The 50573-nt window shown below is 71.3% G+C and carries 31 protein-coding genes, 2 pseudogenes and 1 riboswitch; of the genes and pseudogenes, 21 read left to right on the forward strand and 12 right to left on the reverse strand.

Annotated elements, in window-relative coordinates; all coding sequences use genetic code 11:
* Nucleotides 1-265: 265 nt before the first annotated feature.
* The gene (locus tag ABZU75_RS21800) at nucleotides 266-1270 is read right to left on the reverse strand and encodes an LLM class flavin-dependent oxidoreductase (RefSeq protein WP_355557012.1); all 1005 of its coding nucleotides are present in this window, start codon (nucleotides 1268-1270) and stop codon (nucleotides 266-268) included.
* A gap of 189 nt (nucleotides 1271-1459) precedes the next feature.
* Entirely contained in the window at nucleotides 1460-1606 is a 147-nt protein-coding gene (locus ABZU75_RS21805) for a hypothetical protein (protein ID WP_355557015.1), read from the reverse strand.
* A 326-nt stretch (nucleotides 1607-1932) separates the two neighbouring features.
* On the opposite strand from ABZU75_RS21805, the gene ABZU75_RS21810 reads away from it, so the two are divergent.
* The 5 genes and pseudogenes from ABZU75_RS21810 (at nucleotide 1933) to ABZU75_RS21830 (ending at nucleotide 9086) form a co-directional block, all read left to right on the forward strand.
* On the forward strand, nucleotides 1933-2607 hold the full coding sequence (locus ABZU75_RS21810) for a TetR/AcrR family transcriptional regulator (RefSeq protein WP_355557018.1): 675 nt from the start codon (nucleotides 1933-1935) through the stop codon (nucleotides 2605-2607).
* A 342-nt stretch (nucleotides 2608-2949) separates the two neighbouring features.
* The gene (locus ABZU75_RS21815; RefSeq protein WP_355557021.1) at nucleotides 2950-4032 is read left to right on the forward strand and encodes a hypothetical protein; all 1083 of its coding nucleotides are present in this window, start codon (nucleotides 2950-2952) and stop codon (nucleotides 4030-4032) included.
* A gap of 34 nt (nucleotides 4033-4066) precedes the next feature.
* Nucleotides 4067-4732 (forward strand): annotated as a pseudogene (locus tag ABZU75_RS21820) (SDR family oxidoreductase); the annotation flags it as partial.
* 261 nt (nucleotides 4733-4993) lie between these two features.
* A complete protein-coding gene (locus tag ABZU75_RS21825) occupies nucleotides 4994-5437 on the forward strand; it encodes a hypothetical protein (RefSeq protein WP_355557023.1) in 444 nt (147 codons plus the stop codon).
* 475 nt (nucleotides 5438-5912) lie between these two features.
* Nucleotides 5913-9086, forward strand: coding sequence for a BTAD domain-containing putative transcriptional regulator (locus tag ABZU75_RS21830; protein ID WP_355557026.1), 3174 nt, complete (start codon nucleotides 5913-5915; stop codon nucleotides 9084-9086).
* Between the two features lie 190 nt (nucleotides 9087-9276).
* Here the strand turns inward: ABZU75_RS21830 and ABZU75_RS21835 are convergent, their stop codons facing one another.
* The 6 genes from ABZU75_RS21835 to ABZU75_RS21860 all read right to left on the reverse strand — a co-directional run bounded on the left by ABZU75_RS21835 (nucleotide 9277) and on the right by ABZU75_RS21860 (nucleotide 17374).
* The gene (locus tag ABZU75_RS21835) at nucleotides 9277-10548 is read right to left on the reverse strand and encodes a Zn-dependent hydrolase (protein ID WP_355557029.1); all 1272 of its coding nucleotides are present in this window, start codon (nucleotides 10546-10548) and stop codon (nucleotides 9277-9279) included.
* Nucleotides 10545-10721 (reverse strand): MbtH family NRPS accessory protein, encoded by a 177-nt coding sequence (locus tag ABZU75_RS21840; protein ID WP_355557032.1) that lies wholly within the window; start codon nucleotides 10719-10721, stop codon nucleotides 10545-10547. The genes ABZU75_RS21835 and ABZU75_RS21840 overlap by 4 nt, the downstream gene beginning before the upstream one ends.
* A gap of 87 nt (nucleotides 10722-10808) precedes the next feature.
* A complete protein-coding gene (locus ABZU75_RS21845; RefSeq protein ID WP_355557035.1) occupies nucleotides 10809-13901 on the reverse strand; it encodes a condensation domain-containing protein in 3093 nt (1030 codons plus the stop codon).
* A 20-nt stretch (nucleotides 13902-13921) separates the two neighbouring features.
* Nucleotides 13922-14530: a TIGR00730 family Rossman fold protein gene (locus tag ABZU75_RS21850; protein WP_350925206.1), complete on the reverse strand. Its 609-nt coding sequence runs from the start codon at nucleotides 14528-14530 to the stop codon at nucleotides 13922-13924.
* 10 nt (nucleotides 14531-14540) lie between these two features.
* Nucleotides 14541-15881, reverse strand: a complete 1341-nt coding sequence (gene ccrA, locus ABZU75_RS21855; RefSeq protein ID WP_355557039.1) for a crotonyl-CoA carboxylase/reductase — start codon at nucleotides 15879-15881, stop codon at nucleotides 14541-14543.
* On the reverse strand, nucleotides 15878-17374 hold the full coding sequence (locus tag ABZU75_RS21860; RefSeq protein ID WP_355557042.1) for an amino acid adenylation domain-containing protein: 1497 nt from the start codon (nucleotides 17372-17374) through the stop codon (nucleotides 15878-15880). Before ABZU75_RS21860 ends, ccrA begins: the two co-directional genes overlap by 4 nt.
* Before the next feature lie 143 nt (nucleotides 17375-17517).
* Between ABZU75_RS21860 and ABZU75_RS21865 the strand changes: the two genes are divergently transcribed.
* From ABZU75_RS21865 to ABZU75_RS21910, 10 genes are all read left to right on the forward strand, one after another.
* Nucleotides 17518-21894: an SDR family NAD(P)-dependent oxidoreductase gene (locus ABZU75_RS21865; protein ID WP_355557045.1), complete on the forward strand. Its 4377-nt coding sequence runs from the start codon at nucleotides 17518-17520 to the stop codon at nucleotides 21892-21894.
* Nucleotides 21891-23588, forward strand: a complete 1698-nt coding sequence (locus tag ABZU75_RS21870; protein WP_355557048.1) for a fatty acyl-AMP ligase — start codon at nucleotides 21891-21893, stop codon at nucleotides 23586-23588. Before ABZU75_RS21865 ends, ABZU75_RS21870 begins: the two co-directional genes overlap by 4 nt.
* Nucleotides 23585-26404 carry a beta-ketoacyl synthase N-terminal-like domain-containing protein gene (locus ABZU75_RS21875; protein ID WP_355557051.1) on the forward strand — a complete coding sequence of 940 codons (2820 nt, stop codon included), beginning with the start codon at nucleotides 23585-23587 and terminating at the stop codon, nucleotides 26402-26404. The genes ABZU75_RS21870 and ABZU75_RS21875 overlap by 4 nt, the downstream gene beginning before the upstream one ends.
* Nucleotides 26401-27813, forward strand: a complete 1413-nt coding sequence (locus tag ABZU75_RS21880; protein ID WP_355557054.1) for an amino acid adenylation domain-containing protein — start codon at nucleotides 26401-26403, stop codon at nucleotides 27811-27813. The genes ABZU75_RS21875 and ABZU75_RS21880 overlap by 4 nt, the downstream gene beginning before the upstream one ends.
* A gap of 8 nt (nucleotides 27814-27821) precedes the next feature.
* Nucleotides 27822-30947, forward strand: coding sequence for an amino acid adenylation domain-containing protein (locus ABZU75_RS21885; RefSeq protein ID WP_355557057.1), 3126 nt, complete (start codon nucleotides 27822-27824; stop codon nucleotides 30945-30947).
* A gap of 13 nt (nucleotides 30948-30960) precedes the next feature.
* Nucleotides 30961-31389 carry an aspartate 1-decarboxylase gene (gene panD, locus ABZU75_RS21890; RefSeq protein ID WP_355557090.1) on the forward strand — a complete coding sequence of 143 codons (429 nt, stop codon included), beginning with the start codon at nucleotides 30961-30963 and terminating at the stop codon, nucleotides 31387-31389.
* On the forward strand, nucleotides 31386-31691 hold the full coding sequence (locus ABZU75_RS21895; protein WP_350925224.1) for a phosphopantetheine-binding protein: 306 nt from the start codon (nucleotides 31386-31388) through the stop codon (nucleotides 31689-31691). Before panD ends, ABZU75_RS21895 begins: the two co-directional genes overlap by 4 nt.
* 73 nt (nucleotides 31692-31764) lie before the next feature.
* Nucleotides 31765-35943, forward strand: a complete 4179-nt coding sequence (locus ABZU75_RS21900; RefSeq protein WP_355557061.1) for an amino acid adenylation domain-containing protein — start codon at nucleotides 31765-31767, stop codon at nucleotides 35941-35943.
* Between the two features lie 80 nt (nucleotides 35944-36023).
* Nucleotides 36024-36099, forward strand: a riboswitch (S-adenosyl-L-homocysteine riboswitch).
* An 80-nt stretch (nucleotides 36100-36179) separates the two neighbouring features.
* Entirely contained in the window at nucleotides 36180-39791 is a 3612-nt protein-coding gene (gene metH, locus ABZU75_RS21905; RefSeq protein ID WP_355557093.1) for a methionine synthase, read from the forward strand.
* 472 nt (nucleotides 39792-40263) lie between these two features.
* Nucleotides 40264-40911, forward strand: coding sequence for a leucine-rich repeat domain-containing protein (locus ABZU75_RS21910; RefSeq protein WP_355557064.1), 648 nt, complete (start codon nucleotides 40264-40266; stop codon nucleotides 40909-40911).
* 139 nt (nucleotides 40912-41050) lie between these two features.
* Here the strand turns inward: ABZU75_RS21910 and ABZU75_RS21915 are convergent, their stop codons facing one another.
* A complete protein-coding gene (locus ABZU75_RS21915; protein WP_355557067.1) occupies nucleotides 41051-41191 on the reverse strand; it encodes an ATP-binding protein in 141 nt (46 codons plus the stop codon).
* A 126-nt stretch (nucleotides 41192-41317) separates the two neighbouring features.
* On the opposite strand from ABZU75_RS21915, the gene ABZU75_RS21920 reads away from it, so the two are divergent.
* Both ABZU75_RS21920 and ABZU75_RS21925 read left to right on the forward strand, forming a co-directional pair.
* Nucleotides 41318-41536 carry a hypothetical protein gene (locus tag ABZU75_RS21920; RefSeq protein WP_355557070.1) on the forward strand — a complete coding sequence of 73 codons (219 nt, stop codon included), beginning with the start codon at nucleotides 41318-41320 and terminating at the stop codon, nucleotides 41534-41536.
* A gap of 133 nt (nucleotides 41537-41669) precedes the next feature.
* Entirely contained in the window at nucleotides 41670-42185 is a 516-nt protein-coding gene (locus ABZU75_RS21925) for a hypothetical protein (RefSeq protein WP_355557073.1), read from the forward strand.
* A 283-nt stretch (nucleotides 42186-42468) separates the two neighbouring features.
* Here ABZU75_RS21925 and ABZU75_RS21930 read toward each other — a convergent pair whose 3' ends face one another.
* The gene (locus tag ABZU75_RS21930; RefSeq protein WP_355557076.1) at nucleotides 42469-43362 is read right to left on the reverse strand and encodes an NYN domain-containing protein; all 894 of its coding nucleotides are present in this window, start codon (nucleotides 43360-43362) and stop codon (nucleotides 42469-42471) included.
* A gap of 800 nt (nucleotides 43363-44162) precedes the next feature.
* Here ABZU75_RS21930 and ABZU75_RS21935 point away from each other — a divergent pair.
* Nucleotides 44163-44867: a restriction endonuclease gene (locus ABZU75_RS21935; RefSeq protein WP_355557079.1), complete on the forward strand. Its 705-nt coding sequence runs from the start codon at nucleotides 44163-44165 to the stop codon at nucleotides 44865-44867.
* 454 nt (nucleotides 44868-45321) lie between these two features.
* A pseudogene (locus ABZU75_RS21940) lies at nucleotides 45322-45375 on the forward strand (hypothetical protein); the annotation flags it as partial.
* 324 nt (nucleotides 45376-45699) lie between these two features.
* On the opposite strand, the gene ABZU75_RS21945 reads toward ABZU75_RS21940, so the two are convergent.
* Nucleotides 45700-47007, reverse strand: coding sequence for an MFS transporter (locus ABZU75_RS21945; RefSeq protein ID WP_355557082.1), 1308 nt, complete (start codon nucleotides 47005-47007; stop codon nucleotides 45700-45702).
* 290 nt (nucleotides 47008-47297) lie between these two features.
* On the reverse strand, nucleotides 47298-47780 hold the full coding sequence (locus tag ABZU75_RS21950; protein WP_355557096.1) for an IS5 family transposase: 483 nt from the start codon (nucleotides 47778-47780) through the stop codon (nucleotides 47298-47300).
* A gap of 31 nt (nucleotides 47781-47811) precedes the next feature.
* On the opposite strand from ABZU75_RS21950, the gene ABZU75_RS21955 reads away from it, so the two are divergent.
* Together ABZU75_RS21955 and ABZU75_RS21960 are read left to right on the forward strand one after the other, a co-directional pair.
* Nucleotides 47812-48327 carry an alpha/beta hydrolase gene (locus tag ABZU75_RS21955; RefSeq protein WP_355557085.1) on the forward strand — a complete coding sequence of 172 codons (516 nt, stop codon included), beginning with the start codon at nucleotides 47812-47814 and terminating at the stop codon, nucleotides 48325-48327.
* A gap of 1003 nt (nucleotides 48328-49330) precedes the next feature.
* The gene (locus tag ABZU75_RS21960) at nucleotides 49331-50494 is read left to right on the forward strand and encodes a hypothetical protein (RefSeq protein ID WP_355557088.1); all 1164 of its coding nucleotides are present in this window, start codon (nucleotides 49331-49333) and stop codon (nucleotides 50492-50494) included.
* Nucleotides 50495-50573: the final 79 nt, after the last annotated feature.

Consider the following 50573-nt stretch of genomic DNA (forward strand, 5'->3'; position numbering starts at 1 on the left):
GGGCAGTCGGCCCGCCGGCCGCCAACCCCGGCCGCCGCCGGGGGGCCGCCGGGGCCCCGCCCCCGGGGGGGGGGGGGGGGGGGGGGGGGGGGCCCGCCCCCCCCCCCACGACAGCACGTACCGGCGGGAAGGTCACGCCGGGGATTTTTATAAATCTACATTGTAAAGGGCGAGGGGCGTCGCGGGAAACGGTGACGACCCGCACCGTCCCCCGCGGCCCGCGCGATCCTTCGACGGGGATGCGAAGGGCCGGGAGCGGCGCTGCTCAGGAGCGTGCCAGCTCGGCCAGCAGCTCGTAGGAGCGCACCCGCGCCTCATGGTCCGAGACCATGGTCAGGGCCATCAGTTCGTCGGCTCCGCTGTGTTTGACGAGCTCGGTGAGCCGGTCGCGTACGGTGCCGGGGCCGCCGATGATCTGCGGGTCGAGGTGTTCGCGGACGAACCGCTCGCCCGAGGGGGTGAGCGAGTGGCGCTCGGCCTCCTCGGCGGTGGGAAAGAGCGTGAAGCGGTCCTCGGTGCGGAGCAGGAGCCGGCCCACGGCATAGCCCCGCGCCAGCCACCGGGCGCGCTCGTCGGAGTCGGCGGCGATCACGGTGGGGGCGACGATCGTGTACGGGTGGTCCAGCCACGCCGACGGCTCGAAGGCGTTGCGGTAGGCCTGCAGCGCGGCCACCGTACCGGCCGGGTTGATCTGGTGGGCGTAGGCGTACGGCAGGCCGAGCGCTCCGGCGAAGCGGGCGCTGGAGGTGCTGGTGCCCAGCAGGTACACGGGCGGGCGGGTCTCCGGTCGTGGGACGGCACGCACGTCGGAGGACGGTTCCCCGGGGGCGAGGTAGCCCAGCAGTTCGCCGAGTTGGCCGGGGAAGTCCTCCTCGGCGGATGGCAGGCCCCGTCGCAGCAGGTGGGCGGCGGCCGGGTCGGTGCCCGACGCCCGGCCGATGCCGAGGTCGATGCGGCCGGGGTGGAACGCCTCCAGTGTCCCGAACTGTTCGGCCACCGTCAGTGGCGCGTGGTTGGGCAGCAGCACCCCGCCGGAGCCGACCCGGATCGTGCTGGTGGCGGAGGCGATCTGCGCGATCAGCACGGGCGGGACCGACGTGGCCAGACACGGCGTGTTGTGGTGTTCGGCGACCCAGTAGCGCGTGTAGCCGAGCCGCTCCACCCGGCGGGCGAGGTCCGTCGAGTTACGCAGGGACTGGGTCGCCGACGACCCTCGCCAGACGGGGACGGTGTCGAGCACCGACAGGCGGACGCCGGACAGATCTGTCATCGGGATGTTCTCCGTTCGTGGGGTCAACGTCGCTTGCCCGGGCCCGGCGCCGGCAGGCGTGTTGGGGGCCTGAGCGGGTCTGGTCTTCCGTGCCGCCCAGGGGGCGCCGGACGCGTGCGGGCCCGGGGGAGCGTGGCCGATGGCCATGTCATGCCGCGATCACAAAATTATTGAACTCATGCGTTCAATCTAACCGGCTGCCTTGTTCTGGGACGGCAGGAACCAGGCCACCAGGCTGACGACGATCGCCAGCCCGGCGACGCCGGCGGAGGCGGTGGAGGCCCGGGACATCCCGGCCGCGACGTCGTCCCCGCCGGCGAACACGGTGAGCAGCACGGCCAGTCCGAACGAGCCGCCCAGCGCCAGTGACGCCTGTAGGACACCAGAGGTGATCTCCGTGTCCTCGGCCGAGATCGTGCTGAAGGTCCCGACAGGGCGACGGTCACGATGGTGCCGTCGAGTTGCAGCGTGAACTCGCAGCCGACGATCGCGGCCAGGACCAGGCCCAGGCCCCGTGCGGGCGAGACCTGGCCCGGGGAGTCGCCGGTGTTGACCTCGGTGGCCATCTGGGCCTCCAATTCTTACTTGGGTGAACGTTATTTTGAACTCATACGTTCAAATTGGCAAGCCGGATGTGGCCATGACTGGAGTAACCTCGAAAAGTGACCACCATCGAACGCGCGCGGTCGGGCCGGGGACGGATCGACAAGCGGACGGCGATCCTGGACGCCGCCGTGAAGGTCTTCTCCCAGGAGGGCTACGCCCAGGCGAACATCGACGCGATCGCGAGCCTCGCGGGGGTCGCCAAGCCCACCGTCTACAACCACTTCCACGACAAGGAGACCCTGTTCCGCACGGTCATGCGGGACAGCGCCGACCGGTCGACGGCCAGGATCATCGCCGCGTTCGCCACCCTCCCCGACGACGGCGCCGACCTCGCCGGTGAGCTGGAGAGGGTCGGCCACCTCATGGTCGAGTGCCAGCTCAGCGAGGAGGGCTGGGCGCTGCAGCGGCTGCTGTACGCCGAGGCCGCGCGCCTGCCCGACCTCTACGACGAGGTGGTCGCCCGCGGCGGCATCCCCGCGCTGAACGTGCTCGCCGGCCGGCTGGCCGGCCTGGCGAACCGGGGCCATCTGGAGATCGACGATCCGGCGGTCGCGGCCGGCCAGTTCATGGCGCTCGTCGCGGGCAACCTTCCGGCGCTGTCCGCGCTGGGCACCCGTCCGGTCAGTCCTGACGACCTCGCCGACGCGGTCCGCGACGGCGTGCGCACGTTCCTGCGCGCCTTCGCCGCTCCGGCCAGACGCCGCTCGTCCCGCCGCCCCCGCGAGTCCTGAGCCTCCCGTCGCGCGGCACATCCGGGGGAGGGGCGGTATGGGGCTTCATGTCCGCTACCGGCCGACATTCTCCTACAGCCAAAATTCCCTAGGTCGGGGGTGCCGGCGCCGCGTCACCTGGAACCTTGATCGCCCGAGTACGGGCTTCCGGCCGCTGAATCCGGGTCCTGCCGGAGCGTGGGCGGTTCTCGTCTTTACCGGCGAGGCCGGTCTTTCAGCGTATTTCTTTATCTTTGCGGCCTGCTGCTGATAACAGATCGGTAAGACCGTACTGTCATGGGCCGCATACAGTGTGTGATTTTTGCCAGGCTGGGGGAGGTCGGACGCGATACGGGAGGCGAGATGTACGGTGAGCATGATCGGACTCACGGCCACGGCCTCAACGCCAGACCGCGAGGGCGCATGCCGTACAGCGACTCGTGGCTCCGGCCACCTGATCCTCCTCGCTCCGCCGGACCCGCGACCCTCCCCGAGCCCGATGGGCAGTGGCAGGAGGAAGCGCCGGCACCCCACAGGACAGCGCGGCACCGGAAGGACGAGGAGGCGGGTGACGACGCCGTCCGGTCACCGGCCCACCGCTCCTGGACATACCTCGACAGCAGGCCGTTCTCCATGCCCCCGCCACCCAGCCCCTGGCGGCGGCCGTGGTCGAGGCTCTCGCGCGACCAGCTCCTGGGGCCGGCGCTGGTCGCCGGGTTCCTCGTCGCCGCAGGGGTCGGCGTCTGGTCGTCCGGCTGGTCCCCGTGGGCCGGGACGCCCACCGCGAGCACGGTGCCCGCGCCTCCCGCGGAGCGCCTCCTCGCGGATCACGACATGGTGTTCACGCCACCGCGAGCCCCGGCGGCGGCCGGGGCGGAGGCCTCCGGGGAGGAGCGGAAGACCTCGGCGGGCAAGGGGAGGGCGGCCGGGCGGAGGAAGGCGCCGCGCCGAGACCCGGTGCGGGTCATGCCGGCGGAGCGGGCCATTTCCGGCCCTGCCGGAAGGTCCGGCAACGAATGGGTCAAGCGGGTGGAGCGGCACCGCGAGAGCGGGGAGGGGCGAGGTTCCGCGCGGACCGGCACCAGGTCGGGAGAGGCCGGAAACGCCGCACCGGTGACCGGAAGCACCGGCCGGGGAGCGGGCAATGCCGCAGGAGGCGCCACCGGCACCCGGGAGAACGCCGGAAGCGCCGCATCGGGGCGGTCGCGCTCCGGGGTACGGAAGGCCCGGTCACAGCCACGTACGGCCAGGACGGGTGCCCCGGACACCAGGTCGCCTTCGCCCTCGGCGTCCAGGAGCAGGCCGTCGGATCCAAGTGCCGGGGGCGGGAGCGCCGCCGGCATCAGCGCCGCCTACGCCTGCCGCCACCTGCCCTCCGGCGACTGGCGCTACGCCTACTGCGTACGGGTCTGGAACGACTACAAGAGCAGGAACGGCCTGCCCTGATCGGGCTCGAAGGCCGGGAGAGCGCGACGGTTCCCCCGTCGTGGTGGCCGGGCGTAGTGCCGACGAGCTTGCCCGGACCGTCAAGCTGATCGAGCAGGAGGGCGGGCGGGCGAGTTTCGTCACCGCCGACGTCACCGTGGAAGACGATGTCGCCCGTATGGTCGCGACCACCGTGGAGCGCCACGGCGGCCTCCACGTCGCCCACAACAACGCCGGGATCTTCGGCCAGGCCGCCCCGGTCGCCGACCTCGACACCGAGACCTGGCGGCGGGTCCTGGATGTCAACCTGACCGGCGTCTTCCTCTCGATGAAGTACGAGATCCAGCACATGCGCGCCCACGGCGGCGGCGCGATCGTCAACACCGCCTCCAACATCGGTGCGCACGGCCGGCTCCCCTGGCTGGGCTCCCATGCCACCTCCAAGGCCGGCGTGAGCACCCTGACCCGTGCCGCCGCTCGCGATCACATCGGCGACGGCATCCGTATCAACGCCGTCAGCCCCGGCGCCTCCGACGGGCCGATGTCCTACCTGCCCGGTGAGACCCGTGAGCGGCGCGACGCCCGGATCACGCCGTCGATCCCCCTCGGACGGGTCGGCACGCTCGACGAGGTCGCCGCCACCGTGCTCTGGCTGGCCTGTGACGAGGCGGGTTTCGCCGTCGGCCACGACCTCGTCGTCGATGGCGGGGCCACCGCCTGACCGGGTGACGCGCGCGTGGTCTCTCCCTCTCGGACGTGGGCCGACAGGGGGAGACCGTCCCATCATGTCGCCGGTGGCGGTCCGGTTCGTGATCTGGGTGAGCGAGGTGGCGGATTGCGGCCGATGTCCCAGCTGGGGCCGGGGGAGTGCGCGGTGCTCACGATCCTTGGCGTGAACTTGGGGTATCCCGGCGATTACTCATGGTCATCGCGGCGCATGAGGTCACGTGCAGATCAACCCTCAGTACCAACGGGAGTACCCATGCACATCCGCATCGCCGCGACGGGGCTCGTCGCCGTCGGCCTTCTCGCCACCCTGGCCACCGCCGGCGTCGCCACCGCCGCCACCGACGTCGCGGTCGTCCCCGCCCCGGCCGCGTGTGCCCAGGAGCATCTCGCGCTGCTGGACGCCGAGGACGCCATCGCAGGCGTCGAGGCCGTCCCGGAGGTCAAGGCCGCCCACGACGCCTTGGTGAAGGCCGGCGCCGCCGCGGACGTGGAGAAGCTCTCTCGGCAGACGCCCCCGAAACCGCTCGGGGCAGGCGTGCCGGAGGCGGATCCCGCCACCGCGAAGGCAATGGAGGCGTACAACGCCGCCGGGGCCAAGTATCTGCAGGCGCGCGACGCGGCGCTTTCGAAGGTCACGCCACTGCACCAGAGCTCCAGGGACGCGCTCAAGAAGTGCCTCCAGGTCGGCTCCGCCTGAACCCGATCGGATGACACGGGCCGGAGTCTCCCAAGCCGTGACCAGGGTGGACGGTCAGTGGCGGCCGGGGACTCCGGCAGGAGGCGACACAGGCTGCTACCGGGATGCGGGCCAGCGCTCCGGCCTTCAGGCCGAAGAGCGCGTCGAAGAACTTCTGCCTCAGGGGCGGATCGTCCTGCCGCGTGACCACTTCGCACCGGAGGGCGGAGTTCTGAGGAGGCGCCGGTATCGCCCAGGTCTGTCGTGCCTCTCCGTGTTCTTCCAGTGCCCCTCGTGGTTCCGGTTGCGTCGTTCGGCGTGAATACGGATGTCCGGTCGCTGCAATCTCCAAAAATCCCGCAAGTGGCGCCGTGTTCGGCTGCGCCTGCAAAATAAGACTGGACATCTCATGATAAATACTGCTGAAATGGTGTTTTTCGTGAATAAGTAATTCACCCTAAGCAAGGGGCAGTCGGACACTCCCTGATGGTGGCGCATGGACACTGCTCTGTCGTTTCGCGTTCTCGGTCCACTTGAAGTCCTGGTAGGTGAGCGACGGGTCTCGATCGGAGGGTCACGCCAGCGAATTATTCTCGCCACGCTCATCCTGCGCGCGGGGCGGGTCGCCCCCGTCGACCTGCTGGCCGGGGCGATATGGGGCGAGCACCCGCCGCCCACCGCCCGCAGCCAGGTGGTCATCTGTGTCTCCGGGCTCCGCCGGGCCTTCCTGGAGGCGGGCGCCCCGGCGAACCTGCTCGGTACCTCCTCGCCCGGGTACATCCTGCAGGCCGATCCCTCCCAGGTCGACGTCCTGCTCGCCGAGCGCCTCGCCGCCAAGGCGAGGGCCGCGGAGAGCGCCGGCGACCTCTCCGGCGCCGCCCGGCTGTTCGCCGAGGCGTGCGGTCTGTGGCGCGGTCCGGTTCTGGCGGGCATCGAGAGCGCGTTCGTCGAGTCCGAGGCACGACGGCTGGACGATCGCCAGCTGACGCTGACCGAGGAGCGCGTCCAGCTGGAGCTCGCCCTCGGCCGGCACCGGGAGCTGATCGACGACCTCGCCGTCTTCGTCGACGCCAACCCCCTGCGCGAGCGGCTGCGCGCCCAGCTGATGCTGGCCAGATACCGGTGCGGGCGCCGGGCGGAGGCGCTCGACACCTACCGGATCGGGCGGATGCAACTCGTCGAGGAGCTCGGCATCGAGCCGGGCACCGAGCTGCAGGCCCTGCACGACGCCATCCTGCGCGACGCCCCCGAGCTGACCCCGGCACCCGTCCGGGTGAGCGTGCCCGTCTCCGAGGCCGCCACCGGACCGGAACCCGTGCCCGCTGAGCCCGTTGCGGTGATCCCGGTCGAGCACGGGGTGGTGCCCGCGCAGCTGCCCGCGGACGCGCCCTGCTTCGTCGGCAGGACCACCGAGATCGCCGAGTTGGACGCCCTGCTGGACAAACGGATCGGCCAGGGGCTGCTCACCATCGCGCTCATCACCGGGGTGGGCGGGGTCGGCAAGTCGGGGCTCGCCGTGCACTGGGCGCACCGGGTCGCCTCCCGCTTCCCCGACGGCCAGCTCTTCGTGAACCTGCGCGGCTACGACCTCAACGCCCAGCCGTTGACCCCCGGCGCGGTCATGGACCGCTTCCTGCGGGCCTTCGGCATCGCCGGCGAGCGCATCCCCGAGGACCTGGACGAGCGCGCCGGCCTGCTGCGCACCGTCATCGGCAGGCGTCAGGTGCTGCTGCTGCTGGACAACGCCCGGTTCATCGACCAGGTCAGGCCGCTGCTGCCCGGCTCCGGCACCTGCTGTGTGATCGTGACCAGCAGGGACCCGCTGGGCGACCTGGCCGCCAGGGAGGGCGCCAGCGTGATCCATCTGGAGGTGCTGGGCGCGGCGGACTCCGCCGCGCTGCTCGCCGGGGTCGCCGACTCCGTGGTCATGGACGAGGACCCCAAGGCCGCCGCGCTGCTCGGCGAGCTGTGTGACGGGCTGCCACTGGCACTGCGGATCGTGGGCGCCCGCCTCACCGCCCGCTCGTACTGGACCCCGGCCCGCCTGGCCAAGCGTCTCGCCGACGAGCGGCGCCGGTTGGACGAGCTGAGTTACGGCCAGCTGACCGTACGGGCCAGCTTCGCCCTCAGCTACCGCGACCTGAGCCCCGAGGCGGCGCTGATGTTCCGCAGGCTGGGGCTGCTCGAGGCGCCCGACTTCGCCTCCTGGGCGGGTGCGGCGTTGCTCGACATCGACGGCCTCGACGCCGAGGACCTGATCGACCAGCTGGTGGACGCCCAGCTCGTCGAGGTGCTCGGCCCCGACGGCGCCGACCAGATCCGCTACCGCTTCCACGACCTGGTCCGGTTGTACGCCAGGGAGCGGGCCGATGAGGAGGAGCCGCCCGAGGACCGGCTCGCCGCCGTCACCCGCTCCCTGAGCTGCTGGCTCGTGCTGGCCGAGGAGGCACACCAGCGGGAGTACGGCGGAGCTTTCACCCAGCTGCACGGCGCGGTGCCCCGGTGGCGGCCGGCCGACGCGGACGAGCTCCTGGAGCGGCCACTCGACTGGCTGGACGCCGAACGCGGCGCTCTGGTCGCCGCCGTCTCCCAGGCCGCCCACCTCGGCGCGTCCGAGCTGTGCTGGGACCTCGCCGTCACCGCCACCACCCTGTTCGAGGCCCGGAGCCACTTCGACGACTGGCGCACCACCCATGAGACGGCCCTCGCCGCCGCTCGCCGGGCCGGCGATCTGCGCGGTGAGGCGGCCGTTCTCTGCTCGACGGGAAGCATGTATCTCTTCCAGCAGGTGCCGGAGCGGGCGGGCGAGTGCCTGTGGGCGGCGCGCGAGCTGTTCGAGCGGCTTGAGGACTCGTACGGGATGGCGCTGGCGCTGCGCAACATCTCACTGCTGGACCGGCTAGCGGGCCGCTTCGACACGGCGCTCGACGGGTTCCTCACCGCGAAGAGGATCTTCGCCGCGGTCGGGGACCGCTTCGCCGAGGCCCACGTGCTCGGCGGCATCGCCCAGGTCCACGTCGACCAGGGGAGGGTGGAGCTCGCCGAACCCCTGTTGAGACAGGCCCTGGAGGTCTTCCGGCAGCTGGGCAGTGAGCGGGGTCAGGCGCAGATACTCAACAGGCTGGGGGAGACACTGCTGCGCCAGGATCGGCTGGGGGAGGCGGAGGCGACCTCCCGGGCCGCGCTCGCCCTGGTCAGGGAGCGGCAGGACGACATCGGGCAGGCGTACATCCTGTGTGGGCTGGGGGAGATACAGGTCCGCCAGAACCGGCTGGAGGCCGCCGTGGAGAGTCTCGACGAGGCGCTGGCCATCGCCCAGGGGGTGCGCGAGCGTTTCGTGGAGGCGCGGATCCACCTGGCCTTCGGTCAGTTGCACGCCCGGCGCGGCCGGTTCGACGAGGCGGTGGCCTATCTGCTTGAGACCTTCGAGATATCCACCGAGCTGGATACCCGGCTGTGGCAGTTCAGGGCACTGTCCGCGCTGGGGGAGGTGTTCATCCTCAAAGGGGACGAGGCCGCCGCCTCCGATGCGCTGAATCGCGCCCTGGATTGTTGCACCGATACCGATTCCGAGGATTACCGGCGAATCAGGGCGCGACTGGCTACTTTATCGGGAATTTCCGCTGAATCATCAGGTCCATGTGCTGTCGCCGGTGATGTGAGCGACTGACGAGGCTGCGGTGATCGTACCCTGAACGACGGCCACAGGCAGGGTGAAGAGCGCGGCAGTGGCGGTGACCTTCGCGACCCAGGTAATCCACCGAGACATTTTCAACCTCATTCATCCGTGGTGTTTTCTTTCCTTCTTTCGTTCTGCGACAAACGTAGAATGGGGCGCGATCGAGTCGATATCACATCGGCTACCGCTTGATATCCGGGGTCGCGTCGCGCATCAGCACCGCCGTGAGCAGCACGTCCGCTCCCCACGCCAGGTGCTCGGGGGCGGTGTACTCCCCGGGGGCGTGGCTCACCCCGTCTCTGCTCGGCACGAATATCATCCCGACGGGCGCGATCCGCGCCACGATCTGGGCGTCGTGGCCGGCGCCGCTGGGCAGGCGGTGGTAGGGCAGGCCCTGCTCGGCCGAGGCGCGGGCGATGAGCTCCCGCAGGCCCGCGTCACAGTCGACCGGAGAGGTGCGCGCACCGGGGACGACCGTGACGCGGGTGCCGGTCGCGCCGGCCACTTCGGCGGCGACCTCGGCCAGCCGCGCCAGTGCCGCGTCCAGCGCCCCGGCCGAGGTGTCGCGGAACTCCACCCCCAGCCGGACCCTGCCGGGGACGACGTTCCACATGCCGGGCTCGACGGCGCATGTCCCGGTGGTGGCGCGCAGCACCAGCCGCTCGTCGGCGGCGATGGCCCGCACGGCCAGTACCAGCCGGGCGGCGCCGTCCAGCGCGTCCGCCCGGTGCTCCATGGGCGTGGTGCCCGCGTGCCCGGCCACGCCGTCGACCGTGACCGAGACGTTCACCCGCCCGGTGATCGTCTCCACCACCCCGATCGGTACGTCCAGGCGTTCCAGCACCGCTCCCTGCTCGATGTGCAGCTCCAGGTAGGCGGCGATGTCGCGGGGTGGCCAGGCCGCCTCGGCCAGCCGCTCGGCGTCGCCCCCGACCGCGGCCAGCAGGTCGGCGACCGGGATGCCGCGATCGTCCAGGGCGCGCGCCGCGCCGGGCGGCAGCACCCCGGCGAAGCCGTGCGAGCCCAGCATGCCCATCGTCCCGTGGGCGCCCTCCTCGTCGCAGAAGGCCACCACCGCGAGCGGGTGGTTCAGCCGCACGCCCTCCTCGTGCAGGGTCCTGGCCACCTCGATGCCGGCCAGCACCCCGTAGGCCCCGTCGTAGGCGCCGCCGTCCGGCACCGTGTCGATGTGCGAGCCCAGGACCAGCGCGGGCGCCCCCGGCGCGGCGCCGGGGCGGCGGCCGATCAGGTTGCCGGCGGCGTCGATCCGTACGGCCAGCGCGGCCTCCTCCATGAGCCGCGCGACGTAGGCGCGGCCCTCCACATCCGCGGGGGTGAACGCCAGCCGGGTCACCCCGCCGCCGGGCACCGCGCCGATGGCGCCGAGCCCGGCCACCTGCTCCACCAGACGCCCGGCGTTGACACGGGGCCGGGTCCCCTGCAGGACGGTCATGGCGTACGCAGGGATTTAGGGCGCATGTCTGTCCAGACCCGCTCGATGTGCGCCAGGCAGTCGTCCCGGCCGCCGAGGGTTCCGGTGGCGGTCCACCCGGCGGGCAGGGCCCGGTCGTGCGGCCAGATGGAGTACTGCTCCTCGTGGTTGACCACCACTACGTAGGTGCTCACGTCAGACCTCCAGGTCACCGATCGTGGTCGAGTCGTCCCGCACGGCGCTCGTCCGGGAGGAGCGCGCCGCCCGCGCGGTACGCGGTGTCATCTCGTAAGGGGAAGGCCGGGGCCGGACACCAGGGCGGTGATCGACCGCTCCAGCTCGCCGGCCATCGCGGCGACCGTCTCCGGAAGGAACAGTGCCGTGTCGTACTCCAGGACCGCTCGCGCGTGGCCGCCCAGGTCGGTGACCTCCAGGGCCAGGTCGAACTGCGAGGTGCCCAGCGGCATGACCAGCCGGTCGGCCGTCACCCCGGGCAGCCGGTCGTCGGCCGACTCCAGCAGGCGCCGGTCGTGCAGGGTGAACAGCACGTCGAACGGGGTCCTGCGGTCCCTGCCCAGCTCCGCGGTCAGCTTCGACAGCGGCAGTTCCTGGTGCTCGTAGGCGCCCAGCAGGCTCTGCCGGACCCGGCCGACGACCTCGGTGAAGGTGTGCGCCTCGGCCAGCGGGGTGCGGACCGCCACCGTGTTGACGAAGTGACCGATCAGGTCGGCGACCTCGCTCCTGGAGCGGCCGGACACCACCGAGCCGACCGTCACGTCCCAGACGCCGGTGCGGCGGGCCAGCCAGACCTTGAAGGCGGCCAGGTAGACCATGTGCGGTGTGGTGTCGGTGGCGCGGCACAGCCCGCGTACGTCGACGGGCAGTTCGAAGGCGTGCTGGGCGCCCTGGAACAGCGGCCGTCTGGGGCGGGGCAGGTCGGTGCGGAGCGCGGTGCGCGGTGCGCCCGCCAGTTGCCTTCGCCAGTAGTCCACCAGGCCGGACAACCGCTCACCGGTCAGCGACTCGCGTTCCCAGACGGCGAAGTCGACGTAATGGGTGCCGGGCGGCGCCGGTTCGGCCGAGCCCTCGACCCGGTTGCGGTAGAGGGCGCACAGCTCCCGCCAGAAGATCGCGGTCGACCAGCCGTCGAAGACGATGTGGTGCGCCAGGACGAGCAGCACGTGCTCGGTGGGGGAGACCCGGTACAGGACGGGCCGCAGCAGCGGGCCGCCGGCGAGGTCGAACGGTCTGCGGTACTCCTGGAGGATGAGCCCGGCGGCGTCGGCCGTCTCCACCACCGGCAGCGGCACCGGCGCCGGGTCCGCCACCCGCTGCACTGGCCCCTGCCTGGTCATCGTGAACGTGGTGCGCAGCGACTCGTGCCGGGCGACCACCCGCCCGATCGCCCACTCCAGCGCCTCGACGTCCAGGGGGCCACGGAGCCGGAACGCGTGCGGCGCGTTGTAGGCGAGGCTCGCCGGGGCCAGGTGGTTCAGCACCCACAGGCTCTCCTGGGCGTAGGAGAGCGGGTATCCGGCGCCGGGCGTCCTGGGCAGCGGGCGGGGCCCGGTCCCAGCGGGACCGGCCAGCCAGGCGGCCAGCTGGGCGGCGGTCAGGTGGTGGAAGACGTCGGAGATCGACACCTGCACGCCCAGCCGGTCCTGGATCCGCATCGCCACCTGGACCGCGGCCAGCGAGTGGCCGCCCAGGCCGAAGAAGTCGTCGTCCGGGCCGATCTCGCCGGGTTCCAGATCGAGCACCTCACTCCAGACGGCGGTGACGACATCCAGCAACTCGGCCGGAACCCGGCCGGTCGTGTCCGTGTTCCCGGCCGGGGCGCCCGCGCGCGGGGCCGGGCCGTGCGGGATCGCCGGGGGACTCACCGCCGCGGCGGCAGGGTCCCCGCTCCCTATTCCGGCATCGGGACGGGGCTCCCACGCAAAGGCCGCCACCGGACGGCCGGGGTCGCCGGCCGCGAAGTCCAGTACCCGTAGGTAGCCCTGGGCGAGCCAGGCGATCGTGTCCGCGTCGAACAGGTCGGTGTTGTAGCGCAGCAGGCCGGAGATCTCGCCGTCCGCGGCGACCAGCTCCAGCTCCACGTCGAAGCGGACGGTCCGCTGGTCGAGGGGGTACGTCGACAGGGTCAGCTCGCCCAACCGCAGCAGCATGCCCCGCTCGCCCGCCGAGGAGGCGCCCAGCGGCGACGCCGCCTCGGGGGACTCGGTCCGGACGATCTCCCCCCGGTGCGAGGCGCGCAGCGTGAACGCCACGTCGAACAGCGGGGAGCGGCTGGGGTCGCGGTGCGCGCCCAGCCGCTCCACCAGCAGCGGGAACGGGTAGTCCTGATTGTCCAGGGCGCCGAGCACCGCCCGCCGGGTGCGGTCGAGCAGCTGCGAGAACCCGGGGTTCCCCGACAGGTCGGCGCGGAGTACGACCGGGTTGACGAAGTAGCCGGCGACGTCGGAGAACTCTGGGCGGCTGCGCCCGGAGGTCCAGGTGCCGAGCAGGAAGTCCCGCTGGCCGGAGGCCTGGCCCAGCAGCACCTGGAAGGCGGCCAGCAGCGTCGTGTACAGGGTGGCCCCGCCGCCCGCGGCCAGCTCCCCGACCGCCGCCGACCGTTCGGCACCCAGTCGGAAGGCGTGCGAGGCGCCCCGGAAGGTCTGGTCGGCAGGGCGCGGCCGGTCGGCGGGCAGTGCGAGCACCGGCGGCGGGTCGGCCAGCAGACGCGTCCAGTAGGCCGCCATCCTGGCCCCCTCCGGCCGGGCCAGCATCGCCGCCTGCCAGGCCACGAAGTCGGCGTAGGTCGCGGCGGGTGGCGCGCAGGCGGGCTCGGAGCCGCCGCGCAGCGCCGTGTACGCCTGCCCCAGCTCCTCCAGCAGCGTGAACAGCGACCAGCCGTCGATCGCGATGTGATGGGTGACCCAGAGCAGCACGGGTGCCGCCGCCGGGCGCCGTACCAGCACGACCCGCAGCACCGGGCCGCGCTCCAGGTCGAACGGGCGGGCCGCCTCGGCGCCGAGCAGGGCCGCGAGGTCCTCCTCGGGCGCGAGGGCGACGACGCGGAAGTCCAGCTCCCCCTGCGGGGCGACCCGCTGCACCGGCGTGCCCTTGACGTGACCGTACGTGGTGCGGAAGATCGGGTGCCGCGCCACCAGCCAGGCGAACGCGCCGCGCAGCGCCTCCGGGTCGGCCTCGCCGTGCACCGTCCAGGCGAACGGCATGTTGTAGGCGACGCTGGCCTCCCCGCGCATCCGGTCCATGAACCACAGGGACTGCTGGCCGTAGGAGAGCGGAAAGGGCGCGGCGCCCGATTTCATCAGCTTGGCGAGCAGGGCGCGCTTGTCCGCCTGGGACAGCGGCGCTCGGGTCTCCATCGAAGTCCTCCAGTGGGGGGTCAGGTCGCCGGGACGGTCAGACGCTCGACGAGGGAGACGGCCTCCTCTGGGGAGGCGACGGAGTGGAACATCGACTGCCCGGCCAGGGAGATCAGCTCGAACCGCCGCAGGGTCTCGACCAGGCTGATGAAGCCGTCCCAGACGCCCTCGGCGTTCACGATGACCAGCGGTTTCTCGGACATGCCCAGGTAGGTGGCGGAGATCACCTCAAGGATCTCGTCCAGCGTCCCGTAGCCTCCGGGCAGCGCGATGAAGGCGTCCGCGCCGCGCAGCATGTGCTCCTTGCGCCGGTGCAGGCTGTCGGTCAGGTGCGTCTCCTGCGCCGGCGCGGCGATCGCCCGCTCCCGCTCGTACAGGAACCGGGGGATGATCCCGCGGATGGTCGCGCCGGTCTCCGAGGCGGCCCACGCCACCTCGCCCATCAGGCCGGAGCCGCCACCGCCGTAGATCAGGCGGTGGCCCCGCTGCCCGATGAGCCTGCCGGTCGCCCTGGCCATGTCGACGATGATCTGTGAGTTGCTCCGTCCCGCGCCGCAGAAGACGCAGATCTCCAGTGGTTTGCCGCCCCCGCGCACACCCGCGCCGGGTTGGAGGATCGTCGAGGTCATCGCTGTCTCCCTAGGAGGACCGGTAGCGCGTGATCGCCGGCAGGTGCCGTTCGCGGAGTTCGTGGTCGCGCACGCCGAGACCCTCGGCGGGGGCGAGGCAGAGCACGCCGATCTTGCCCTGGTGGGTGTTGCGGCGGACGTCGTGCACGGCCTCGGCGCTCTGCTCCAGGGCGTAGGTGCGCGACAGGGTCGGATGGACGCGTCCCTGGGCGACGAGCCGGTTGGCCTGCCAGGCCTCGTGGTAGTTGGCGAAGTGCGTGCCGACGACGCGCTTGAGGCTCATCCACAGGTACCGGTTGTCGAAGGAGTGCATGAACCCGGTGGTGGAGGCGCAGGTCACGACCGTCCCGCCGCGCCGGCAGACGTAGACGCTCGCGCCGAAGGTCTCCCTGCCGGGGTGCTCGAACACGATGTCGGGGTCGTTGCCGCCGGTCAGCTCGCGGATACGGCTGCCGAAGCGCCGCCATTCGGCGACGTCGGGGGTGTGCTCGTCGAGCCAGAAGGAGAAACCCTCCGCGGACCGGTCGATGATCAGGGAGGCGCCCGCCTTCCTGGCCAGCTCCGCCTTCTCGGGGGAGGAGACGACGCAGATCGGGGTGGCGCCGCCGTTCAGCGCGTACTGGGTGGCGTAGGAGCCGAGCCCGCCGGAGGCGCCCCAGATCAGCACGGTGTCGCCCTGCTTCATGGCCGCGCCGTTGCGCGAGACCAGCTGCCGGTAGGCGGTGGAGTTGACCAGGCCGGAGCAGGCGGCCTCCTCCCAGGTCAGGTGGGCGGGCATCGGCATCAGCTGGTTGGCCTTGACCAGCGCCAGCTCCGCTAGGCCACCGAAGTTGGTCTCGAATCCCCAGATCCGCTGCTGCGGGTCGAGCATGGTGTCGTCGTGCCCCTCGGGGTCCTCCAGCTCCACCGACAGGCAGTGCGCGACGACGCGGTCACCGGGCTTCCACTTGGTGACGCCGGGGCCCACCCGCAGTACGACGCCGCTGACGTCCGAGCCGAGCACGTGGTAGGGGAGGTCGTGGCGGCGGGCCAGCTCGCTGCGGCGGCCGTAGCGGCGCAGGAACCCGAAGGTGGGCACCGGTTCGAAGATCGCTGACCAGACGGTGTTGTAGTTGACCGAGCTGGCCATCACCGCCAGCAGTGCCTCGCCGGGACCGACCTCGGGGGTGGCGACCTCCTCGACGTGCAGTGATTTGCGCGGGTCCTTGTCCTCGCTGCGCATCCCGGCGAACATGTCGACCTCGTCGGCGTGCACGGTGACGCCCCAGTAGGACTCCGGTACGGCCAGCGCTTCGAAGTGGCCGGGGTCGCGCTCGCCGGACAGGATCGCGTCTCGGATCGCGGTGGTCATCGCGCTGCCTCCAGGGCGAGTCGGTCGAGCTTGCCGTTGGGGTTCAGGGGGAGGAGGGGAACGGTGCGGAACCGGGCGGGGACCATGTGCGCGGGCAGCCGCTCGCCGCACAGGGAGCGCAGCTCGCGGGGGGAGAGCGGGGTGCCGACCAGGTAGGCGACGATCAGCGGCTCGCCGCCGGGCGGGGTCCGCACGATCACGGCCGCGTCGCTCACGCCGGGCGTGCGCCGCAGCACGGCCTCGATCTCGCCCAGCTCGACGCGGAAGCCGCGGATCTTGACCTGGGAGTCGATACGGCCCAGATACTCGAAGGACCCCGACTCCAGCTGCCGTACCAGGTCGCCGGTGCGGTACCAGCGCCGCCGGCCGTCGCCCAGGTCGGCCACCGGGAACTTCTCGGCGTTGAGCGCCGGGCGGCCGACGTAGCCGGTGGCCAGGGCGGTGCCGCCCACCCACAGCTCGCCCTCGGCACCGGTGGGCACCGCGTGGCCGTCCGTGCCGACGACGGCGGTGCGGACGTGGCGCAGCGCCCGGCCGATGTTCGTGGGCCCCGAGGTGTCCTCCACCATCGCGCGGTCCACGACCGTGCAGGTGGAGAAGACCGTCGTCTCGGTGGGACCGTAGATGTTGACGATCTGTTCACGCCCGCCGGTCAGGTCCATCCAGGCGCGGATGGTGTCGCGGTCGATGGCCTCGCCGCCGAAGATCAGGTAGCGCAGCGCGAGCGGCCGGGGGCTCTGCTCCATGGCCCAGGCCAGATACCTGAACATGCTGGGCACCTGGCAGAGTACGGTCACCCGCTCGGCGTCCAGTGTCGTCAGCAGCAGCCGTGGGTCGCGCCCGGCGGCGACCGGGACGGCGACCACGCGCCCGCCGTGCAGCAGCGCCCCCCACATCTCCCAGACCGAGAAGTCGAAGCAGTGGCTGTGAAACCAGCTCCACACGTCGCCGGATCCGAAGGAGAACCGCTCGCGGGCGGAGCGGAACAGCTCCAGCACCGCGCCCTCGGGGGTGGCGACGCCCTTGGGGGTCCCGGTCGAGCCGGAGGTGTAGATGATGTGGGTGGGGATCTCAGCGGAGCGCTCGACGGGCGGCAGCACGTCTCCGGTCGCCCCGGTGACCTCGACCCTCGGCACCCCGGCGAACGGCCATGGCCCGTCCGGGTCGGCGCAGATCGCACGCAGCTCGCTGTCGCCGGCCATGAACCGCACCCGCTCGGCGGGGTAGTCGGGGTCGAGGGGGACGTAGGTGCAGCCGTGGCCGATCACCGCCACGATGGCGGCGACGACCCGCCAGGAGCGCCGCATGAAGATGCCGACCCGGTCGCCGGGGACCAGCCCCAGCTCGTCGAGCGAGCGGCGGATCTCGGAGGCGGCGCCCGCCAGTTCCGCGTAGCTCACGGATCGGTGTTCGTCGGTGACGGCGAGCGCGTCGGGCCGCCGCCGCACGTGCTCGTAGAAGGCCGAGGCCAGGGAGCCGAATTCTTCGTCCACAGATCAGGACGATCTCCAATAGCACGACATATGGGTATTCGTCGGCGGGCTAGGCTTCCCCCGGCGACCCGGCCGGGAGGCTAGGTGCCGTCCGCGTCCCGCGACGGAAGACGCCGGAGCCGCGCCTGGCGATGCTTCTCGGCATGAACGGTGTCGTTTTCGTCTTTCCCGGCCAGGGTGCCCAGTGGCGTGGCATGGGAAGTGCCCTGCTGGAGCAGGAACCGGTCTTCGCCGCGGCGATCCGGGAGTGCGAGCTCGCGCTCGAACCGTACACGGACCGATCCGTCACCGACGTGCTGGCGGGCAGGGCCGACGCCGACCGGATCGACGTGGTCCAGCCCGCTCTCTTCGCCCTCCAGATCGGGCTGGCCAGGCTCTGGGCGGCCAACGGCGTCGTACCCGCCGCGGTGGTCGGGCACAGCCTGGGCGAGCTCGCCGCCGCCCACGTGGCGGGCGCCCTGACCCTGGCGGAGGCGGCCAGGATCGTCGGCGTCCGCAGCCGGCTCTACCGCAGGCTCAGCGGGGCGGGCGCCATGGCGCTGGTCGGCCTCGGCTGGGAGGAGACCGCCGCCCTGGTCGCCGAGCAGAACGGCCACCGTAGGGCCGCACCCCAGATCCCCGGCGTTCCCGGCGACGGTGGAACCGGCGCCGGCCGGATCTGCCTGGCCGCCACCAACGCGCCCGGCTCGACGGTGGTGGCGGGCGACCACGACGCGGTCCACGCGCTCGTCGAGCAGCTCCGCTGGGAGGACGTCTTCTGCCGCCTGGTCGGCGCCGACGTCGCCGGCCACAGCCACCACGTCGACCCCCTCCTGCCGGACCTGCGCGAGGAACTGGCCGCCCTGGTGCCGAACCGCGCGGGGATCCCGCTCTGGTCGACCGTCACCGGCCGCCCCGGCGCGGTGCTCGACGCCGACTACTGGTGCCGCAACCTGCGCGAGCCCGTCCTGTTCTGGCCGGTGATCCGGCAACTCCTGGACGCGGGCTATGACACGTTCGTCGAGCTCAGCCCGCACCCCACCCTGCTGTCCGGACTGCGCGACATCGACGCCCGGCTGCTGGCGTCCGTGCACAAGGAGGACGACGCCGCCTTCGCGGGCTCGCTCGCCCGCCTGCGCGAGGTGGAGCTCACCGCGGACGGCCCTCTGGGCGACCACCGGGTCGAGGGCCGGCCGGTCTTCCCCGGCGCCGGATACCTGGCGGCCGCCCTGGAACACTCCGGTGCGCTGGCCGGGGTGGAGTTCCACGCCCCGCTGCTCCTGGACGCGCCGCGCCGCCTGGCCACCCGGCTCGACGGTGACGCGATCGACCTCACCGTCGAGGGGCGGACCCACGCCTCGGCCTCCCGCGCGACCCCGCAGACCGTGGCGCACCTGGAGCTGTCGCCGCTCAGGTCCAGGTGCGCCACCCGGATCGGAGCGGAGGAGCTGTATTCGGGCTTCACCGCCAGGGGCATGCGGTACGGTCCGGCCTTCCAGCGGATCGAGGAGGTCTTCACCGCCCCCGGAGAGTCCCTCGCCCGCCTGCGCGCCGCCTCCCCCCTCTCGCCGGCCCGCGACGGCGAGCCCGCCTCCGGCCCCTGGCCGTACCGCCTCGACGTGGCGCTGCTGGACGCCTGCCTGCAGGCGGCGGCGCCCGTCCTCGCCGAAGGCGACGACCTCTACCTGCCCCGGGCGGTGGCCCGGGTGTCGGTGCTCGGCGAGGTCGGCGCGGCCCGCTGGGCGCACGCCAGGGTCGCGTCCGCGACGGGCACCGGCGACGGGGCCGGCGATGGGGCCGGCGCGCACCCGGAGGCGGACGCCGCTCCGTACGAGAACGCCGGAACGGGTGACGGGGCGGAGGTGACGCTCGACATCGACGCCTGCGACGAGGACGGCCGGGTGGTACTGGCACTGCGCGGGGTACGGCTGCACGGGATCGCGCGCGGCGCCGGGGCCGGCGGCTGGACGTACAGCACGCGCTGGGTGCCGGTGGAGACGGGCGCGGACGAGCCGTTCGACGGCGTGGTCCACCGGGTCGAACCGGGACGGCCCGCCGAGGAGGCACTGCGGTCGCTGCTGGAACTGACCCGGGAGCTGATCGCCCAGCCGGAGCCGGACCGGCTGTGGGTGGTGACCAGGAACGCCCAGCCGGTCGAGCCGGGCGACCCGGTGGACCCCGACGCCGCCGCCGTGTGGGGGATGGCGCGCACGATCAGGCACGAACACCCCGAGTTGCGCTGCACCCTGATCGATCTGGACGGCGAGCACGAGCCGTCCTGCTGGACCCCGGGCGACGCCGGCGCCGAGCGGCCCACCTGGAGGCTCGCGGGTGAGAACGAGGTCGCGTTGCGAGGTGGCAGGCCGTTCGCGCCGCGCCTCACCCCGCGACCGGCCGGGCCGCGCGGCCCGCACCGGCTCGTCCAGCGCGCCCGGCAGGACCTGGCCACCCTCTGCCTGGCCGAGGACGTTCCCCGGGCGCCGGGGGCGGGAGAGGTACGGATCCGGGTACACGCCGCCGGGCTCAACTTCAACGACGTGCTGCGCGGGATCGGCATGCTGGGCGAGCAGCCGGAGCCACTCGGCTACGGCCTGGAGTGCGCGGGCGAGGTGACCGCCGTCGGCGGTGGCGTCACGGGCCTGGCCGTAGGCAGCCGGGTGGTGGCCCTGGTCGCCGAGATCGGCGCGATGGCCTCGCACGTCACCGTGGACGCCCGGCTGGCCGTGCCCATCCCCGGCGATCTGGACTTCACCGCGGCGGCGACGCTCCCCGCGGCGTACGTCACCGTGGTCTACGGCATGGAGCGGCTGGCCCGGCTGGAGGCGAGGGAACGGGTGCTGATCCACGCCGCGGCCGGAGGCGTCGGCCAGGCGGCGGTGCGGCTGGCCCGGCGGGCGGGCGCGGAGGTCCTCGCCACCGCGGGCTCGCCCGGCAAGCGGGCCTGGCTCAGGGAACAGGGCATCCGGCACGTCTTCGACTCGCGCTCGCTGGACTTCGCCGACCAGGTCCTGGAGGCCACCGGCGGCGCCGGGGTCGACATGGTGGTCAACTGCCTGGCCGGACAGGCCGTCGACGAGGGGCTGCGGATCCTGGCGCCCTTCGGCCGGTTCGTCGAACTCGGCAAGCGCGACATCGCGGAGAACCGGCCGCTGCCGCTCGCCCCCTTCGCCAAGAGCCTGTCCTTTCACGCGGTGGAGGCGTTCTCGCTGGCCGGACGGCGCCCGGCACTGGTCGGCGCGATGTTGCGCGAGGTGGTGGACGCGGTCGCGGCGGGCGATCTCGGCCCGCTGCCGGTGACGGCCTTCCCGGCGGTGGAGGCCGAGGCGGCGTTCCGGCACATGGCCTCGGCCAGGCACATCGGCAAGGTGGTGCTCACCTTCGACCGGCCCCGGCTGCGCGCCGACGGCACCTACCTGGTCACCGGCGGTCTGGGCGGTCTCGGCCTGGCCGCGGCCGAGGGGCTCGTACGGCAGGGAGCCAGGCATCTCGCCCTGCTGGGCAGGAGCGAGCCCGGGCAGGCCGCGCGGGAGCGGATCGCCGCGCTTCGCGAGGAGGGCGTGCGGGTCGTGGTGCTGGCCGCCGACGTCGCCGACGCGGGCGCGCTGGAGCGGGCGCTCGACGGGCTCCGCGCCCAGGCGCCGCCCATCCGCGGTGTCCTGCACGCCGCCGGGGTGCTGCGCGACCGCACGATCGCCGCCGTCGACCTCGACGAGGTAGCCGAGGTGCTGCGCCCCAAGGTGGCCGGCACCCGCAACCTGCACCGGCTGACCTGTGGCGACCCGGTGGAGCTGTTCGTGCTGTTCTCCTCGGCGGCCGGGCTGCTCGGCTCCGGCGGCCAGGCCGGTTACGCGGCGGCCAACGCCTTCCTGGACGGTTTCGCGCACTGGAGGAGGAACCGGGGCCTGCCCGCCACCAGCGTCGACTGGGGCGTCTGGTCACAGATCGGGCTCGCCGCCCGGCCGGACCGGGCGGGCAGGCTGGCCGACCGGGGCATGGGCTCCATCGACACCGCGTCGGGCCTGCGGATCCTCGCCGAGCTGCTCGCCGAGCTGCCGGCCCAGGTGGCGGTCGTCCCGCTGGACGCGCCCGCCTGGTTCGCGAACAACCCCGGACACGAGCACTGGTCGATCTTCGCCGGGCTGGCGGCCGGCCACGCCGGGGCCGGCCGGCTGAGCATCACGACCCCCCAGGAGCTGGAGCGGGCGCTCGTCGAGTGGGTGGCGGGGGTGCTGCGCATCTCACCGGCCGCGATCGACCCGAAGGCGTCGCTGACCCGGCTGGGACTGGACTCGCTGATGGCCGTCGAACTGCGCAACCTCCTGGAGGCCCGGCTCGGGGTGCGCCTGCCGGCCCCGGCCTTCCTCGACGGTCCCACCGTCACCGAGCTGGCCGGGCGGGTGAGCGCCCATCTGGACGACCGGCCGGCCGGCGAGACCGATACCCGTGACCCGATGGCGGCGCGGCTGGACGCCCTGTCCGACGCCCAGGTGGACGCCCTGCTGGACGAGCTTCTCAACGACCACATCGGAGGTATGGCATGACATTTCATGATTCGGTGCTGGCGTCGCTGCTGAGCACCGCCGACGAGCACAGTGAGCGCCCGGCGCTGACCTTCCTGGGCAGGGACGAGCGCACCCGGTGGACCTTCGCCGAGCTGGCCCTGCGTGCCCGCCAGGTCGCCACCCGCCTCACCGAGGCCGGCGCGTGCGGCGAGCGCGTGCTCCTGGTCTGCCCCTCCTCCGCCGAGTACGCGCCCGTCTTCTACGGCTGCATGCTGGCCGGGGCCCTGCCCGTGCCCGTCTACCTGCCCTCCCTCGCGCACTTCAGATCCGCCTGGTCGAAGATCGCCTCCATCGCCCGCGACTCCGGCGCCGCCTACGCGATCGCCCCCGAGCCGCTCCCCGACGCGGACGCACTGGCGACCCTGCCCGGCTTCCGCGGCTGGCTGCACTTCGCCGACCTGTTCCTCGGCGACGCCGCCGACCACTGGAGGCTGCCCGCACCCGGCGACCTGGCGTTCCTGCAGTACACCTCGGGATCGACCGGCGACCCCAAGGGCGTCATGGTCACCCACGGCGGCCTGACGCACAACGCCCGCGCGGTGGCCGCCGCCGTCGGGGCCACCCACGAGACGACCACGGTCTCCTGGCTGCCGCTCTACCACGACATGGGGATCATCGGATCGCTGCTGTCGCCGCTGCTGTGGGGCGCGCACGTGGTGAAGATGTCGCCGCAGGCGTTCGCCGCCCGGCCGTTCGCCTGGCTGCGGGCCATCTCCGAGCACGGCGGGCAGCTCTGCTACGCGCCCAACTTCGCCTACGAGCTGTGCGCCCGCAAGGTCACCGACGCCGAGATCGCCACCCTGGACCTGAGCGGCTGGCGGGTGGCGATCAACGGTGCCGAGCCGCTCAGGCGGGACACCCTGCGCCGCTTCGCCGAGCGGTTCGCCCCCGCCGGATTCGACGCCGCGAGCCTGCACGTCGGGTACGGCATGGCCGAGGCCACCCTGGTCGTCTCCACCGGGCCGCTGTCGGTCGCCGACCCCGGCGTACGGGTGGGGGAGCGCCACTACGTGCGCTGCGGCACCCCGCTGGACGACACGGTCGTCCAGATCGCCGACCCCGACACCGGGCTGGCGCGGGAGCCCGGCGAGGTGGGCGAGGTGTGGGTGTCGGGACCCTCGGTGGCGGCCGGCTACTGGCAGCGCCCCGACGCCACCGCCGAGACCTTCCACGCCCGGCTGCCGGGACGCCAGGAGAACTTCCTGCGTACCGGAGACCTCGGCGTGCTGGACGGCGACGGCGTGGTGATCGTCGGCCGGCACAAGGACCTGATCGTGCTCAACGGGGTCAACCACTATCCCCAGGACGTCGAGTACACCGTCGAGCGGGTCAGCCCCGCCGTGCGGGGCGGCTGCGGCGCAGCCTTCGCCATCGAGCCCACCGGTGACGTGCCGCAGGCCGAGGCCGCGGTGGTGGTCGCCGAGGTCACGGCCGCGACCGCGGGGGATCTCGGCGAGCTGATCACCGAGATCCGCCTCGCGGTGGCCAGGGAGCACGACGTGCTGCTCGACGGGGTGTTCCTGGTCGAGCCGCGCAGCGTTCCCAAGACCACCAGTGGAAAGATCCGGCGCCGCGAGTGCCGCGCCATGCTGGCGGAGGGCCGCTTCACCGTGCTGGCCGGATGGACCTCGCCCGCCCTCGCGGACGCCGATCCGGTGGCGGCCGGGCGATGAACGTCCTGGACCTGCTGACCTCCCTGGTCGCCGAACGCGCCGGCCTGGCCGATGTCGACGCCGACCGGCTGTTCATCGACTACGGCATCGGCTCGGCCGACGCGGTCGCCCTCGCCGCCGAACTGGAGGCCCGGCTGGGCACCCCGTTGCCGAACACGGTCTTCTACGACCACCCCACCCCGCGCGCCCTGGCCGAACATCTGGCGAGAGCCGTAGCACAACCGGATCGCAGGACCCCCGGCCACGGCACCTCCCGCGCCCGGGGCGGGCATGAGGCCCCCGCCCACTCCGCCGAACCGGTGGCGATCGTCGGCATCGGCTGCCGCCTGCCGGGGGCCGACGGCCCCGGACGGCTCTGGCGGCTGCTGGCGGACGGCGTCGACGCGGTCGGCACGGTGCCGGGCGAGCGGGCCGCGCACCACCCGGGCTGGCGCGAGCCAGGGGTGGGCGAGGGCGGGTTCCTGCCGGACGTGGAGGGCTTCGACCCGGCGTTCTTCACGGTCAACGCCCGCGAGGCGGAGGCGATGGACCCGCAGCAGCGGCTGCTGCTGGAGGTCGCGCACGAGTCCCTGCAGGACGCCGGGCTCCGCCTCGCCGATCTGGCCGGGAGCCAGACGGGCGTGTTCGCGGGCATCAGCAGCGGGGACTTCCTGGTCAGCAGCTTCAGCCCGGGACTCGCCGCGGCCGAGCCCGGCCTCTACACCCCGACCGGTGTGGCGCACAGCGTGGCCGCCAACCGCATCTCCTACGTCTTCGATCTGCACGGCCCCTCGATGTCCGTCGACACCGCCTGCTCGTCGTCGCTGGTCGCCGTCCACCAGGCGGTGACCGCACTGCGGACGGGGCAGTGCGACATCGCCCTCGCCGGCGGGGTCAACGCCATCCTCTCGCCGGACATCGGCCTGTGCTTCCGTACGGCGGGCGTGCTGGCCCCCGACGGCCGGTGCAAGTCCTTCGGCGCCGGGGCCGACGGCATGGGCCGCTCCGAGGGCGCCGTCATGGTGACGCTCCGGCGCCTGGGCGACGCGCTCGCCGCCGGGGACCGGATCTACGCCCTCATCCTCGGTGGCGCGGTCAACAGCGACGGGCGTACCAACGGTCTGATGTCGCCGAGCGCCCCCGCGCAGGTACGGCTGCTGCGCGCGGCATGCCGCGCCGCGGGGGTCGACCCCGGTGACGTCGGCTACGTCGAGGCGCACGGCTCGGGCACCCGGCTGGGCGACCTGATGGAGCTGCGCGCCCTGTCGGAGGTGCTGGGCACGGCGCCGCGCCGCGCCGCGCTGCGGATCGGCTCGGTCAAGAGCAACCTGGGGCACCTGGAGGCGGCGGCCGGTGCGGCCGGCCTGGCCAAGCTGGCCCTCGCGCTCTTCCACGGCACGCTGCCTGCCAGCCTGCACGCCACCGAGCTCGCCGAGGACTTCGACTGGTCCGGCGGCGGCCTGCGCGTGCAGCGGAGCCTGGAACCCTGGACCGGCCGCCTGGCCGGCGTCAGCTCCTTCGGTTTCGGCGGCACCAACGCCCATCTGATCCTCCAGGCACCGCCCGAGCGGCGGCGCACACCCGTCACGCGTGGAGGCGTTCCCGCCCGGCGGCAGGCCTGGGAGGACTGCGAGGGGGGACCGCCCGCCGAGACGTGGTCGTATCCACCGGCAACGGTTTCGCGCACCCGCCACTACCTGCCGCTCTCGGCGCACACGCACGCCGGGCTGCGGGAGCTGGTCGTGCGCTGGCGGACCGCGCTGGACGATCCGGAACTGGACCTGGCGGCGGCCTGCCACACGGCCGGGGAACGGCGCGACCACCACGCCTACCGGGTCGGGGTGACCGGCGCCGACGCCGCCGAGCTGAGCCGGGAGCTCGACAGGGCACTGACCGATCTGGCCGCCGCGACACCCGGCGGCGCGGCACCCGGCGGCCTGGCCCTGGTCTTCGCCGACGAGCCGGGCGCCGGGACGGCCGCCGCGCACGCCGGCCTCGCCGCCGAACTGCGCCGGGCGGGCGTCCGTCCCGACCTGGTGATCGGCCACGGCGCGGGGGAGGTCGCCGCCGCCCGCCACCGCGGCGTGCTGTCGCCCACCGCCGCGGACGCCGTCGCCGGGCACCGTGCCAGACTGCTGGCCAGGTCGGCGCCGGTGCACGCGCTACGGGTGCGGCTGGCGCGCAGGCTGGCGGAGGCGCTGTGCGCGCGGATCGGTCCCGCGCTCGCGGTGGCCACCGTGGAGGACGCGCAGACCTGTGTCATCGTCGGTCCCCGGGCCGCGCTGGCCACCCTGGCCGCCACCCTCAGCGCGGGAGACGTGCTCTGCGGCGACCTCGGCCCCGCCACCGCCGACCACAGCGCGCTGGCCGCGCCACTCGCCGCCGAGCTGGAACTCGCCCTGCAGGGGCTGCCCGTCAACACCGGTGAGACGGCGGCGCTGTCGACGCTCACCGGCGGGCCGGTCGACGGCCGCGCGCAGGGCGCCCGGCACTGGGCGCGCCACCTGGCCACCCCGAGCCTGCTCGGCGACGCGCTCGCCCTCGCACTGGACCGGGGAGTACGCACCTTCGTGGAGATCGGTGCCGCCGAACTCGGCCCCCGGCTGCGCGGCGCCTCGGGGGGCAGGCAGGCTCGCGTGGTGCGTCACGCGAGCGCGAGCGACCTGCCCGGCGTGCTGATCCGCCTCTACGAGCTCGGCCACGACCTCGACTGGGCCAAGCTCAACCCACCGGGGGCCGTGGCGTCCATCCCACTGCTCCCCTGGTCCCGCGAACGGCCCGCGCACCTGCCCGCGTCCGGCCACGCCGGCACCGTCCCGCAGGAGGTGGTCGCGTGAACACCGTCCTGCACGAGGTGGCCCGGCAGGTGAGACACGCGCCCGGCGCGGTCGCCGTCCTCGACCCGGCCTCCGAGCTCAGCTACGGGCGACTGGCCGCCCGTGCCAACGCGGTGGCCGACGCCCTGCGGGAGAGAGGGGCACGCCCCGGTGACGTGGTCGGTGTCGCGCTGCCCCGCTCGGCCGACTACGTGGCGGTGATCCTGGGCATCTGGCAGGCCGGCGCGGTCTTCCTGCCCCTCGATCCGGCCCTGCCGCCCGAGCGGCTGCGCTTCCAGCAGCGCCAGGCGGGCATGAGCCTGCTCCTCGACTCCATACCGGGCGTCGAGGGCGCCGAGGGCGCCGAGGGCACGGCCGAGTTGCGGACGGGTGACGCCGAGCCGGAGCGGTGCGCGTACGTGATGTTCACCTCCGGTTCCACCGGGCGGCCCAAGGCGGTGCTGGTCTCGCACGCCTCACTGCACAACTGCGTGCGCGCCGTCGCCGAACTGCTCGGCCCCGGCCCCGCCGACCGGTACGCCGCCAACCAGACCTTCTCCTTCGACATCGCGCTGCTGGAGATGTTCGTCCCGCTCAGCCACGGCGGCGCGACCCTGGTGACCTCCGAGGCGCTCCAGGCCGCCCCGGAACGGCTGGTGGGCTGGCTGGAGAGGCACCGCGCCACCGTCGTGCACGCCACCCCCACCGCCTGGCGCTTTCTGCTGCCGTACCTGACGCCGGGGCGCGAGGAACTGCAGGCCGTCTGCGGCGGCGAGGTGCTGACCGCCCGGCTGGCCGCCGAGCTGGCCGGGCGCGCCGGGCGCGTCTGGAACTTCTACGGCCCCACCGAGGTCACCGTGTGGTGCACCGCCGGGCTCGTCACCGCCCAAGAGCCGGACCCGCTGCCGGTGGGCAGGCCGCTGGCCGGTTACCACGTCGTCCTGCTCGACGACGCCGGTGAACGGGTACCGGACGGCGAGCAGGGCGAGATCCACGTCGGCGGGCTCGGCGTGGCCCTCGGTTACGGCGGCGCCCCCGAGCTGACCGCCGAACGGTTCGTCGACCACCCCGAGCACGGCAGGCTCTACCGGACCGGCGACCTGGGCCGGCTGCGCCCCGACGGCCGGCTCTGGTTCACCGGGCGCCGTGACCGGCAGGTCCAGCTGCGCGGCTACCGGATCGAACTGGGTGAGATCGAGTGCGTGGCCCAGGAGCACCCGCTGGTCGAGCTGGCCGCCGCGCACATCGTGGACGAGGGCCTGCTGCTGTTCGCCCAGGGGGATATCACCCCTCGGGCGCTGCGCAAGCACCTGGCCGCCCACCTGCCCGCCTACATGATCCCGTCCAGGATCGAGGTGCGCGGCGCCTTCCCGCTGACTCCCACCAAGAAGATCGACCGCGTCGCCCTGCTGGCGTCGGCGAACCGTTAGGAGAAGTCGTGGCCGGATTGCACGAGCTGGTCGAAGCCCAGGTGGAGCGGACCCCCCGCGCCGTGGCCGTCATCGATGCCGACGGCCACACCCTGACCTACCGCGAGCTGGACCGGCGCGCCAACCAGCTCGCCCACCACCTGCGCGAGCTGGGAGTGGTAGCCGACACCCCCGTGGCGGTGTGCGTGCACCGGGGACTGGACCTGGTCATCGCGCTGTGCGGCATCCTCAAGGCGGGCGGATCCTACCTGCCGATCGACCCCGACGCGCCGCCCGCCCGGGCGCGGCTCATGGTCGCCGAGGGCGCGGCGCCGGTGTCGGTGGGCGAGCAGGCACTCGCCCACCTGCTGCCCGGCGACCTCACCCGCGTCGTGCTGCTCGACCGCGACAGCGCGCTGCTCGACCGTCACCCGACGACCCCCGCCGGCTCCGGGGTAGGCCCGGGCAACCTGGTCTCCCTCTACTACACCTCCGGCTCGACGGGCACTCCCAAGGGGGTCGCCAGCACGCACGGGGGCTGGGTCAACCGGATGCGGTGGATGCAGGCCGAGCACCGCCTCGAACCAGGCGAGGCCGTGCTGCACAAGACCACGCTCAGCTTCGACGACTCGGCGGTGGAGGTGTTCTGGCCGCTGTCGACCGGCGGGGTGGTGGCGATCCTGCCGCCGGGCGAGCACCGGGACCCGGTGGCGCTGCTGGAGGCCACCTCGCGCTTCGGCGCCGCCGTCGTGCAGTTCGTGCCCAGCATGCTCGCGCTGTTCCTGGCGGCGCACCGCCGCGCCGGGCTGCCGCCGCTGCCACACCTGCGCCACGTGATCTCCAGCGGGGAGGCGCTGACCGCACCCCTGGCGCTCGCCTTCCACGAGCAGATCGGCGTGTACGGCTGCGGGCTGCACAACCAGTGGGGCGCCACCGAGGTGTCGATCGACTCCACCCTGTACACCTACGACCCGCACGACCCGCACGCGGGCCCGGTCGTCTCCATCGGAACACCCTTCACCGGCAACACCGTGCACGTGCTGGACGAGGCGGGAGAGCTCGTACCCGATGGTGCGGCGGGCGAGCTGTTCATCGGCGGGATCGGCCTGGCGCGCGGCTACCACCGCAGGCCCGCGCTGACCGCCGAGCGCTTCGTCCCCGACCCGTACGGCCCGCCGGGCTCGCGGCTGTACCGCACCGGCGACCTGGGGCGGCGCCGCCCCGACGGCGCCCTGGACTTCCTCGGCCGCACCGACCACCAGGTCAAGATCCGCGGGGTACGGGTCGAACTGGGCGAGATCGAGGCCACCCTGGACGCCCATCCCGGGGTCGAGCGCTCCGCCGTCACGGTCGCCGGGGAACGCCTGCTCGGCTACGTGGTGGCCTCCGGTGCCGCCCCCGACCCGGCGGAGCTGCGGGCCCATCTGGTCGACCGGCTCCCGCCCTACCTCATCCCCGCGCAGCTCGCGGTGATCGACCGGATGCCGCTGACCAGCAGCGGGAAGGTGGACCGGGCCGCGCTGCCGGAGATCACCCCGCCCGCCGAGCGGGCCGAGGGGAGGCCCCCGGTCACCGCCGTGCAGCAGGCGCTGGCCACCATCTGGGCCGACGTCCTGGACCTGGACACGGTCTGCCTGGACGACAACTTCTTCGAGCTGGGCGGCAACTCCCTGCTCGCCACCCAGGTCATGTTCCGCATCCAGGACGATCTGCGCATCGACTTCCCGCTCTACCTGCTCTTCTCCGCCGAGTCGCTGGAGGAGCTCGCCGAGGAGGTGGCCGAGACCCGCGCCGAGCAGCTTCCGCCGCTGCCGAGGGTGTCCCGCGAGGGGACACTGCCGCTCTCCTACGGCCAGGAACGCCTCTGGTTCCTGCACCGGCTGGCACCCGGCTCGACCGCGTACAACGTGCCGACCGCCTGCCGCCTGCACGGCCACCTCGATGTGGCGGCGTTCCGCCAGGCGTTCGACGAACTGGTCGCCCGGCACGAGATCCTGCGGACCCGGTACGTGGAGAGCCCCGAAGGCATCCCCGAGGTGCGCGTCGACGCTCACGGACCCCGGCTGAGGTTCGGCGTCGCGCCCGGCGAGACCCGCATCGCCCGCGAGAGCGCCGCCTCCGACGCCCTGCAGGCCGACTGGGAAACCCCCTTCGACCTCGCCGCCGCCGCGCCGGTGCGGGCCAGGCTGACCAGGTTGGACGCCTACGAGCACGTGTTCTCCCTGGTCATCCACCACGTCGGTTACGACGCCGCCTCCGAGCAGGTGCTCTGGCAGGAGCTGGCCACCCTGTACGAGGCCGCGCTGGCCGGGCGGCCCGCCGTGCTCCCCGAGCCGGCCGCGCAGTACGTGGACTACGCCGCCTGGCAGCGTGAGCACGCCGCGGGTGGCGAGCAGCTCGACTACTGGCGCGCCCAGCTGGCCGGGATCACCCCGGCCGAGCTGCCCATCGACCGGCCGCGCCCGCCCGTGCAGACCTACGCGGGCGCCAGGGTCTCCTTCATGATCGAAGAACGGGTCACCGAGGAGTTGCGCCGGCTCGGCCGCGAGGCGGGCACGACGCTCTTCGCCGCCCTGCTCGGAGCCTTCCAGGCCACGCTCTTCCAGGCGTGCGGCGGCGCCGACGTCGCGGTGGGCTCCCCGGTACCCGGCCGTACCCGCCCGGAGACCGAGCAGATGATCGGTTTCTTCGTCAACACGCTGGTGCTGCGCACCCCCTGCGGCGGCGACCCGACCTTCGCCGAACTGCTCGGCCGCGTCCGCGAGGTGGTCCACGGCGCCTACGCCCACCAGGACGTCCCGCTGGAGCGGCTGGTCCAGGCGCTGCGCCCGCCGCGCGCGCCCGGCCGCTCCCCCTTCTTCGACGTCATCTTCAACGGCGTCCCGCTCAGCGCGCTCACCGGCGCCGAGGGCGTACGCCTGCCACAGCTGACGGTGACCCCCATCGACCTGGCGACCCGTACCACGGTCGCCGACCTCGTCTGCTCGGTCGCGGAGACCCCGGACTCGATCATCGGCGAGGTCGCCTACAACACCGGCCTGTTCGACGGATCCACCGTCGAGAGTCTGGTGGATGCATGGCTGCATCTGCTGGGAGCGGCGGTGCGTGACCCGCACGCGCCGCTCTCGGCACTGTCACCAGCCTCCCATGTGTGAACGGAAGCCCGAGATGCTGCGCACGATGTTCAAATCCAAGATCCACCGAGCGACGGTCACCCACGCGAACCTGCACTACGTCGGCTCGGTGACGATCGACGAGAACCTGATGGACGCCGCCGACCTGCTGGACGGCGAGCAGGTGGCGATCGTCGACATCACCAACGGCGCCCGCCTGGAGACGTACGTCATCGCCGGGGAGCGCGGCAGCGGGGTGATCGGCATCAACGGAGCCGCCGCCCACCTGGTCGCGCCCGGGGACATGGTGATCCTGATCTCCTACGGCCAGTACTCGGGCGAAGAGCTGCCGGGCTACCGGCCCCGGGTCGTCCATGTGGACGGGGCCAACCGGATCGTCGACGTCGGCCACGACCCCGCCCGCCCGGTGCCGGGGGCAGAAGACCAGCTCGCACCCGCGGGTGCGGCGAGGAGGACACGATGAGCGCGCCCACGCACACCCCCGTCCACCAGGCGCTGGCCGACGACTGGACGCTGCTGCTCGGCCTGGACGGTGTCGGTTTCGACGACGACTTCTTCGAGGCCGGGGGCCACTCGCTGGTCGCCATCCAGCTCGTCGCCAGGATCCGGGCACGGCACGGCGTCGAGGTGCCGGTCGCGGACGTGTTCACCCACCCGACGGTGGGCGAGCTGGCGCAGGTCGTCATCGGCCTGCTGGAAGACGGAGCGTCACCCCTCCCACCGCACTCGCCGCTGGAGGTGGAAGGTGCCGGTCGTAGCGCCTGAGACATCCTCGTCCGGAGCTTCCCCCGCCGGGACGCCCCGGTCCGAAGAGCCGCCGGCCGAGGCGCCCCCGGCCGTGACCTCTCCCGCTGGGACGCCGCTGTCGTACGCCCAGGAACGGATGTGGCTCGGTCACCAGCTGGACCCCGCGGGGACGGAGTACAACGTCTGCCTGGCGCTGCGCCTGCGCGGCCCGCTGGACGTCCCGGCACTCGCCGGGGCGCTCGGCGACGTCGTCGCCCGCCACCAGGCGCTGCGCACCGTCTACCCGAACGTCGAAGGACGGCCGGTGGCCTCGGTGCTGCCACCGGCGCCGGTCGAGCTGCCGGTACACCCCGTGGCGTCGGAGGAGGAGGCCCGCAGGACGGCCGTCGCCGAGGCGCGGCGGCCGTTCGACCTGGCCGCCGGGCCGGTGCTGCGCGTCCAGCTCGCCCGGCTGGCCGCCGACGACCACGTCCTGGTACTCGCCGTGCACCACATCGCCTTCGACGAGTGGTCCATGGGCGTCTTCCTCGGCGAGCTCGACGCCCTCTACCGGGCACACCTCGCCGGGCTGCCCGACCCGCTGCCCCCGCTGCCCGCCGGGTACGACGAGGTGGTGGCCGCCGAGCGGGCCGTGGATCTGGCGCCCGCCCTGGCGCACTGGCGCGGCGCCCTGGCCGGCCTGCCCGCGCTCGACCTGCCCACCGACCGCGTCCCCGCCACGAAGACCGCCGCCGAGCCCGCCACGGAGGGGGCGACGCTGACCTTCACCGTGCCGGCCGCCACCGCCGCCGTGCTCGGCACCGTCGCCCGGCGCTGCCGGGCCACCCCGTACATGGCCGGGCTCGCCGCGTTCGCCGCGCTGCTGTCGCGCCACTGCGGCCAGGACGACATCGCGCTCGGCAGCACCGTCGCCAACCGCGCCGTGCCGCACTCCGAGCACCTCGTCGGCGCCTTCTTCAACACCGTCGTGATGCGCGCCGACCTGTCGGGCGACCCGAGCTTCACCGAGTTGCTCCGCCGGGTCCGCGCCTACTGCCTGGACGCCCTCACCCACCAGCACCTGCCGTACCCGATGCTCGCCCAGGGCCGCGCCCCGCTCTTCCGCGTCCTGTACGAGCTGCACGCCGGCCTGCCGGGGAGCACGGCCCTCGGCGACCTGGCCGTGGAGCCGTTCGAGTTCCCCGACACCGCGGCCAAGTACGACCTCGCGCTGTCCCTGATGCCGGCAGGCGGCCACCTGCTGGGGCACCTGACCTACCGCGTCGACCTGTTCGAGCCCGGCACCGCCCGGCGGCTCGCCGAGTCCTTCGTCCACCTGCTCGCCCAGGTCGCCGCCGCGCCCGACGTACCGCTCAGCGCCCTGGAGATCCTCCCGCCCGCCGAGCGCGAGACGCTGCTCGCGGCCTGCCGGGGGCCGGAACCACTGGGGTCGCCGGACGGTTGCGCGCACCAGCTCTTCGAGCGGCAGGCCCGGCGCACCCCCCAGGCCGTCGCGCTGACCTTCGGCGGGACCCGGCTGAGCTACCGGGAACTGAACGCCAGGGCCAACCGGATCGCGCACTGGCTGCGCGGCAGAGGCATCGGCCCGGAGAGCATCGTCGCCGTCCGCCTGCGACGCTCCGACTGGCTCGTCGCCGCCTTCCTCGGCATCTGGAAGGCCGGGGCCGCCTACCTGCCGCTCGACCCCCATCTGCCGTCCGCCCGGCTGGAGTACATGCTGGCCGACTCCGGTGCCCGGCTGGTGCTGGACGATGAGGCCGCCCTGGAAGCCGAGAGCGCCGGACATCCCTCCGGCGACCCGGACCCGACCGCCGCGTCCGGCAACCTGGCCTACCTCATCTACACCTCGGGCTCGACCGGGCGTCCCAAGGGCGTCATGGTCGGGCACCGGGGCCTGGTGAACTTCCTGCGCTGGTGCGTGTCGGCCTACGCCGTCGGCGGCGTGGGCGGGGCCCCGCTCTTCTCCTCGGTCGCCTACGACATGGTCGTGCCCAACATCTACACGCCGCTGGTGGTGGGCCAGTGCCTGCACATCGCCGCCGAGGACACCGCCCTCGACGAGCTGGGCACCGCGCTGTCGGCCCGGCCGTACGGGTTCGTCAAGCTCACCCCCGGACACCTGGAGGTCCTGGCCGGGCAGCTCTCCGCCGAGCAGGCCGCGGGACTGGCCGGGGTCCTGGTGGTGGGCGCCGACGCCTTCCCCAGCCGGGCGCTGGCGTTCTGGCAGGCGCTGGACCCGGCACCGGTGCTGCTCAACGAGTACGGCCCGACCGAGGCGTCCGTCGCCAACTGCGTGCACACCGTGACCGGCCCGATCGGCGGAGAGCTGGTCCCCATCGGCAGGCCCATCCCCGGCACCGCCATGTACGTGCTGGACGACGCCATGCGTCCGCTCCCGATGGGGGTGCCCGGCGAGTTGTACATCGGCGGCGAGTGCGTGGTGCGCGGCTACCACGGCAGGCCCGCGCTGACCGCCGAGCGCTTCCTGCCCGACCCCTTCGGCCCGCCGGGCTCGCGGCTCTACCGCACCGGGGACCTGGGCAGGCTCCGCGCCGACGGGGAGTTCGAGTTCCTCGGCAGGCTCGACGACCAGGTGAAGGTGAGGGGATTCCGTGTCGAGTTGGGAGAGGTCGAGGCCGCCCTGGACGAACTGCCGGGCGTCGACCAGTCGGTCGTCATCGCCGCACCCGTACCTGAGCCCCGGCCCGGACCTGGGACCGTACCCGTCCCTGAGCCCCGGCCCGGATCTGGAACCGTACCCGTACCCGAGCCCCGGCCTGGACCTGGGACCGTACCCGTACCCGAGCCCCGGCCCGGCTCCGGAGGAGGGCGAAGGCTCGTCGCCTACGTCGTCGGCACCGCCACGGCGGCCGAGATGCGCGCGGGCCTGGCCCGGAGCCTGCCCGAGTACATGGTGCCCTCGGTCTTCGTGCCGCTGCCCGCGATCCCGCTCAACCGCAACGGCAAGGTGGACCGATCCGCGCTGCCGGAGGTGAACGCCGCCACCGTGCGGGACGCGGAGGAGGAGCCCGCTCCGCGCTGGGCGCGTACCGCCGTCGAGGGGCAGATCGCCGACCTGATCGCCGGGCTGCTCGGGATCGGCTCCGACGACGTCGGCGCGGACGAGGACCTGTTCGCCAGGGGTATCGACTCCCTCGGCGCGGTACGGCTGATGGCGAGCGTGGAACAGCGCCTGGGCGTGAAGGTCAAGCTTCGCAGGTTCCTGGCCAACGCCACGGTCAGCGGCCTGGCCACCCTGGTGTCCGCGGCCGTCCCCGGTTCCGACCGTGGCTTCGGGCACGCCTCCGGCGGGTCTTCGGGGCACGGCGCGGACCGTGGCTCCGAGCACGACCCGGCCCCCGGCGCCGACAGCGGCCCCGATCCCGGCCCCGCCTCCGGCTCCTCCGGTCTCGGTCACGGCCAAAAGAACGGCTCCGGCCCCGCCCGGGAGCCCGGCCACGGTGCCGACCTGGGGAGTGACGGTGCTCCGGCCGCCACGCTCCCCGTGATCACCCCGCTGGCCGTCTCCTCGTCCGCCGGAGCCCCGCTGTACTGCTTCCATCCGCTCGGCGGCTCCGCGCGCTGCTACGCGGGGCTGGCGGCCAGGCTCGCCGCGTACCGGCCGGTCCACGCGCTGCAGGCGCTGGAGTCGGGGATGAAAGCCGGTTCGCTGCCGGACATGGCCGCCAGGTACGCCCGGGAGCTGGCCGGTTCGGGACTGGACCTGGCGCGTCCGTACACGCTCGCCGGCTGGTCCGCGGGCGGTGTGCTGGCCTTCGAGACGGCCAGGCGGCTACAGGCGCTCGGCCACCAGGTCGACCAGGTGGTGCTGATCGACTCGGTGCTGCCCGAGGTGTTCGTGACCGACCTACTGGGCGAGCTGGCCGAACTGGAGGCGCTGATCGACCGGCTGGCCCCGCTGGGCGCCGCCGAGGCCCGGCAGACCCTGCTCGACTCGAAGGTGGGCTTCTTCGCAGGGCTGGGCATGACCTCCTCCCAGGTGGCCGCCTACCACGAGGCGTACGGGCCGGAGCTGCTGCGGCTCTGGCGCGACAGCCTGCGCGGCCTGGCCGACTACCGGGCCGGCTGGTTCCACGGCCGGGTCACCCTGTTGGCCAGCGAGTCGCATCCGCCCGCGCTGCGCGCCGTCCAGGAGGCGGGCTGGCGCCAGACCGTCTCAGACCTGGCCGTCCACGAGATCCCCGGAGAGCACCACGAACTTCTCCGCGCCCCGCACGTCGACCTGATCAGTCGTTTCCTCACCGGCTGAGGACGCCGTCCGTGCCTCCGCGCCACCCGGACCGAGGAGCGGTTTTGGCGTCCTCATTTCTTTTCGGTACTCTCGATCTCCAGGTCGAGAGGCGCTGCAACGGGCTCAGGCCCGCCACGCTCGACCGCGATCGTCTACCAAGGGCGCCTCCCACAACGGGAGGTGGTCTGGTGAACAATTCCCTGAGGCACGGCGACGAGCACGGGCGTGACAGCGGAGCGAGTCACGGGAACGGCGTGCCGAAAGCGGGCGGCCAGGCACTGCGGGAGCTGCTGGACCGGCGGATCGCGGTGCTCGACGGGGCCTGGGGCACGATGCTGCAGGGCGCATCGCTCACCCCGGCCGACTATCGCGGCGAGCGGTTCGCAGAGCACCCGCGTGACCTGACCGGCGACCCGGACCTGCTGAACCTGACCCGCCCCGACGTCATCCTGGACATCCACCGCCAATACCTCGCGGCGGGCGCGGACATCACCACCACGAACACCTTCACCGCGACCGGCATCGGCCAGGCCGACTACGGGCTGGAGCCATGGGTGCGGGAGATGAACCTGCGGGCCGCCCAGCTGGCGCGCCAGGCCGCGGACGAGGTGGGCGGACGCTTCGTGGCCGGCTCGATCGGCCCGCTGAACGTCACGCTCTCGCTCTCCCCGCGCGTCGAGGACCCGGCCTACCGGGCGGTGACGTTCGACGAGGTCCGCGCCACCTACGCCGAGCAGATCCGGGCACTGGCCGACGGCGGGGTCGACCTGCTGCTGATCGAGACGATCTTCGACACGCTCAACGCGAAGGCCGCGATCGCCGCCGCGCGCGAGGTCGCCCCGCACCTGCCGCTGTGGATCTCGGTGACGATCGTCGACCTGAGCGGGCGCACGCTGTCGGGCCAGACCGTCGAGGCGTTCTGGAGCGCGATCCGGCACGCCGAACCGCTCGTGGTCGGCGTGAACTGTGCGCTGGGCGCCAAGGAGGCGCGCCCGCACGTCGCCGAGCTGTCGCGCCTGGCGGACACCTACGTGGCCTGCCATCCCAATGCCGGCCTGCCCAACGCGTTCGGCGGCTACGACGAGACCCCGGAGGAGACGGCGGCGCTGCTCGACGAGTTCGCCAGGGCGGGCATGGTCAACGTCGTCGGCGGGTGCTGTGGGACCTCGCCGGGGCACATCGAGCGGATCGCGGCCGCCGTGTCCGGCCTCCCGCCCCGCCAGATCCCGGCGCCGGCGGCCCGCACCCGGTTCAGCGGCCTGGAGCCCTTCGAGATCGGCTCGGACACCGGATTCGTCATGATCGGGGAGCGCACCAACGTCACCGGCTCGGCGCGTTTCCGGCGCCTGATCGAGGCGGACGACCACCAGGGCGCCGTCGACGTCGCGCTGGAACAGGTACGCGGCGGGGCCAACCTGCTCGACGTCAACATGGACGCCGACCTGCTCGACAGCGAGCGGGCGATGACCACCTTCCTGAATCTGATCGCGACCGAGCCGGAGGTCGCCCGCATCCCGATCATGATCGACAGCTCGCGCTGGAGCGTGCTGGAGGCCGGGCTCAAGTGCGTGCAGGGCAAGGGCGTCGTCAACTCGATCAGCCTCAAGGAGGGCGAGGAGTCGTTCCTGGAGCAGGCGCGGATCATCCGGGGCTACGGGGCCGGCGTGGTGGTCATGGCCTTCGACGAGCAGGGACAGGCCGACACCGTCGAGCGCAAGGTGTCGATCTGCGCCCGCGCCTACGACCTGCTGACGCAGAAGGCCGGGTTCGCCGCCGAGGACATCGTGTTCGACCCCAACGTGCTCGCGGTCGCCACCGGCATCGCCGAGCACAACGGCTACGCGAAGGCGTTCATCGAGGCGCTGCCGCTGATCAAGCAGCGCTGCCCGGGGGCGCGGACCAGCGGCGGCATCTCCAACCTGTCGTTCTCCTTCCGGGGCAACGACGTCGTACGTGAGGCGATGCACTCGGCGTTCCTCCTGCACGCCGTGCGCGCCGGCCTCGACATGGGCATCGTCAACGCCGGGCAGCTCGCGGTCTACCAGGACATCCCCGCGGACCTGCTCGAACTCGTCGAGGATGTGATCTTCGACCGGCGTCCGGACGCCACCGACCGGCTCGTCGCCTTCGCCGAGACGGTGAGCGGGTCCGGCACCCGCCGGGTCGTGGACCTGTCCTGGCGGGAGGCGCCGGTGACGGAGCGCCTGTCGTACGCCCTGGTGCACGGCATCGTCGACTTCATCGAGGCCGACACCGAGGAGGCCCGGCAGCTGAAGGCGAGCCCCCTGGAGGTGATCGAGGGGCCGCTGATGGACGGGATGAAGACCGTGGGCGACCTGTTCGGCGCGGGGAAGATGTTCCTGCCGCAGGTGGTCAAGAGCGCCCGGGTGATGAAGCGTTCGGTCGCCTACCTTGAGCCCTACATGGAGGCGGAGAAGGAACAGGCGCGGCTGGAGGGGCGCCTGGACAGCGGCCGAGGGCAGGGCAAGGTGGTGCTCGCCACCGTCAAGGGCGACGTGCACGACATCGGCAAGAACATCGTGGGCGTCGTGCTGGGCTGCAACAACTACCAGGTCATCGACCTCGGGGTGATGGTCCCGGCCTCGGTGATCCTGGACACCGCGGTCGCCGAGGGCGCCGACGTCGTCGGACTCTCCGGGCTGATCACCCCGTCACTGGACGAGATGGTCACCGTCGCCGAGGAGATGCGGCGCCGCGGGCTGAAGCTGCCCCTGCTGATCGGCGGCGCCACGACGTCGCGCCAGCACACCGCGGTCCGCATCGCCCCCGCCTACGACCACAGCACGGTCCACGTGCTCGACGCCTCCCGCGTCGTCGGCGTGGTCTCCGACCTGCTGGACACCGCGCGGGCCGGAGAGCTGGACGCGAGCAACCGCGCCGACCAGGAGCGCCTGCGCGAGCAGTACGCGGGCAAGCAGCGCACCCCCCTGCTGGCCATCGACCGGGCTCGGGCGAACCCCGAGCGGGTCCCGTTCGACGATCTGCCCGTCCCCGACTTCACCGGCGTCCGCACCGTGCGGCCGGACCTGGCCGCCCTCCGGGAGGTGATCGACTGGCAGTTCCTCTTCCTGGCCTGGGAGCTGAAGGGCAAGTACCCGGCGATCCTCGACCAGCCGGTGGCCCGCGAGCTCTTCGACGACGCGAACACCCTGCTCGACCAGATCATCGCCGAGGGCCACTTCCAGGCCGTGGGCGCCTACGGCTACTGGCCCGCCCACTCCGAGGGCGACGACATCGTGCTTGAGCACGGCCTCCGCCTGCCGATGCTGCGCCAGCAGACGGCCAAGCCCGAAGGCCGGCCCAACCGGTGCCTGGCGGACTACCTGGCTCCGACGGGAGACCACCTCGGCGGGTTCGCCGTGGCGATCCACGGCGCCGAAACCCTCGCGGACGCCTACCAGGCCCAGAACGACGACTATCGGGCGATCATGGTGAAGGCCCTCGCCGACCGGCTGGCCGAGGCGTTCGCCGAGCACATCCACCTGGAGGCGCGGCGGGCCTGGTTCGAGCCGGACGCCGATCCCCGCATCGAGGACCTGCACGCCGAGCGCTTCCGCGGCATTCGTCCCGCGCTCGGCTACCCCGCGAGCCCGGATCACAGCCAGAAGCGGGACCTGTTCGACCTGCTCGGTGCCGACCGGCTGGGCATGGGCCTGACCGAGTCGTTCGCGATGACACCCGCGGCCAGCGTCAGCGGGCTGATCTTCGCCCACCCGTCGTCGCGGTACTTCACCGTGGGGCGGGTCGGCAGGGACCAGGTCGAGGACTACGCCCTGCGGCGCGGCCTCGACCTCGCGGAGGTCGAGCGCTGGCTGCGCCCCAACCTCGCCTACGATCCGGAGTGATCTGATCCGTCGGCCGGTGCCGAGGGCCGCTGACGGCCCCGGCCGACGGGATTCACCTCTAAAACCACCGCACAAACCATGACGCCCTGCTGTAGGAGACCTGCCATGAAGTCCTCCAAGGGCTGATCGATTTCCTGCTGGTTTCATCAGGTCCAACGGATCGGCCCGGCGCCTCCACCTGAGTAGCGGGACGCTCGCCGGGACGGTTCCTGGCTGGAGCGGATGAGTGGCCCTCCGCCAGGGGCGGCGCGACGAGCCCAGAGTGGTGCCGCGAGACGGCCGTAACGGCAGGCGGTTCTCCTCAATGACGGCCATCTGTGGCCAGGCCGTCCCATGACTTACAAGTCGTTCTCCAGCGCCGGTCTCTAGCGTCATCGTCGACCCTCCTGTCCGAAGCGGCCGAGGAAGGGCCGGAGACCGGTACGGCGCAGGGGCGAGCCCAGGCGCGTGAGCGACAAGGAGAAGAGAGATCATGATGGACTCCGAGGCAGGCCAGGCGATCGCCGTCACACGGATCACCGAGTGCTTGGAGGACGAATCGACCCACCTTGACCTGTCCGGTCTCCGGCTGAGCACGATGCCCGAGTCGCTCGCCCAGCTCACCGCCCTCAAACGGCTCGACCTGCGCGGCAATCGGTTGACCGCGCTGCCCGAGTGCCTGGGGAATCTCACCGCCCTCGAAAAGCTCGATCTGGGCGGCAATCGGTTGACCGCGCTGCCCGAGTGGCTGGGGAATCTCACCGCCCTCGAAAAGCTCGACCTGTTCTACAACCAGTTGACCGCGCTGCCCGAGTCCTTGAGGAACCTCACCGCCCTCGCCTGGCTTGACCTGGGCGGCAATCGGTTGACCGCGCTGCCCGAGTGGCTGGGGAACCTCACCGCCCTCACCTGGCTCGACCTGTATAACAACCGGCTGACCGCTCTACCCGAGTCGCTGGGGAACCTCACCGCCCTCGAAGAGCTCGATCTGGGCGGCAACCAGTTGACCGCGCTGCCCGAGTCCTTGAGGAACCTCACCGCCCTCACCTGGCTCGACCTGGGCGGTAACCAGTTGACCGCGCTGCCCGAGTCTTTGAGGAACCTCACCGATGCTGCCTGGTTCGGCCCCGACGGTCGCTAACCGATTGCGGTCCCGCACTTCCTGTGAGCCTTAGAACTCCTAGTGTCTCGCTCGCCGCCGAGAGCATCTGGGACGTCGTGGTCGCCTGTCCGGGGTGGTTGCGGACCACCATGAACCGGGAGGTCTGACCCTCGTACGGTCAGGCCTCGGAGAGCCGGAACCAGACCACCCGGCCGGTCGGGGTCTCGTACCAGCCCCAGGAGGTGGACAGTTCCTGGACCAGCCAGAGGCCGCGTCCGCCGCCGCTGTCGGGGTCGATGTCCGGGCAGATCCGGGGCACCTGTCCGGTTGATCCGGCGTCGATGACGTCGATGTGGAGCGTTCCATTGTGGTTCGCGACGGCGACGGAGACGGAGACGGAGACCCGGCCGTCGGGGTGACGGCCAGAGTCGGATATCCCCGGGCGGTGGCCGAGGGATTCCAGGTCATCCTGACCAACGACGCCCGGCAGATGCAGCGCCCCCGGGAGGTCGAGGCGATCGCCGCTTCCGGGCTGCACCGGATCGAATACCCACACAAGCACCCCGGCATGATCGCCACCGTCGCCGCCGGACTGCCCGCTGCCTTGCCCTTGCTCGCGGTGGCGAGCCATACAGTCTTCACTCGTGCGTCGCCCCAGTTCTGACGTGGGTTTTCAGGGCCACATCAGCACTGTTTCAGCCCTGCGTGTGACGATATCGACAGCGCGATGGAACGGGACAGTACGCCCCCACACGCGACAACAACTCACATACACTTCTAGAAAATGGAGCCAATTCATGATCCGAGCAAGGAAACTGACAGGCAGGATCGCCCGCATCGTCAGCACGGTTTCCGCCGCTGCGAGTATCGCGGTAATCTTCAACCTCACCGCCGTATCGGCGCACGCGACACCTTCAGGAACAGTCAGCGTGGCGACATCCGCACCTATCGACATCCGCGGGGGTGACATTACGGTGCGGGAGGTTATCGCCATCGCCGAACGGCAGGTCGGTGAACCCCTGGAGTCACTGAAAAGCGCTACGGGGGCCATCGCTCGTAAAGGAACGATGACGGCCGACGACTTCTACCAGCTGGTCGCCGAAGGCAACTTCGAGCGATTCGACTGGCAGCGAACCATCGAGCCTCCACCGTTGGAAGGCACCTTCAGCGACGTCGTCCCGCTGACAATAGGGACCACCCCAGAATTCATAGTCGGAATATTAAATGCGCGCATATATAACGTTGTCGTTACTTGTGTCGCCAACGACGAAGGAAAGTCCTGGCAGTGCGACGTCGACGTCCGACCGGCCTAGCTCTTCGGTTGTAGGCGGGGCGCTGTTAACGAATGTGCTATTACTGAGATTGAATCACCAGGGTTAGGGCAGCTCGAAGGGCAGGCCAGTCTCGTTGAAGAATCCGGTGATGAGATCAGGTCGATATTGCATGCGTTTCAGCCAGGTCTTGATGATCACGTTGCCCCACATCGGCACGAGCGGCGCGCCAACCTGCTGGTGGGCGGCCTCCAGCAGGTTGGCGTAGCCACGTTCGGGAAGCTGCGCCGCTCGCCTTTGCGCCCCGGTGCTCGGATCCGGTAGATCAACCGGCTCCGAGCACCGGGCTTGTTGTCACTGCGGATCCGTCGAGAGCGCCGTTGTTGTCGGGAACGTCTTGAGTCGGTGGGTCGGCCGCTTTTCGGGGTGGGTTTGCTGGTGGGGGTTTGGGGCGTTTGGTGTGGTGGCGTTTGTCGCGGACGTAGACGATCGCGGGTTTTCCATCGCTGGGGATGCGGCGATTCAGCTCGAACAGGGCTGTCGCGGCCATCAGATCGCTGAGCTTGGTGTAGCCGTAATTACGGGAATCGAAGTCCGGACGTTGCTTGGTAATGATGTGGCCGACGTAGCCCAGATGGGCCCATCCGTCGTCGTCGGAGGAGGTTTCCACGGCGGTGCGGAGCTGGTTGACCAGCGCGGTGTCTTTCTTCAACGTCGAGGCCAAGGTGCGTGGAGCCGGTTCGGGTGCTGAGCCGGAAGAGATGGTGGAGTTTTGGAGGCGGATGAGGTTTTCGATGTGGATGAACTTGTCGCACGCTGCGACGAAGGGCTGGGGGGTTTTGCGTTCGCCGAATCCGTACACGGTGAGGCCGGATTCTCGGATCCGGGCGGCCAAGCGGGTGAAGTCGCTGTCGCTGGAGACGAGGCAGAATCCGTCGAAGCGTCCTGAGTACAGTAGGTCCATCGCATCGATGATCAGCGCCGCATCGGTGGCGTTCTTACCTGTGGTGTAGGCGAACTGCTGGATCGGCTGGATCGACTGGGCAAGCAACCGCTCTTTCCAGCCTCCCAGGCTCGCGCCTGTCCAGTCGCCGTAGGCGCGTTTGACGTGCGCGGTGCCGTAGGTGGCGATCTCGGCCAGCAACGCCTCGACGATCGCGGGTTGGGTGTTGTCGGCATCGATGAGCACCGCGAGCTTGGCAGCGTTCTCACTGACCATGAGGTCAGCATGCGGGGGAAGCCGTCGCGGTTCAAGAGTCCGCATGGCCCTGTCGTCGTGGCACGCATCCGTACGCCCCCTAAGCTCGCCTGCGGACCCCCGATGCTCTCAACTCACCACGATCGCCCCACCCGAACAACCAACACTCTGTGCCACCGATCCGTAACTCACTCCCTACCCCTCGAGACCCACCTCTCGCCGTGCAACGACACCGATCCCCTTTCAAGCTCATCCTGACTCGCCCGTCACCAGGTGCAGACCCGGGCCCAACTCTGCTCGCATGACCACCGCGGTGGCGTATGAGGCATCCGGGCAGCTCCCGCTGCTACGTCAAAGAAGCGACAATCTGCTCACCCGGTGGAAACACACTTATCCATTCTCTGCTTTCCCGAACACCGCGAATGCGGGCTCATCTGTCGGTGGTGCGTGTTTATATCTCCCATAAGCCGCTACACGGCGAAACACCACCACCATTTTCAGGGAGCAGTCATGTCGCGAGGCAGGTATTATCGGCGTGGGCATTGGGTCAATAGACCGAAACCGAAAAGCGCGAAAGGATCCGGCTGGGTCCTCCTGGCCGCCATCGCCGCCATCGCATGGTTTTGGAACCAGAGCGGCACGGAGCAGCCCGCCCCCGCCCCCGCCCAACCGCCGTCCTCGGTGTCAGAGCCCGCACCCCCGGCACAGGTCCTGGCCCCCGAGCAGGTTGCCGACGCCGGCCAGGAGCCGCCGCCCGAGCCGACCGGGGCGCCGTGAAACGCCTCACACGCGCACTGCGGCGGCGCCTTCCCCGGCTACGAATGCCCGCCGGACCGGTGGAATGGTGCGCCGCCGCCGTCATAACACTCATTGCCGGATCTTTCGCGATTCAAATCATCGGCGTCGTTGTCGACGCGATTTTCGGTACCTGGTACATCGGGGTTTCCGTGGGAGTGTGCGCTGTTCTGGCGATTATTGGATGGTCTCAACTCAAAGCCGTTGCCGCCCGGCACCGTTCTGAGCGGCTGCGCCATCTGCAGCTGACGCTGCCGCAACTGGATGCGATGAATCCCACTGATTTCGAGCGGGCCGTGTGCGACCTCATGATTCGAGACGGCATCGCGGCCCGGCACGTGGGACAGCGCGGAGACAAGGCGGCCGACGTCATCGGCCGCGAGCGCAGTGGCTACGTCATCGTCGTGCAGTGCAAGCACACCACCACCGCCGCCAAGGTCGGCTCCCGGGTCATCTACGAGGTCAACGGCACGGCCGCCGCCGCGCACGGCGGCGACGTCGCCGTGGTGGTCACCAATGGCTCCTTCACCCGCGATGCCCGCCAAACGGCCGACGACTTCCGGATTCACCTGCTGGGCCGCGACGAGCTCGGCCGCTGGGCCGCCGGCGAGACGTCCCTGCAGCATCTGCTGAGACTGACCACCCCGCTGCGCCGCTGGCGGCGTCTGCGCCACACCTCTTCCCGGCTCATCCGCCACCCCGCCCCGCACCACGACACCCTTCAACCCTGAAACGAAGGTGCGCCGAACGGGTACGGTGTCGCGGACCGTAATTTCTGCTTGCGTTGCGTGACAAACTCCAGTCCCCTGGGCTTTTGTCGCTGTCCGAGGAGATGTTCGGGAGGGCTGGCGCTATCGCTGTCCATCGGCCCAAGGTCCTGGCTTCCGTGGGCCTCCCGCTGGCGGCTTTGCTGTTTTCCTGGTCAGGCGGGGAACCATCCTTCACTATTTTCGTGGACGCAACCGTCGACCGCCGACAAGGATTGATCGTGGACGAGACAGAGTTTCCGCCCTCCCTGGGTAAGGTTGCGCCACGTGGACTGGCGGCCAACGGGATAACCCGTTACGAACAGTTGGCCGCCCGGTCCGAACGCGAACTCCTGGACATCCATGGAGTCGGACCGAAGGCCATACGAATCCTCCGTGAGGAGTTGGCATCCCGCGGTCTGAGTTTCCGCGATGACTGATGCTTGACGTGCTGGGATGTGCTGCTGCCGAGACGGCCGACATCCTGGGCACGTCGGTCGGTTCGGTGACGAGCGCACTTCAACGTGCGCGGGTGACCCTCGCAACGAAACAGGCGCCGTCGGTCCCGCTGGATCCATCGTCTGAGGTGCTGCTCGCGCGGTACTGCGAAGCGTTCGAGAACGATGACGTCGACGCCCTGGCCGGGCTTCTGCACGAGGACGGCAGGACATCGATGCCTCCATTCCCCTGGTGGCATCGGTGTCCTGCCCGCCGGCGACGGAAGAGGGCACCGAGCAGCGGAAGCCGAAAATCGCTTCGATCTCACCCTGCAGCACTGCGACGTCGACCGCAGGCCTGGCCGGGGCCGAGGAGGCGCTCATCCCGTCACCGTCCCAGCGCCCGCGGGGAGCGAAGAAGCGTGCGCGTGCACCCACCAGGCGAGCGGAAGTGCGATCAGCACCACCGCCTGGATCGCGAGCAACGCCGGAACGATGCCCCAACGGTCTGCCACCAGGCCGGCTCCCAGGGCGACGAGCGCGTAGAGCACGCTGCCGAGCAGCGACGCAAGCGAACCCATCGTCGCGCGTTCCCGGTCGGTGAACTCGCGCTGCAGCAACGTCTGCTGGGCGATTGTCGACATGCCGTAGGCCGGTGACCCAAGCAGCACGGGCGAAAATACCGTCGGCTTGACCAGCGCCACGAAGTTCGCCACGTTGTCGAACAGCTCACCGAACAGCAGAGTGCGGGCCGCGCCCACCCGGCCGATCACCCAACCACTGACGCGGAAGCCGACGAAGGCCACACCATGGCCGAAGGTGCGCCACAGGCCCAGCGCCCAGAGCGGCCACAGCCCTGCCACGAAAACAGGCGACAACTGGGCCGCGCTTTCGCTGCTGTAACGAAGCGCCGACACCAGAGTCATCCGGCGGAGCACCGGATTACGGCGGATGCCGCGCAGGGCCGATCCGAGATGCACCAGCACGTTCGATTCCAGCGGGCCGTGCACCCGCGGTTCCCGGACCCGCAAGGCGACGAGCACGCACAGCACCTGCGGCACGACCGACAGCACGACCACCACACGCAGCGACCACGCGCCGGCGACCACGCCACCCATGGCTGCCGCCAGTGCGAGCGCGATCTGGAACATCGAGTTCACCCGGCCCGAGTGCCGGGGGAACTCCTCCTCCCGGCCGGCTTCGAGCAACGTGTCGTAGAGCAGAGACTCGTTGTTGCCGCTCCACAGTGAGGTCGCCAATCCCTCCAGCACAACAGCCGCCAGGAGGAGGCCGTAGCCCGAAGCGCCGGCGTACCCGAGATGGGCGGCCATCATGACGACGGCACCGGCGATCATCGTGCCGCGTCGGCCGAGGCGGTCGGAGAGCACCCCGGTAGGGACTTCGAACGCTGCCGAAGACAGCATCTTCACCGCCAGGAGGCTGGCGGCAGCGGTGTACGAGCCGGTGACTTGCGCGAAGTAGATGACCATAATCGGCCCGTACATGCGGAAGTCGCCGAAGAAGTTGAACCAGCTCAGCAGGCGGACATTCCGGTTGACAGTCTGATCAGCGGAGTTCGGAGCAGGCGGAGCTGACCTCGACCGTTGAGATTTCCTGCCGAACGGGGCAGCGATCAGGCGTTCGACCAGGACACGTACACGGAGCAGTGAAGAATGACGAGCGGACACAGCAGAACTCCCGGAAAGGCGAACGGAGACGCCAAACAGCGCCAAGGGCCGGTGACACGTGTCACCTCGCCCCGGCGACCGGGATGTGTGCTGACTTTGCTGCTACACGCGCGGCGTTACAAGCCTGCGACTGCGGTCACCAAGGGGCGAACGGGAGCTCCGGTCATCGTTGTAGACATCAGTGCTCCTCAATTCCCCAGGCGGACGGGATTCCGCAACAGCTTCAACTCTAGCGACCGAAGGACCTACGTGTCCGCTGAATCACGGACACAACGGCGGGTAACCGCGCCTCATGGCCGCTTGAGCCAATCCAGGATGGCGGCGAGGACAACGCCGCCGCGGTAGACAACGGCATGCTTGTCGTAGCGGGTGGCCAGACCGCGCCAGTTCTTCATCCGGTTGAAGAACCGTTCCACGACGTTGCGGTTCTTGTAGTCCTCGCTGTCATGGGAGACGGGCCGGCCACCCCGGGAGCCACGACGCCGGCGGTGCCCCGCCTGGTCTGCCGGCTCAGGAATGACCGTCTTGATGCCACGCGCCCGCAGCATCGCTCGATGGCCACGTGACGAATAGGCCTTGTCCCCCCGCAGCAGTTCAGGCGTGGTGCGGGGCCGGCCGGGGCCTTTGCGGGCCACCCGCAGCTCGGCGAGCAGCTTGGGCAACGCCGGCGAGTCCCCGGCCTGACCAGGGCTGACAAGCACCACGAGCGGGCGGCCTTTGCCGTCGACCAGCGCGTGTGTCTTGGTGGTCAGGCCGCCGCGTGACCGGCCGATGCCATGATCGTCGGGCTCGACAAGCTGATTCGTGTCATTCGGCGGCCTCTACGCACGCCACTATGCGCAGCGTTTCCCCGACGAGGTGGCGGGCTTGGTCCTGGTGGAGCCCGAACACGAGGACTACGACTCCTACATGCCCCAGAAGCTGAACGAGCTGTACCAGGCATGGGACCCCGACGAGGTGTTGCCCGAGGAGTTGCCCGACGAGATCGTCCAGTTCTACCGTGTCGCCCACGCCGGGACGGGCAAGACCTGGCCGGGGACCAGCGGAGAGTATTCCCTCAGCAAGAAGCACCCCGTCATGGCGAAGGTCCTGGCCGGTGTGACGCAGGTAGAGGAGTGGCCGGTCACCGCGTGCGGAGAGGTCGCCGCGATGAACGCGTACCTCAACAGCGCCGGCATCACCGATGTGTCCAAGATCCCCCGGGACACCCTCTACTTCCATGCCCAGACCTGGAACGCCATGGCCGGCAAGTGGCAGGCCCGCTCCGGGTGCGGGAACTGCCGCCAGTGGGTGACGAAGATCGGCGCGGCCTGGATCTGAAACCCGCCCTCGCCGCCTGTTTCGGCCGCCGTTCTATTGTGCACAGTGACGGCCGGCCTTGCCCGGGACGGCGAGCCAAGGGCCGGGACGCCGATCCCCAGGTCGTCAAGGTGCTGGGCATGGAGGTGTTCCGATCCGACGTACCGGCCACGGCCGGACTGGACCGCAGTGCCTCCGGTGGAGTGGTGGAACAGACGGCGCCACGCCATCTGGGTGGGGAAACTCGTACACCATTTCCGTGGACGCGACCCTCTGGAGAGAGCCACCGCTGAGGCGCCGAAACGACTTTGGGGCTGCCGACCCCTTTAGCAAACCCAGCAGCCCTGTCCGGGCCGTTCTTACGTGATCACCGCCTGCTCACCGGAATGCCTTCCGAGAGCAGCCGGGGCGATCGGCATTTCAGTCATTACTTGCTATCTCTCCATACAGTGTCCAATATTGTTTCTGGAACACCGGCACGGGCGGGCTCCTTTTCGGTGAGTGGGGAGCGTTCCGCACGGTCATCTACGGCCCTGGCATCGCCGATGCCAGGTGACCCGGTTCCAGCCTGTGCGGTGAGACTGTCGCATCGTCGGCGAGCAGGTAAACGAGCAGCTGAAGCGCATCATTCAGCAAGGTTTGACAGGCCGCCGGGATTCGGATCCTGGCGGCCCCTTGCATGTCCAAATAGATGTAAGAGGTCCCATGTGCGGCGAGTGTGAGCGTGTGTTCACCGGTTCCAGCCCACCGGTATCCCGGGTGAATATCTGAGCGAGCTCCGCCGGCAGTGGCGTGTCTTTCGCGCGTTATGTGCACGATTCACGGTCGTGGCGGCGGTGGATTAATAGAACCGCTTTACCTGGCCGATCTCACGGGACGGGCCGCGCGAACCAAATGATGACAGCAGCCGGTATGGACTTACAAATGCCGCGCGCAGCGTCGAGGAAACGTTCCCGGAAAGCGTGGTACCCCTGTCGGGCCCCCCGGAACCGAACAGGAAAGGAAACGTGTGAGAATGCGCCTTTTGCTTGCTGGGTCAGTCGTGGTGTCGAGCCTCGGTCTGTGGGGCGCCGTACCCGCCAGGGCCGCTGAAGCACCGGTGAACGCGACCGTGGAGTGCGGCAACGTCGCCGGGCTGATCAATGCCGTCAACCAGGCGAACGCGAATATCGGGGGTGGCACGATCAAGCTGGCCAGGGGGTGTGCCTACCGCTTCGAGGATGACTATCTGGACTCGGGTAACGCCCTGCCGGCCATCACCCGGACGGTCACCATCATCGGCGAGCACTCGACCCTGATCCGCTCCTCGTACCACGGGGCGAACCTGTTCCGCATTCTCGCGGTCAACAAGGGGGGCAGGCTCACTCTGAAGGGCGTCACCGTGACCGGTGGCGACACCCCGGGAGACGGCGGCGGTATCACCAACGAGGGGACACTGCGCCTGGAGCGCAGCACCGTCGCCGGAAACCAGGCCGGCGGGGATGGCGGGGGGATCTCCAACGAGGGCGGTACCGTCACCCTCGTCGACAGCCGCATCCTGGTCAACGTGGTCACGAACCCGAACCCGAGCCCGAACGCGGAGGAGGCCGGGGACGGCGGCGGCCTCAGCAACAACGCGGCCGGCACCCTCACGCTCCTGAAGACCACGGTCTGGGGCAACACGGCGGACGAGGGCGGTGGCGGCATCCAGAACCAGGGCACGCTCGTCATCGAGAAGAGCCGCATCAAGAACAACGAGGCTCGTGACGACGACGGCGGCGCCATCAACAACGAAGGCACCGCGATCATCAAGGACAGCGAGATCGAGGAGAACTGGGCCGGCATCGAGGGCGGCGCCATCAACAACGGCGAGGACGCGACGCTGAACGTCTTCGACACGTCCTTCGAGTTCAACACGGCGGGCCGGGACGGCGGCGCCATCAACAACGAAGGCACCGCGATCATCAAGGAGAGCGAGATCGAGGAGAACCAGGCGGGCCGTAACGGCGGGGGCATCAACAACGAGCAGGAGGCGGGAGCCGACACGGCCCAGCTGACCCTCGACTACACAACGGTCGAAAAGAACCGCGCCGCCGGGGTCGGCGGCGGCATCAACAACTGGGTCGGTGCCCAGGTCACGCTCAAGAAGAGCGAGATCGTCATGAACCTGCCCACGAACTGCGCGGGGAACGTGCCCGGCTGCTGGTGACCTCAGTCTCGTTGTCAGGCCCTCGCATCGGGTGGATGGCGCACAGGGCCGCCCCGGTGGCCGCCGCGCGAGCGGCGGC

The organism is Streptosporangium sp. NPDC005286, from assembly GCF_040607515.1.
GTDB lineage: Bacteria > Actinomycetota > Actinomycetes > Streptosporangiales > Streptosporangiaceae > Streptosporangium.

Excerpts from the sequence above, each read along its gene's own strand:
- ABZU75_RS21910 (WP_355557064.1), top strand. The coding sequence starts at position 40,264 with ATGATGGACTCCGAGGCAGGCCAGGCGATCGCCGTCACACGGATCACC.
- ABZU75_RS21925 (WP_355557073.1), top strand. The coding sequence starts at position 41,670 with ATGATCCGAGCAAGGAAACTGACAGGCAGGATCGCCCGCATCGTCAGC.
- ccrA (WP_355557039.1), bottom strand. The coding sequence starts at position 15,881 with ATGACCACCGCGATCCGAGACGCGATCCTGTCCGGCGAGCGCGACCCC.
- ABZU75_RS21850 (WP_350925206.1), bottom strand. The coding sequence starts at position 14,530 with ATGACCTCGACGATCCTCCAACCCGGCGCGGGTGTGCGCGGGGGCGGC.
- ABZU75_RS21815 (WP_355557021.1), top strand. The coding sequence starts at position 2,950 with ATGTACGGTGAGCATGATCGGACTCACGGCCACGGCCTCAACGCCAGA.
- ABZU75_RS21865 (WP_355557045.1), top strand. The coding sequence starts at position 17,518 with ATGAACGGTGTCGTTTTCGTCTTTCCCGGCCAGGGTGCCCAGTGGCGT.
- ABZU75_RS21800 (WP_355557012.1), bottom strand. The coding sequence starts at position 1,270 with ATGACAGATCTGTCCGGCGTCCGCCTGTCGGTGCTCGACACCGTCCCC.
- ABZU75_RS21875 (WP_355557051.1), top strand. The coding sequence starts at position 23,585 with ATGAACGTCCTGGACCTGCTGACCTCCCTGGTCGCCGAACGCGCCGGC.
- ABZU75_RS21930 (WP_355557076.1), bottom strand. The coding sequence starts at position 43,362 with ATGGTCAGTGAGAACGCTGCCAAGCTCGCGGTGCTCATCGATGCCGAC.
- panD (WP_355557090.1), top strand. The coding sequence starts at position 30,961 with ATGCTGCGCACGATGTTCAAATCCAAGATCCACCGAGCGACGGTCACC.
- ABZU75_RS21935 (WP_355557079.1), top strand. The coding sequence starts at position 44,163 with ATGCCCGCCGGACCGGTGGAATGGTGCGCCGCCGCCGTCATAACACTC.
- ABZU75_RS21895 (WP_350925224.1), top strand. The coding sequence starts at position 31,386 with ATGAGCGCGCCCACGCACACCCCCGTCCACCAGGCGCTGGCCGACGAC.
- ABZU75_RS21825 (WP_355557023.1), top strand. The coding sequence starts at position 4,994 with ATGCACATCCGCATCGCCGCGACGGGGCTCGTCGCCGTCGGCCTTCTC.
- ABZU75_RS21830 (WP_355557026.1), top strand. The coding sequence starts at position 5,913 with ATGGACACTGCTCTGTCGTTTCGCGTTCTCGGTCCACTTGAAGTCCTG.
- ABZU75_RS21835 (WP_355557029.1), bottom strand. The coding sequence starts at position 10,548 with ATGACCGTCCTGCAGGGGACCCGGCCCCGTGTCAACGCCGGGCGTCTG.
- ABZU75_RS21845 (WP_355557035.1), bottom strand. The coding sequence starts at position 13,901 with ATGGAGACCCGAGCGCCGCTGTCCCAGGCGGACAAGCGCGCCCTGCTC.
- ABZU75_RS21870 (WP_355557048.1), top strand. The coding sequence starts at position 21,891 with ATGACATTTCATGATTCGGTGCTGGCGTCGCTGCTGAGCACCGCCGAC.